Source organism: Maricaulis sp. B-26, from assembly GCF_056857855.1.
Map to the genome: position 1 here is coordinate 1 of NZ_JBSXNX010000027.1, position 53,924 is coordinate 53,924.

Here is a 53,924-nt window from a genome sequence, read left to right on the forward strand (position 1 = left end):
AGGATGCCGGCTGATGCCGGAGTGTTGCTGTAAGTGTGAGTGACATCAGGGACATCCTGCACACGGAGATTTACCGGAGCCCTCACGGGCTCCCTCTCGAAACCGGTCTGGACAGACAGTCAGCGCTTTTGCTGCCTCTCCGAACCGATGGCCTCACCGGATCCGGTCGTGGTCAACCCGACCGGAGCGGGCAAGCTCCGTCCTCCCCACACCCCCGGCGAACCAGGCCGGGCCTCGAGCGGTGCGAGAACGGGGGTGAGTATGCGGGAGAGTTGGAGGGTGGGGATAAGTTGGTGTTTCAGAACACGCAGACTTGTCATCCCGGACGCATGCCCGGCCCCGAGCCGGGCGGAGATCCGGGACCCATACGCCCGGTGCTGGCCGGAAGCAGGCGCGGCGTGGATAGCCAGTCCGCTTTCGTCTAGATCCCGCGTTTATAGGTCCCGGCTCTACAGTCCGCCTGCGCGGGCTATCCGGCCGGGATAACAGCTTGAAATGATCAAACTCAATTCCCCCGGACCTGTTCCGGGGCCTCGGAAGCGTCAGCGAGTTTCACTCGCCCCCGTCACCGAAACCCCGGCACAAGGCCGGGGAAATTGGAGCTCGTTGGCGCTCCGGCGCGCACTTCCCCATTCATCTCTTGCCAAGATGCCGCCGCATGGACCCAGCGGAGACATTCTGAACAGAGAAAGAAACGACGAGGGCGAGTGATATTGGGGTATGTAGTGATCTGCGGCGAAGTCAAATCAATCGTGGAGGGCGTATGGTGCTCAAACACTTTGAAGAAATCGACCTACCTCACGCGATTGAGCATTTAGTCTACGAAATTTCCATGCTCGAAGCGGTAGCCGCGAGACTTAGCAAATTTCAACACGGCGACGTCAAGAACGCCCTCGTCGAAAGCTTGGCGTTGCACACCCGAAATCTCATAGAGTTTTACTTCTATAGTGAGGGTGGAAAAGATGATGATCTCCGCGCGGTACAGTTCTGTAAACCGGAGACAACATGGCCCCATAACAGGTCCACGCTCAATAGCCTCCAAGTGCTCAGCGACGCCGCAGGCAGAGCGAACAAACAAGTTTCGCACTTGACCCTCGACCGCGGCCAGAAAGCTTCTCATGGAAAAGGCTGGCCGACTGATGAATTGCTGACAGCTCTACGGATTGTCCATGAGGAGTTTCGCACATTGGCACGCCCAGAAGTACTGGTAGCGCTGGATGAAAAAATGCCTCCGATTATCCATCAAGTCCGGAATTAGAGACTAACTGGTTGAGCCTCTCCCCCCAAACAAAAAAACCCCGGTCCTGAGGGAACCGGGGCAGTCATGCCGTTGAGTGGCATGTGAGTGGATGAAGTGAGTCTGCGGTCAGCGATAGCCGCCGACGCCGCCGTCGAGCATGAGCGTCATGGAGACGCGTTCGCGGCGTTCGCTGTGGCTCTCGCGGCGGACCTGTTCCATGTAGGTTTCCTCGCGGCGCATGAAGACCATTTTCACGCCCGGGCCGTGACGGCGCAGGAGCGAGCGTTCGTTGCAATTGCGGCGCGGCTCCTGGGTCTCGCAGTAGAGACGGCCGCCCGGCGCGTGGCGCAGGGCCTCGCCCTTGCGGCACATGATGGTGGGCGCTTCGGTCCAGACGGTCTCGCCGTCGCGCTGCCAGCCGATCGTGGTCTGCATCGCCGTGCCGGCCATGCAGCGGAAGATCTCGCCGTCATAGGTCGCACCGACGCGCTCGTCGTCATCGACGCGGGAGGCCGGGTGCGGTGTGCCGTTATCGTCCACGCAGACGGCGCGCACGACGCGCCATTCCTCGACGATGCGGGTGCGCTCTTCCTCGACCAGTTCCCACTCGCTCTCTTCGGTCCCCACGACATTGAGGCCCGTGATGGCGGTGCCGGCCGGCGGTGTGGTGATCGGGGTATAGCTGCCGCCGCCGATAAAGGTCACCGCGCCGGCGCCCGCATTGGCCGACGCCGCCGCATTGGCGCGGGCATTGACCGCCGTGTTGACGTTGACGTTCGTGTTCACATTGACCCGCGTCGAGACGTTCACGCCGACATTGATATTGCCGCCATGAATATTGACGTTCGGGACGTTCACCGTGTGACCGCCGCCATGCGTGCAGCAGCTCGGCGGAGGCGGCGGCGTGCAGCAACCGTCTCCACCGCCGCCGGCAAAGGCTTGCGTCGCGGCGGGCGTGACGAATAGGGCGAGCGCGGTGCTCGCAGTGATCATAAAGGCGTGCCGTGCTGAAACGCGCATGGGCTTGCTCCCTTGAACCTGACCGTCGCTTTGCAAGGGGTGGGCCGCTTTTGCGTTTCGCATCATCAGTGGATGGAATTCCCCCAGCCGGGGAAGCGCGAAAAAGTCTTTTCTCCACAAAAGGGTATGGCCCCGAACTTGAAACCCGTGCCGCGACCGATCCGGGGGCAGCCCGGTATGTATGAGTAATGGAGACTGGAATGCGCCACGCGCAATCACGAGCGCTGCACGCCTACTGGCAGACCCGCCGCAATGGCGGAGCCGCGCCGCACCGTGCCGATATCGAACCGCAGGATATCGCCGAGCTGCTGGGCTATGTCTTCATTCTCTGGCGTGCCGATCCGCAGCACCACACTTTCCGCCTCGCGGGTACGCATCTGTGCGAACTCTACCAGCGCGAGTTCCGGGACCAGAACTTCCTCTCGCTCTGGCGCGGCCATGATCGCACGCATGTCCAGGCCGTACTGGAAGCGTCCATAACCGGGACATCGCCGGCCTCGCTGATCGCGCGCGCCTCGACCATGGACATGCACCAGCTGCCCGTCGAGATCTCCTTCCTGCCCCTGCGCGGTCCGAACGGCACGGTGGACCGGACGCTGGGCCTCTTCCAGCCGCTCGACGATGCTTCCGGTTTCCGGGGACGGCCGGTCGTGCGGACCAGCCTGCGCGAGATCCATCCGCCGGCCGATCCGGGCCACGCCTTTCCCATTGTCCCGGCGCGCCAGCCGCACACCCCGCTAAGGGTGGCAAACGACCAGTAATGGCAAACAAGTCTTAACCGGTCCCGCCTAGGCTTCCAGCGACCAGGAGGCCGATGCAATGCATCAAGAACCGGCAGGTCGGCTGGACCGGCGCAAGATCAAGATCGCGGCACGCGGTTCCCAGGAACGGCGGCGACATGCCCGTCTGCCCCTGCAATTGCATGGGCGGTACTGGTCCGAGGATATGGGCGAGCACGCCTGTCTCGTCGTCGACGTATCGCCGGGCGGCGCCCGCATCCAGTCGCGCAGACTGCCGCCGCGAGACGGCCGCATCGTTTTGATGATTCCCAGCCTGGGACGGATTGAGGGGCGCGTGGTGCGTAGCCGCGACGGCGAGTTCTCCGTCCGCTTCCACGCCCCCCAGCGCAAGCGGGACAAGCTGGCCGACGCCATCACCTGGCGTTTCAACAAGGAACGCCTGGGCCTCGAAGAGGACCGTATCGCGCCGCGCAAGCCCGGCCGGGGCCGCGCCCGAATCATTCTGGAGGACGGCGTGGTCATCCAGGCCAATGTTGTCGACGTTTCCGTCACCGGCGCAGCCTTCGAATGCCTCGAAAGGCCGCGAGTCGGCGAGATGCTCCGTGTCGGAGAAATGTCAGGACGTGTGGCGCGGATTCTGGACAATGGGTTCGCGGTCGTGTTCGATCCGCCGGAACGCAACGCTAACGACCCTGAAGCCGCATAATCGAGTCCCGATCGTAATTCACAGCGACAACCGGCGATTCGCCCGACTGGCCTGATTCTTGCCGTAACCGGTGCCTAGACCAGTCTTGTCAGATTACGAAAGAGACCCGATATGCCTCGCGATGACGGAATCGCAATGTCCTGGTTTGTAAAAGTCGAAGGCCGTGTCTACGGCCCCTATACGCCTCAGCAGATGCGCGCCTTCGTGGGTGAGGGCCGTATCGCCGCGCACTCGCACGTCAGTGCCGAGCGCGACGGGGCGTTCACCCAGGCGTCCGATATCGAGGACTTCAAGTCCTGGTTCGTGGAAAGCGAACCCAAGCCGGCCGCCGAAAAGCGTGTCACTCCGGGAGCCCGCCCGGCCAATTTCGTGGTCGTTGCTGAGATCGAGTCCGAGAATGGCACGGAATTCCGCAGCGCCCTGGACAGCTATGGCGATGTGGAACAGGTCACCGGCGGCGTCTTCCTGCTGCGCGGCCCGACCACCTCGGCCGTGCTGCGCAACGAGCTCAGCCATATTCTCGGCCGCGACGACAAGCTCCTGGTGATCGACGCGTCGCACGATCGCGCCGCCTGGTTCAATCTGGGCCGCGAAGCCGACCAGAATATCCGCGAACTGTGGAGCCGGGCGCACTAACCCGTCCTGCCCCGGATGCGAACACGAAAGCGCCCATCGAGCCGGACGGCCGATGGGCGCTTTTGACTCTGCCGTCGCAAGGTGTGTCTAGTCGATACGCCGGAGCTGCGTGCTGTGCTTTTTCCAGTTGGCGACATAATGATCGGCCGACCAGCGCAGCATTTTCGCGGTGTCCTCGTCGAGCGTGCGGATGACCTTTCCCGGCGAGCCGACGACGAGCGAATTGTCCGGGATCTCCTTGCCCTCGGTGATCAGCGCATGCGCGCCGATGATGCAGTTCTTCCCGATCTTCGCGCCGTTGAGAATCGTCGCGCCGATGCCGACCAGGGAATAATCGCCGATCGTGCAGCCGTGCAGCATGACCTGGTGTCCCACCGTGACACCCTTGCCCAGCGTCAGCGGCACGCCCTCATCGGTGTGGAGCACGGAATTGTCCTGGATGTTCGTGGCTTCGCCGATCGTGATCGGGTCATTGTCCCCGCGCAGCACGGCACCGTACCAGATGCTGGCATCCTTCCCCAGCGTCACGCGGCCGATCACGCTCGCATCGGGTGCGACCCAGAATTCGCCCTCGCCCGGCGTTTGGGGCACCGAATCGCCCAATGCATACAAAGCCATTTCCGTCTCCACTTTTATTTTCGTGAATTATTCGCGACGCGCTCGTTTAGACCTTCTTCATCGCGGTACACTCAGACTGTAACCGCGATTCGAGAGCAATTCCCGTTTCGTTTCGGCAACGCCAAGGGAGGCAAAAGGGTAGACGGCATGACCGCTCTGCGACCCAGCCCGCCAGGATCAGGCGCTTCGCGCCCCCTGCCTTTCGAGTCCGCCTTCCCGGCTTCATTTCAACGCGTTCTTGCCCCTCTGCCCTCGGCCGAGGGGTTTTTCATGTGTGGAGGTCCCTGCCATGGGTAAGCGTAACGTCAAGCGTCGCCAGCGCGCCGGCGAATTCAATGCCAGCCACTATAACGACGAACAGAGCAAGGTCCGGGCGCTCTTCCCGGGCACGAGCTGGAGCCCTGACGAGAAGGAGCCGATGCGCGATCAGCGTTTCACCAAGAATGTGAAACCGCGCTCGGAAGGCCAGTCCAAGCTGATGAAGGCCATCGACGCGTACAATCTCGTCCTGGCACTCGGCCCGGCCGGCACGGGCAAGACCTTTCTCGCCGTCGCCAAGGGTGTCGAGGCGCTCGAATCAGGATCGGTGAGCCGCATCGTCCTCTCGCGCCCCGCCGTCGAGGCCGGCGAATCGATCGGCTTCCTGCCCGGCGCCATGGAGGAGAAGCTCGCCCCCTATCTGCGCCCCCTCTATGACGCCCTCGCCGACCGGCTGAGCCCGAAAAAGCTGAAAGCCCTGATGGCGGAAGGCCTGATCGAGATCGCGCCGATCGGCTATATGCGCGGCCGCACCCTCAACAATGCCTTCGTCGTCGTCGACGAGGCCCAGAATTGCACTTACGGCCAGCTGAAAATGCTGCTCACGCGCCTGGGCTGGAACTCGACCATGGTGGTCACCGGCGACCCGCACCAGTCCGACCTCCTGCCGGAAATGTCGGGCCTGGCCGGGATCGCGGACAAGATGGACGAGCTCGAGGATGTCGGCGTCTGCCGGCTGGAAGCGAAGGACATCGTGCGCCACCCGCTCGTGGCGAGCATGCTGACGGTGCTCTGACCGCCTGACGTCCGCCGGGGAGCGGCAAACAGACAAATACAATCCACACTGCGTTACGACGCGGCGCGGGACCGGCCGGTTCCGCGCCGTTTCTTTTGAGGCGTGCCTATTGCGCCGGCTCTGCGTCCCGCGCGAAGACGCCTTCCTCGCGCAGGGCGAACAGCAGCTGGTGCACGTTCACCTCCGGCGGGCTGACGACCTTGTAGGAACCGGGAATGGTCCTGGCGAGATCGCTCTCGCGGAAGGCCTGCATCGCCTCGGCGCTCTCCCAGATATAGAAGCCGCCATAATGACCGGGCCGATCCAGCTTGAGATAGAATTTCTGGACCAGGCCCGGCAGCGCCCGGAAATCCGCCGCCCTTTCCTCGGCCACCGACATGACCTCGTCTTCGGAGAGCGTGCTCTCGAACTGTACGAACTGGACGATCATGAAACACCTCCTGTCCCTCGGCCCGGCCTGAGCGGCATGGGCGGTGGCAGAAGAATACAAGATTTCGGGATGAGGGGCAGAGCGAAGCCCTAGTGCAGCGTCACGGAGTGCAGGGGCGCGGGCTTGCGGCGGTATCTCACCAGCACGCGCAGCGTCAGCCGGTGACGGTCGTCCGGATTGAGGCCGAGGCGCCGCACCTCAGCCCGCGCCCGCTCCTCGCGCCGGCGTGCGCGCAGATACTGGATCGCAACGAAGCCGGCGATCAGAAGATAGGCGAGATAATGACCCACGCCGTACCAGTCGGGCAGGAAGAGCCAGACGAACAGCGCGGCGATACAGGCGATCAGGATATCGAAGGGCCAGTTCTCCGACGCCGTGAAGAAGGCAAGCGCCGGGAAGATGTCCCGGTCGATATCGCCCTCCGGATCGATCTTCTCGAGCAGGCCTTCGAATTCGGCAACCTGCTGGGCATAGACCCGGTTGAGTTCGGTGTCCTCGGTATAGGGCTCCGCGCCGCGCGGCAGGTCCCGGTTGAGAATCATGCAGGCGCGCATCAGCCATTCGGCGTCCTGCAATCGGCCACGACCGACGAAACCGCTCATGGCTCTGCTCCCGTCTCCGCTCCGTCTCCGCCAAGCGCCGCATCGAGCCAGGTTGCGGCCTGGGCCGACGTCTGGCGTTCCAGGTCCACCCGGCGATTGGCTTCGCGCATCAGCGTGTCGTCGATCGCGCCGATCAGCCCGTCGAGCGCGTCGGCGAGTCCGGGCCGGCGGGCCGCTTCGGGCGAGAGCAGGATAATGGCGTCGTAGGGCGGCAGCGCCGCACGCGGATCATCCAGCACGAGCAGGTCGAAGGCGGCGATCCGGCCGTCGGTCGTATAGGCGCTGATCATGTCGACCTGACCGTTGCGGACGGCGTCGTACATGAAAGCCGGATCCATCGCCCGCGTGGACATGCCGCCGAGCCCGTAGGCCTCCCGCGTCGCGACCCATTCCGCGCGACTGAACAGCTCCGCATCGCCGCCCACGCTCATGCGGTCGGCCAGAGGCGCGAGGTCGGCAAGGCTGGTCACACCGAGTTCCGCGGCCTGTTCCCGGGTCATCGCGAAGCCGTAGGCGTTTTCGAAACCGAGCCGGCCCAGCGTGACGATGCCGTACTGCTCGTAGAGCCAGCCCGTCATCTCGGCGAACATGACATGGCGCTGGATGGGCTCGGGCCGGTCCATGACCGTGGCCCAGATGGTTCCGGTATAGTCGACATAGACGTCGATCTCGCCCGAGCGGACCGCATCGAAAACGATCGTGGAACCGAGATTCTCGCGGCGCTCGACGCGGGCGCCCGCCGCTTCCAGCCGGGCCTGCATCAGCTCGGCCAGGATGTATTGCTCGGTAAAGGCCTTGGAGCCCACCACGACCGTCTCGCCGGCGAGACCGCTGCCGCTCTCGCGGGCCGCCGCCTCGCGCGCCGCCGCGGCCGGATCGGCCGGATGGATGAAGCGCGGCGCAACCGAGGCCGTGATCACGAGCGCGAGGGCCGCCCCCACGCCCATGGCAAGCCCGCGCCGCCGGTCGCGCGCCGCGATCTCGAGCAGGCGGATCATCTGGTCGAGCAGGATGGCGAGGCCGGCCGCGAAGAGGCAGCCGAAGACCACCGACAGCCAGTTGCGGGTCTGCAGGCCCGCGAAAATATAATTGCCCAGACTGGAGGCGCCGACAGGCGTGGCCAGCGTCGCTGCCCCGACCACCCAGACCACCGAGGTGCGAAGCCCGGCCACGATGACCGGCAGGGCGAGCGGCAATTCGACCTGGCGCAGACGTTCCGCGTCGGTCATGCCAATGCCGCGCGCGGCCTCGCGCAGCGCCGGTTCGATCCCCTGCAATCCGACGATGGTGTTACGCAGGATCGGCAGAACCGAGTAGAGCATCAGCGCCGCAAAAGCCGGCACATAGCCGATGGTTCCGCCGAGCAGCGGCACCATCAGGGCCAGCAGAGCCAGGCCGGGGATGGTCTGCACGACGCTGGCGACATTCAGCGCTGCCGCCGCCAGTCGCGGGCGGTAGGCGGCGTGGATACCGAGCGGAACGCTGATCAGGACGCCAACCGCGATCGCGCTCAGCGACAGAAGGACATGCCCCGAAAGGAGATGCGGCAGCTCGGCCCAGCGCTCGGCGAGATTCGCATTCATGCCTCGAGCTCCGCAATGGCGCGGACCTGACGGCGCGGCGTATCGAGCAATTGCGAGACGTAAGGGTCCGCCGGCGATGCGACGAGCTCGGAAGGCGGACCGCACTGGAGCAGTCGCCCGGCCTGCATCACCGCGATCACATCCCCCATGATCAGCGCCTCGGCCATGTCGTGCGTGACCATGACGGCGGCGAAGCCCAGTTCGGCCTGGAGGGATTTGAAATCCTGTTGCAGACCGTCGCGGGTAACCGGGTCGAGCGCGCTGAAAGGCTCGTCCATCAGGACCAGGTCGGGCTCACCGGCAAGGGCCCGTGCGAAACCGACACGCTGACGCTGGCCGCCGGACAGTTCGCCGGGATAGCGCTCGCCGAATTCCGAAGGGTCGAGGCGAACGAGATCGAGCAATTCGCGTACGCGCAGCTCGGTGCGCGCCGCATCCCAGCCGAGCACCCCCGGCAGAACGGCCACGTTCTCGCGCACCGTCATGTGCGGGAAGAGACCGTCGCCCTGCATCACCCAGCCGATACGGCGGCGCAGCTCCACCGGATCGAGCCCGGCAATGTCCTCGCCCTCGTAAAAAATCGAACCGCCCGAAGCATCCTCCAGGCGGTTGATCATTTTCAGGACTGTCGTCTTGCCGCAGCCGGACTCGCCGACCAGGCACAGCAGCGCACCGGCGCCGACCTGGAAAGACACCTCCTGAACGGCCTCGACGCCGCCCGGATAGGTCTTGGCGACCGACCGGACGTCGAGAACGGGAGATGTCTCGAGGCTCAAAGTTCTTCCAGGTCGATGTCCAGGATGGTGATTTCGAAGGAGTAGGACGTTTCGCCCTCATCGATGATTTTCGACACCACGCCGAGGCATTCGTCGCCGATATGGATTTCGGCGCACTCGTCCGGGCGATTGCGCAGCTGCACGACCAGTTCGGGGTTGAGCTTGGTCTGCAGGAACATCTGCAGCTTGGCCGCTTCGAGCGGGGTCATGTTCTTGTTCACGGGCAATTCTCCGGTCGGGGATTCGAAGTCGGCGCTAACTAACCCCATGCACGGGGGTTGCGTCCAGCCTGAGGCCTGCGTTCATGCGCCCGGCAAAGCAGCGGAAAGCGAGGATGCACGCCCTTATCCGGCGTCGCTCGGAAGACTCTGATCCATGGACTTGGCCGGCTCGTCGCAGCAATTTCCGACTACCTTGGCCGGAACGCCGGCGACGGTACAGCCGGCCGGCACGGGCTTGAGCACAACGGAACCGGCAGCGATGCGGGCGCCGTCGCCCACCTCGATATTGCCGAGCACGCGCGCACCCGCTCCGATCAGAACGCCGCGCCCGACCTTCGGGTGACGGTCCTCATGGGCCGCGCCGGTACCACCGAGCGTGACCTCGTGCAGCAGCGAGCAATCATCGCCCACAACGGCCGTCTCGCCGATCACCACCGACGTGGCATGGTCGATCATCACGCCATGGCCGATGCGGGCGGCCGGGTGGATATCCAGACCGAAGCGCTCGGCGACCCGGCTCTGGAGATGAAAGGCCAGCGTCTGGCGGCCCTGGCCCCATAGCCAATGGGCCACGCGATGCGACTGCAGAGCATGGAATCCCTTGAAGTAGAGGAAGGGCTGGAGAAGGCTCAGACAGGCCGGGTCGCGCTCGTCGAAGGCGATCATGTCGGAGGCCGCCATCTCGACAATGCCCGGATCGCCGGCGATCGCCTCTTCGGCTACGTCTCGCGCCAGCATGGCGTCGAGCTGGGCGTCGGCCATCTTGGCCGCGATACGATAGGCGAGCGCATCGCCGAAATTGTCGTGACGCAGGATTGCCGCATTGAGAAAGCTGGCAAGGATCGGTTCTTCCGCCGCGGCCGAGGCCGCTTCGACGCGCAGTCGCGCCCAGACGGATTCGACCCCTGTACGGGCTTCCACGGTTTTCTTGGCACTTCCAACCGACATGGTCATCTCCTCGCCGCTATCGCGTCAGCATGGCGGTAGCGAGCGACTCGTCCAGCATGCCTTCCCGGGCCATGTAGTATGCCCGCAACAGCATCGCCACCGTCAATGCGTCCGTTATTCTGCCAGACATCGCCTCGTCCAGCGCATCACGAAAATGTATGGCGCGTATCGAGAGGACTTCGGTCCCCTCCGGATCGGGCTCGCCCGGTGTCAGGCCGGTCGCCAGAAAGCCGACGGCCTGTTCGTCCGAAATCGAGTTGGACAGGTCCATGCGCAGGATTTCCTGCCAGTGTGCCGCACTCAGCCCGGTCTCTTCCTTCAGCTCGCGCCGTGCGCAATCGAGCGGCGCCCCGTCCTTGCGGCCGCCGCCTTCGGGGATTTCCCAGCTATAGACGTCCAGCGGAAAGCGGTGCTGCCCGACCAGAGTGACATGGCCCTGCGCATCGACGGGGAGGATGGCGAGAGCGAGATTCTTGTAGGACACGACGCCATAGACGCCGGGATCGCCGCCCGGACGGATCACGGCATGATCGACGACTTGCATCCAGTCGTTCTCGTAGACGGTCTTCTGCGCCCGGATATCCCAGGGGCCTCGCTTCGCGGCCATGGCGGCCTCCCTTGGCGGCTTCTGCGATCTAGGCGCGTTCGGCCAGCCCCGGCAAGATATCGCCCTCGCCGGCATGGTGCTTCAGGCGCGCGGCGAGCTTGCGCTTCTTGTGCGAGAGCCGGGTCAGCAGAACGAAAGCGGCGGGCGCGAAGACCAGGGCGAGGATCGCCGAACCAGCCACGCCGCCGACCATGGCCGAGGCGAAGGGCAGCCAGAAACTGTCGCCCGCGACCAGGAGCGGTACGAAACCGCCGATCGTGGTCAGCGTGGTCGAAATGATATGGCGTGTCGCATCTATCACCGTGGCCTGGACCGCGCCAGGTTCGAGCGCGACGGCGGCCGGCGCAGTCCGCAGCGCGGAGAGGACGACGATGGCGCCATTGATCGACAGTCCCATCAGCCCCATCGAGCCGACAATGGCATTGAAGCCCAGCGGCGTCCCGAACAGCCAGACGCCGAACATGGCCAGACCGACCGAGAGAAAGGCCACGACGAAGATCACGCCGGCATAGCGGAAACTGTTGAAGGCCAGCACGACCGAACCGATCATCAGCACCAGCAGCGGAACAGCCGTGCCGAACAGATCGGCCATGGCGCTGCCGCGTTCCTCGGCTTCGCCGCCGACCTGCAGCTCGTAGCCCGGCGGCAATTCAATCCCGGCCGCGTCCAGCTCGGCGAAGAAGTACTCGAGCGCCGGTGCCGGCAGGAGGAAGGGTTCCAGATAACCGTAGATCGTGTTCACCCGGTGACCGTCCTCGTGCGGGATGATCGCCACTTGGGGAGACAGGGCGACATCGCCGAGCGCTGCCAGGGGAGAGGCTAGAATGGCAGAGCCCGGCGATGCCAGGGGAGACCCGGAAATGGAGGAGAGGCTGGCCCGGCGTTCATCGTCGGCGATGATGCGAACAGGCAGTTCCTGCGTGCCTTCCAGCACACTGCCGCCGATCACGCCGTCGAGCTCGCCGCGCAGCCCGTTGGCCAGGTCCGACAGACGCAGGCCGGCCAGCTCGGCGGAGGCCTCATCGGCCATGACGCGCGCCACCGGCTCGCCCATCTCCAGCAGGGCGACGGTCTCGGTGACGCCCGGCGTGCGTGCCAGCACGGAGCGGATTTCATTGCCGAGCCGGTTGAGCTCGCTCAGCTCGGGACCGACCAGGACCAGCTCGATCGGGGCCGGAATGGGCGGCCCCTGTTCGTAGGGCAGCGCCAGGACGCGCGCCTGCGGGAAAGCGGCGGACAGCTCGCGCTGGAGCTCCGGCAGGATGCGGGCCGTGTCCCGCGCCGACGCCGTATGCACGAAGCCGGAGGCATAGCTCGGTACGGCCGAGGTGTTGCCAACGACATTGTAATAGGTCCGCGGCGCGCTCTCGCCGATCACCCAGGAAACGCGTTCCACGCCCTCATAGGCCTCGATGATCTCACGCGCATGCTCGGTCTGGCGCTGCGTTTCCGCGATCGAGGCGGAGGACGGCAGCTGAAGGCTGAGCTGGAACATGTCGCGATCGGTCGGCGGGAAGAACTGCATGGGCAGGGTCGAGGCGGCGACGAAACCCGCGAAAGGAAGGATCAGCCCGGCGAGCAGGCCGGTCCAGGGCCGTGCCGTAATGGCGTCCAGCATGGACCTGTAGAGGCCGGCCATCGGTCCGGCATGCAGACCCTGCCGCCAGAAGCGCTTCGGCCCGTCCGCGGCCTTCGGATCGTCGAACCAGGCCGCAAAGGCGCCGACCACGGTCATGGCGAGAATGAAGGAGGTGGTGACGGCGAAGATCACCGAAATCCCGATCATGGAGATGAACTCGCCCGCCGAGCCCGGCATGAGCGCGATCGGCGCGAAGGCGAACACGGTCGTCAGGGTCGAGGCGAGGAGCGGCGCGAAGAGATGGCGCAGAGCACGGTCCAGGGCGGAGGAAACATCCATCCCTCGCGTGCGCATCAGCCGGTATTCGTCGACCACGACGATGGCATTGTCGATCAGGAGGCCCAGTGCGACGACGAGGCCGGTCACCGACATCTGGTGCAGCGGCTCGCCGAGTATCCGGGTGAGCAAGAGCACGGCCAGCACCGTCAGGGGCAGCGCCGTGCCGACGATCAGCGCGGAGCGCCAGCCCATCATCAGGAAAAGCACGGCGAAGACGATCAGGGCCGAATAGCCCAGATTGCGGGCCAGCCCGTTAAGCCGGCTCTCCACATAATCGCCCTGCCGGAAAATCGTCTCGACCCGAACGCCGGGTACGGAGGCAGCGAAATCCGCGACCAGTTCGTCCGCAGCCTCGGACCAGAGGTCGGCCCGCAATTCCGGCTGGAGATAGGCGGCCACGAAAACCGAGCGGCGTCCTTCGGTCATCGCCATGGAGGCGGCGGGCGTGCGCACGCCCTTCTCGACGTCGGCGACGTCGCCGACGCGGATGAAGGCACCGTTCGCCCCCTCCCCGATCGAGATGGCGCGGATACGGTCGAGACTGTCCAGTTCGCCGGCGATCTCCACGCCCAGATCGACCGCACCGGAACGCAGTTCGCCGGCCGGCGACTTGGCGTCGGCGCTCGCGGTCAGGCGGGCGAGATCGGCGACGGAGAGGCCCAGGGCGGCCAGTGTGTCCGGATCGGCGAGAACGCGGATTTCCTCCTCGGCGCCACCGAAAATCTGCGTTTCCTCGGTGCCGGAGAGATTACGGAAGCGGGCCTCCAGGTCTTCGGCAAGGCGCGACTGGATCGCCAGGTTCTCAGGGCCGCCGGACTCCCAGCTCAGGGCCACGATCATGGTCGCGGCGCCGAGATAGTGTCGCTGCACGTCCGGGCTGATCACGCCGTCGGGAAAGCCGGCCTCCACGGAGGCGGCCTGGTCGCGGATCAGGGTCCAGGCACGGTCGACCTCGGCCGCACTCAGATCCTCGCGGATTTCCAGCGTGATGGTCGAGACGCCAGAGCGCGAGACGGAACTGGTGGAACCGAGTTCGGCGAGTTCCTGGATCGCGTCTTCCAGCGGTTCGGTGACCAGCGCCTCGACGCGCTCGGCGGAGGCCCCCGGAAAGGCCGTCACGATTATGCCGTAGCGCTCGACCAGGGACGGATCTTCCTGGCGGCCGAGCGAGAAAAGCGCACCGAAACCGGCCGCTGCGAGCAGCAAGATGGCGAGCGCGGTCAGACGCGGAAAGCGATAGAAAAGCGTGGTCATTGCAGGCGTGCCTCGATCGGGGCCGGCACCACCGGCTGGCCGGGCGTGACGCGCGAGAGACCACCCGCCAGCACCATGTCGCCGTCGCTCACTGCGCCGCGCACGAAAACGCGCTCGGCCTCGACGCGGACGGCCTCCACGATGCGCGGCTCGAGCCACCAGGTCCCGGCCTCGTCAGAGGCCAGGACATAGACCGACCAGAGACCGCGACGGCCTTCGGCCAGGGCGGCGGTGGGCACCCAGAATCCGTCCGCACCGATCTCGGTGGCGAGGGCAAGGCGGACGACCGCGCCCGGCAACACGCCCTGCTCGCCGTCCAGATCGAAAACGGCCGTCACCGACCGGGTCTGACGGTCGACGATGCCGGTCGCGGCCCGGAAGTACGCCACGACTTCGCCGGCATCCGAGGTGAAGCGATAGGGTTGGCCGGAATGAAGCGCCGATGCGGCCTCCGCCGGCAGTCCGACACGAACCTCGAGCGCCCCGGTCTCGACCAGTTCGAGCACGGGCTGGCCCGGCGTCGCGATCGCGCCCTCATCGACGAGACGCTCGGTGACGACGCCGTCATAGGGCGCGGTGATCACGGACAGGTCCGACTGCACGCGCAGCGCATCGGCCGCTGCCGCCGCTGCGGCCTGGCGGGCCTCGGCCGCGCGGGTGGAGGTGCGGACCTCGTCGAAACGCTGCTGGGAGATATGACCGCGCGCCAGAAGTTGCGCCTGCCGGTCCTCGGTCTCTCGGGCCAGCGCGGTCTGCGCCGCCGTTTCAGCGGTCTGGGCATCGGCTGCCGCGATCTGGGCGGCGAGCGCGCGAATATCGAGGCGGGCCAGGATGTCGCCGGCCGCGACGCGGTCGCCGACATCGACATTCACCGACTCGATCCGGCCGCCCCGTTCGAAGCCGAGCGCGCTTTCGCGCCGCGCGGTAACGATGCCCGGAAAGCGCTCTTCCGTGCGAGCATCGGTCGAGTAGTGCACCTCAAGGGCGGACACCGGTAACGGCGGTGGCGTCGATGCGACCCCGTTCGCCTCGGCGCGGAGCGACGAGACGCCGAATACGAGTGCGGAGACCATGACCATGGCCATGACCACCATGCTGCCTGCGCCCAATGGCCGTTTGTAGAGAGACATGTCGACACTACCCTCGCTGCATCTTGCAACGGGATGTAGTGCATCTAACGCCGTTTGAAAAGTGAACGGTGTTTATTTATTTTCGTATCCAACCCATGCGCTATTTCATGAGCCCGCGGAGCACACTGTCGACATGCTGCTCTATGACGGCATCGCGCGTGACATGTTCCGAGCCCGGCATGCCCCCCGGGAAATCGTCGATGGACACCATCAGCATGGTCAACCCGTGCAGGCTCGCCCAGACGCTTTTCGATGCGACGTGCGGATCGAAATCACGGAACTGCCCTTCCTCCTGGCCTTTCACGATCATCTGCACCAGCGCCTGTTCGGCCTGATAGGCCGTCTCGGTCTCCTCGTGCAGGTGAGGCTTCTTCGTCGTGGTGGGCGAGAAGGCCATCATATAGTGATTGGGTTCTTCCATGCCGGTCTCGATATAGGCCCGCATGCAGCGGGCGCACAGCGCTCCGGTCTCGCCGCCTTCCGCCATGGATTGGTTGATCCGTGCCAGCAGGCGTTCGAAGAACATGTCGCGTATGGCCGTAAAGAGATCGTCCTTGGAAGCGAAGTACTTGTAGATCGCCGCAGGACTGTAATCGATGGCCTCCGCCAGGCGGCGCATGGAGATGCCCTCCTCGCCTTCCGCCGTGAAGATATCCTCTGCGGCATCGATAATGGCCTCGCGGACCTTGCGCCGGCGGCGATCGGCCGGCGTATCATCCCCGATGGCGAAATCTGCTGTCATACCTGTTACGACTCCCACCCCCAGCAACGCATTCCAATGCGCCAGTCCGGAAGGTATACCGAGCACGGACCATTTCGGTCAAAAAACACTTCCACCGTCAGCATGCAGGCATCCGACATGAATGAACAGGTTTCACCCGCATTTCCCGGTCCCGGCGAGCGCCTTGCCCCGAGCCACCCGAACGCGGAAACCCTGACCCTGCTGACGCGCCGGCGCTCGACGACCGCGATCGCGCTGAGCGAGCCCGGCCCCTCGCCCGAGCAGGTCGAACAGCTGATCGGCATCGCCAGCCGCGTGCCGGATCACGGCAAGCTGGCGCCCTGGCGATTCGTCGTCTTCGAGGGCGATGCTCGCGCAAGCTTCGGCAATATTCTCGGCAAGGTGTTCGCCGCCAAGACGGCGGACGCGACCGAAGAGCAGATCCGCTTCGAGGCCGCCCGCTTCGAACGGGCCCCGCTCGTCATTGCCGTGATCTCGACCGTGCTGGAAAAGCACAAGATTCCCGAATGGGAGCAGATCCTGTCCGCCGGTGCTGCCTGCCAGAACATGCTGATTGCCGCGTCCGCCATGGGATATGGCGCGCAGTGGCTGACCGAATGGTATGCCTATGATCCCGACGTAAAGGACGCGCTTGGACTGCGCTCGGGCGAACGCATCGCCGGCTTCGTCTATGTCGGCTCGGCCAGCGACGAACCCGTCGAGCGGGTCCGCCCCCGCGCACATGTCGGTCGCTGGAAGGCCTAGCGAGACACGACGCGCGTGATTACCGTCACGACTTCGCAGCGTATTATATATTAAAATCAGCTGCTTCTATCACTGTCGCGTCAAGCGGCCTCGCGCGCAGCGGCGTACCTCGCATTCGAAATCTGCATAAACACGCAAGCAATCGGCGCGTCCGCGGCGAAATAGCGCGCGCATTCCACTATGTTCACACTCATGCAACATACCGAAATCGCATAATTTTTCGATCGCCGCACCGACAGCGGGCGATCAGGCCCCAGTTAACAAAACCCCAATGCCCACTCATTTCAAACAACTATCGATCCGAGCAGCTTATCCCCATTCCGACCGCGATTATTAAGGCCTGGAGGTATTCGACGTGCACTTCCAGCGTTAGAAAAAACGAGGGACGACGCATGCAAGGGATCAAAGCTCTTTCTGTTTATGCACGAATTGGCCTCCTGGGTGGCCTGATCGCTTTTACGCTCATCTCGCTCGCTGCCACGCTCTGGTACAGCGACAACAGCACCAGTCGGGCACTCGACTCTCAGCAGCGCTTCGCCGAGATCGAACGACTGGCGATGGAAACGGAGATCGGCGCCCTGCAGATGCGGCGGCGCGAAAAGGACTTCCTGCTCCGCAGCGATGCAAGCTATCTGGATCGTTACGAAGCCGATGCGGATGTCGTTGCCGCCAACCTCGAGGCAATTCGCTCGCTCGGGGCTCCCGCCGAAATCACCACGGCTGTCGAGCGCCTTCAGGGCAACCTGCCCCGTCACAGGGAAGCCTTTCGCCGCGTCGTAGCAGAGCAGATTGAACTTGGCCTGACGCATGAAGACGGTCTGCAGGGAGAGCTCCGCAGTGCCGTGCGCGATGTCGAGGACCGCCTCGCCGTGTTCGGCGATGACGGCCTGACCGTCCTGATGCTGATGATGCGCCGGCACGAGAAGGATTTCATGCTTCGCATCGAGCCCCGCTATATCGAACGCCACGATATGCGTATCGCGGAATTCGACGCTATGCTTGACACGCGCGACTATCCGGCTGCGGACATCGCCGAAATACGCGCGCTCATGCAGGCCTATTCGCGCGGATTTCACGCCTGGGCGGAAAACCGGCTTCAACTGAACGAGACAATTGGCGCGATGAGCGAAATCTTCGCCGAGATGGAGCCGGACTTCGACGTTATGCTCGAAAGAGCACACTCTGAGGGCAATGCGGCCATGGCGGCGCTTGAAGCAGAGCGTCAGCGCATCCGCATGATTACCCTGACCATGGTTGTCGCTATCGCTCTTGTCGCCGGCGCCCTTTGCTGGTGGGTCGGACGTTCCATCGCCAACCCGGTTACCCGCCTGACCGATGCCATGGGCGAGCTGGCCGGTGGCCGCACCGACCTCGATGTTCCCGCACAGGACGAAGGCGGCGAGATCGGTCGCATGGCCGCCGCGGTCCTTGTCTTCAAGCGCAACAAGGAGGAGATGGACCGTCTCACCGCCGAGCAGGCCGAGACGGAGGCCCGCAACGCGGAAGAAAAGCGCCGCCTGATGCACCAGATGGCCGACGAGTTCGACGCCCAGGTCGGCACGATCGCGAAGGACGTCGCCACGGCCGCCGAGAATATGAGCGCGGTCGCCGCCCAGCTGCGCAGCACTGCGGAACAGTCCGGCGAACGCTCGGCGATCGTCGCCAGCGCGGCGGAGGAAACCTCGGCAAACACCCAGGCCGTGGCCTCGGCCGCCGAGGAACTCACCTCCTCCATTCGCGAAATCAACCGTCAGGTGACCGATTCACAGGAACTGACCCGCAATGCCGTCCAGGAAGCGGAAGTCACGCGCGTGACCGTGACCGGGCTCGGCGATGCGGTGGTCAAGATCGGCGATGTAGTCACCCTGATCCAGTCGATCGCGGAACAGACCAATCTGCTCGCGCTCAACGCGACTATCGAAGCCTCGCGCGCGGGCGATGCCGGCAAGGGCTTCGCCGTCGTCGCCTCGGAAGTGAAGGCGCTCGCCGACCAGACAGCGAAAGCCACGCTGGATATCGCCGACCAGATCGATGCCATCCAGAAGAGCGGCGACCAGGCCGTTACGGCGATCACCACGATGACAGGCATGATCGACCGCGTGTCCGAGGGCGCGACGGCGATCGCCTCGGCGGTCGAGCAGCAGGATGCCGCGGCGAGCGAGATCGCCAACAGCGTATCGCAGGCTGCGGACGGCACCGCGCAGGTCACGGAAAGCATTTCCGCCCTGACGGACAATGTCCGCGAGACCGATACCGGCGCCAGCCAGGTGCTCGACGCAGCGCGCAGCGTAACCAGCGATGCCGAACGCCTGAAATCGACTCTCACCGGGTTCCTCGACAAGATCCGGGCCGCATAGCCCGCCCCGATGCAAGGAAACAGAACCATGCGCAACTTCCTCAGCACGGCCACAGCTGCCGCCCTGCTTCCCCTCGCCTTCACCCTGCCGGTTCAGGCCGAAGACTGGGATTTTTCCATGGCGCCGGGTCCGGTCGTCACCCATGAAGCCTCGGATACGGAAATCCGCCTGCGCGGCCGCGTCTATTACGACGTCGCCGATATCGACTGGTCCAGCCCGCTGACCGGCGCGCCGACCGATGACGACGAGTTTCGCACCGCACGCCTCGGCGTGCAGGCCGAGCGCGGCCCGCTCAAATTCGTGGCCGAGTTCGATTTCGCCAGCGACGACGTGAAAACGAACGACCTGCTCGTCCGCTACGCCACCGAGTTCGGCAGCTTCCAGTTCGGCTACTTCAAGACCATGAACTCGCTCGAGGAGCAGACCTCCTCGCGCTACGGCTCCTTCATGGAACGCTCCATGGGTACCGATCTGTTCGGTCTGGGCCGCCGCATCGGCGCCGCCTGGTTCTGGTCGGGCAGCGATTTCACCGTCGCCGCAGGCCTGTTCGGCGCACCGATGGACAATAATTTCGCCTTCCGCGAGACCGACGATTCCAGTGCTGCAGCGCTGCGCGTGACCTGGTCGCGCGAGATCGACGGCAACCGCATCCATCTGGGCGGTTCCTGGCGGGGAACGGAATATGACGGCGGCACGCGAGTCCGCGTCTATCCGCAGGCGCACCTGTCCAACCGCTTCGCCGCCGCCGACTATCGCACCGGCGCCGCGCTCGGCGAAGCCGACAGCTCCGACTATCTCGGTCTGGAAGCCGCCTGGATTCGCGGTCCCTTCCACGTCCACAGCGAAATCTCCCGCCTCGAACTGGACGGCCCTGCCGGCAATCCGGCCTTCGACACGGCCTTCATCGAGGGTGGCTGGTTCCTGACCGGCGAGTCCCGCGGTTACAAGACATCGTCTGGCTCGTTCAACCGCATCACGCCGGCCGCGGCCATCTCCGACGGCGGCCCCGGCGCCTGGCAGATCGTCGCACGACTCGACCACGCCGATCTCGGCGATGCCGGCCTTGGCGACATCGACTCCTTCAGCGCCGGCGTGAACTGGCACCTGGAACGTCATGCCCGCCTGATGCTGAACTATGTCACCTCCGAGCACAGCGCGCCGGCCTATACCGAGACCAGCGACACCGTGCAGATGCGTCTCCAGCTGGATTTCTGATCGAATTTTTCCGGTCGGCAGGGGGCTGTCGGACCAGAGAAGAAAGGCGTGACAGACTGTCTGCCGCGCCTTTCTTGTTGTCCGGGATGCCCGCCTGGACGCGCGGGATCAGCCGCGCCCGCGATAGGGCGGTACGTCCTGGTCGGGGATCCAGACGCCGGCCGGCGGTTCGCCGGTCGCGAAAAAGACGTCGATCGGAATGCCGCCGCGCGGATACCAGTAGCCGCCGATGCGCAGCCAGACCGGGTCGAGTTCCTTGACCAGGCGCTGGCCGATACCGGTCGTGCAGGCTTCGTGAAAGGCACCGTGATTGCGGAAGCTGCCGAGATAGAGCTTGAGCGACTTCGACTCCACGATCCAGTCGCGCGGCACATAGTCGATCACGAGATGGGCAAAGTCCGGCGCACCGGTCACCGGGCAGAGCGAGGTGAATTCCGGGCAGACGAAGCGCGCCATATAGGGCGCGTCGCACGGATTCGCCACGCGCTCGAGTTCGGCGGTCTCGGGATTGTCGGGCAGCGGCGTTGTCGCGCCGAGCTGGCCGAGATTGTCGTAGCGGTTATCGGTCATGACGCGCACTTAGCGGTGAAGCCCCGGCCCGGCAAGTCCGGAGTTGCTGCAGGCGCTGCCTCAGACCGCGGCGAGTTTGGCCTCGGCGGCGAAGGGCGAGCGGCCCAGCCAGTCTGACATGCAGCCGTCGATCGCCGGGTCTCCGTCCGTCCGGAGCCGGCCGCTCGCACGCTCGGCCTCGATTTCGGACAGCCCCATCCAGATCGCGGTCATCTCTCGCAGCGGGACGCGAACCAGAAGGTCCACCGGAAAGCCCGGATCGATCGAGCATAGATCCACCTCGCCGTCGGCATCGACGATCAGCCACCAGTCCGCGTCGCCCGTGGGGCTGCCGTCGAAATGGAACTGGATGACGCTACGCCGCTTGGGCAAGGGATCGGGAACGAGATTGCGCCGCATGTCCCACATCAACAAGGACGCATCGAGCTTTTCCAGCGACAGATCCGCATCCACCCATCTTTGCCCCCAGAAGCCGACCGCCTCGACGACCGATTTCAGGTCCTCGCCCGCAGCGGTAAGCCGGTATTCGTGAACCCCGCCGGCGCCGCAGCGCGACCGCGTGACGATGCCTGCCGCCTCGAGCTCCCGAAGCCGCCGCGAGAGCACGGCTGTCGACATGCGCGGCACACCGCGTCGCAGGTCGTTGAAGCGGGTGGAGCCCGCGATCAGTTCCCGTAGAAGTATTAATGTCCAACGCCTGCACAACACCTCGGCGGCCATGGCCACCGGGCAGAATTGTCTGTAATCCGGCATGGTGTCTTCTCCCCAATGCCTGCAGCTTTATTCTAGCTGAACAATTCCTCAAGTTCACTTTTAGAACTATGCAGCCCGGAATCGGCACCTTAGCCTCTCTCCCTGTTACGAAACCGGACAGAGAGGTTTTCATGGGACAGAGCCTGTACGATCGCCTTGGCGGCACTGAGGGGATCACGCGTATCGCCGATGATCTCGTCGAACTTCACGCGAAAAACCCGCTCATCGCGGCGCGCTTCGAAAACTCCGACAAAGCCGCTCTCAAACGGACCGTTGCGGAGTTCTTCATCACCGGCTCGGGCGGCCCCGAAATCTACAAGGGCAAGGACATGGTGTCCGTCCACAAGGGCATGAACATCAATGGCGAGGAATTCGTCGCCGCCCTCGACGACGCCATGGCCGCGCTGGACAAGAACGGCATCGGCGAGGCGGAAAAGCAGGAAACGCTCGCCATCCTGTTCTCGATGCGCGGCGAGGTCATGCACGTCTAGCCCCGCAGACGCGAGGGCGGATGCCCTGAGTCAGACGCTGACGATTTCCGGCACCGGCATCGCCGTGCGGGAGAAGACGCGGCGAATGGTGAAGCTGGAGACCAGGCGTGCCACGCCGGGAAGGCCCGAGAGGACTTCCCGGTGGACGCGCTCGTAATCATTGGCGTCGCGCACCAGGACGCGGACGAGATAGTCCGCATCGCCGCTCATCAGATAGCATTCCATGACTTCCGGCACATGCTCGACCGCTTCCTCGAAGCCGACGAGCGTTTCGCGCTTCTGATTGTCGAGCGTGACCTGGACATAAACCGTGATTCCGCGGCCCAGAGCCTTTTCGGATAGAATGGCCACATAGCGGTCGATGACACCCGCACTCTCCAGCGCCTTCACGCGCCGGTGGCAGGCCGAGGCCGATAGCCCGACACGTTCCGCCAGTTCCGCATTGGTCAGACGGCCATGTTCCTGAAGCTCCGTGAGAATGGAGATGTCGACACTGTCCAGACGCATGAAACACCCTTCCCCGGATTAATCGCATCGCCGCAGATCATTGTGGATTTCCGCGCGCACGACGTATATACATCGCCGCCGAAACCGTTTGGCGCACGATAATTCACACAGCCCGACGGGATTGTCAAATTCATTCGCGCAAACGTGGCGGCGTCGAAGATTCTCCGCAGCGTCTTGCGCAATAGCGAGCAGACAGGAAACAAACATGCGCATCGGTGTCCCCAAGGAGATCAAGGTCCGCGAGTATCGCGTCGGTCTGACCCCCAATAGTGTGGCCGAATTCGTGCGCCACGGGCACGAGGTCTATGTCGAGACAACGGCCGGGGACGGGATCGGATTCAGCGACGAGGCCTATATCGCCGCCGGCGCCACCGTGCTGCCCGACGCGGCATCCGTGTTCGAGAAAGGCGAGCTGATCGTCAAGGTGAAGGAGCCGCAACCGTCCGAGACGGCGATGCTGCGTCCTCACCACACGCTCTACACCTATCTCCACCTCGCCGCCGACCGCGTCCAGGCCGAAGGCCTGCGCAAGGCCGGCTGCCTGTCCATCGCCTACGAGACCGTCACCGACAATGACGGCCGCCTGCCCCTGCTCACCCCGATGAGCCAGGTCGCCGGCCGCATGTCCGTCTCGGTCGCCGCCCACTGCCTGATGAAGGCCCAGGGCGGCCGCGGCCTGATGCTGGGCGGTGTGCCGGGCGTGCTGCCGGCCCGCGTCGTCATCATCGGCGGCGGTGTTGCCGGTACCCATGCGGCGGAAATGGCCATCGGCGCCCGCGCCGACGTGACCGTCTTCGACCGGTCCAACAAGCGCCTCGCCGAGATCGACGAACAGTTCGCCGGCGCGGTAAAGACCGCCTACTCCACCCAGGCGGCGCTCGAGCAGGCCGTCAAGGATGCGGACGTCGTTATCGGTGCCGTGCTGATCCCGGGCGCTGCAGCACCGAAACTGGTCACCCGTGAAATGCTCAAGGAGATGAAGGACGGCGCCGTGCTCGTCGACATCGCCATCGACCAGGGCGGCTGTTTCGAGACGTCCAAGGCGACCACGCACGACGACCCGACCTACATCATCGACGGCGTGGTCCACTACTGCGTGGCCAACATGCCGGGCGCCTATGCCCGCACCTCGGCCGTGGCGCTCAACAATGCGACCCTGCCCTTCGGCCTGGCCATCGCCAACAAGGGCCCCAGGCAGGCGCTCAACGACGACCCGCACCTCGCGCGCGGCCTCAACACCGCCGAAGGCGAGATCTGCTACAAGCCGGTCGCCGACGATCTGGACATGCCTTTCGTGAAGCCGGACTGGCTCACCAGCATCTGATCGCGACACAGTTCGAAAGAAGGCCCCGTTCCGCCGGAACGGGGCCTTTTCGTTTCAGCGCTGCCGCAAGCGTCGTATCCAGCCTGCTGCAAGTCCGAGGATGACGATCCCGATCGCCGCCAGGGCAAGTCCGGCAATCAGTTCGTTCGCGGGCGACGGCGAACCGGACAGATTGGCGGCCCGGATCGCGACCAGCCCCCAGCCGAAAGCCGCCGCATAGAGCAGCGAGCCGGTCCGCCAGCTCAACCAGCCGGCCGTGAGCGTGGCGAGTGCGAGAATGGCAACTGCCGGCCCGGTGGCGCCCGATCCCAGCCAGGGCAGACCCATCGATGTCGCCGCCACGAGAATGTTTACATACAGGGCTGCCGTAACCCAGCCCGCTAGGGCGAAGAGCGGCGCGCGGGCGATCCTGTCGGCGAGCGACGCGCCGGTAACGGCCTGCGCCTGGAAGAGCAGCATCGCGAGCGAAATCCAGATCGCGCCGATAATCGCCACGCTGGCCAGCCCGAACCCGTCGAGCGGGACCACGACCTCCCACAGCGCATTGCCCCAGAAGGCTGCGGCTGCCGGCCAGCCGATCCGCGCCAGCGACGCCCGCCCCTGCCGGAAAAGGTGATAGAGGGCGAACAGCACGCACCCCAGAAAGAGTATATTCCAGATGGCAAAGGCATAGCCGGCCGGCGTGATCAAAGTCGGGATAGCGTTGGAGCGGCTCGCTACGGTCTCGCTCCATTCCTGGACGAAGGGCAGCGCCCCGAAGACGATCTGGGCGAAGGCTCCCGTCAGGAGCGCCAGACTGCGCAAACCATTTCCACTTGCCATAGGTGGACTCCCTGCTGTCACATGCGAATGGTACGCCTCGCGCACCACGACAGATCAAGCCCTCGCAAAATTGCGGGTGCTCCCGCGGGAGAATCGCTGAAAGCATCGGACAGGGTGCGTAAACCAGTGGGGACAGATTGGCACGCTACGACCTGATCATCTTCGATTTCGACGGCACCCTTGCCGACAGCCTGACCTGGTTCCGTTCGGCGCTGGGAGAGGTTGTCGACAAGCACAACCTGCCGCCGATCTGCGAGGACAAGGCGGAGGCGCTGCGCGGCCTGACGCCGAAGGCGATCATGGACGAGCTTTCCATCCCCACATGGAAGATCCCGTTCATCGCCGCCGATGTGCGGGCACGGGCCGCCGAGAATGTCGACAAGATTCATCTCTTCGAGGGAATCGCGCCGCTGATCCACGAACTGGCCGAGCGCGGGACCGAGCTTGCCCTGGTGAGTTCGAACGGCGAAGTCGCCGTGCGCGAAGTGCTGGGACAGGATCTGGCCGGCCGCTTCGGACAGTTCGCCTGCGGCGCGGCCCTGTTCGGCAAGGCCTCGGTCTTCCGCAAGGTCATCCGCAAGGCCGGCGCGTCGCCGGAAACCACGCTGTGCATCGGCGACGAGGTCCGCGATCTCGAAGCCGCCCGCGAAGCCGGCTGCGCCTGCGGCGCTGTGAGCTGGGGTTTTGCGACGCGCGACATCCTCGCTGATCATGCGCCGGATCATCTGTTCGACCAGCCTGAAGCGATCGCGTCGGCCATTCCGCTCAACGGACAGGCGACGCGACGCGCCTGACGGCTAGCATCACCCGCAGACGCGTGCCTTGGCCGCCTCGTATTCAGCGGCAAGCTCGGCGATATAGTCGGCGGCGGGACGGACGCCCTTGACCGAACCGATCCCCTGCCCCGAACCCCAGATATCGCGCCAGGCCTTCGCCTTGGAACCGCCGCCCGAACCGAAATTCATGGCCGACGGGTCGCTCTCCGGCAGATTGTCCGGGTCGAGACCGGCGGCCTCGATGGAGCCGCGCAGGTAATTGCCGTGAACCCCGGTGAAGAGGTTGGTGTAAACGATATCCTCGGCGCCGCCTTCGGCGATGGCCCGCTTGTAGCTCTCCTCGGCACGCGCCTCTTCGGTCGCGATGAAGGCCGAGCCGATATAGGCGTAGTCCGCACCCATGGCCTGCGCGGCAAGGACGCCGCCACCTGTCGAGATGGCGCCGGAGCACAGGATCGGACCGTCGAACCAGGCGCGGGTCTCGGCGATGAAGGCGAAGGGCGACAGCGCACCGGCATGGCCGCCGGCCCCCGCCGCCACGCAGATCAGGCCGGTTGCGCCCTTCTCGATCGCCTTGTGGGCGAATTTCTGGTTGATCACATCGTGCAGCGTGATGCCGCCCCAGCCCTGAACCGCCTGATTCAATTCCTCGCGCGCGCCCAGCGAAGTGATAACGACCGGCACCTTGTATTTTTCGCAGAGGGCGAGGTCTTCCTCGAGCCGGTCGTTCGAGCGGTGAACGATCTGGTTCACAGCGAAAGGCGCGGCCGGGTTGTCCGGATTGGCGCGGTTGTAACTCTCCAGTTCGGAGGTGATCTGGTCGAGCCATTCATCGAGCTGGCTCACCGGCCGCGCATTGAGCGAGGGGAAGGACCCGACAATGCCTGCCTTGCACTGGGCGAGCACGAGGTCCGGATTGGAAATGATGAAAAGCGGCGAGCCGAAAACGGGCAGGCGCAAACGGCCTTTCAGAACTTCAGGTTCGGACATGGGAACTCCCCTCTGGATCGACCTTGCCCCGCATGGCTTCTTGCGGCCACGGGGGTAAACAGCGTTCAGGAAAATTAGAGAGCCCGGTATGCGATGTCGAGGCCGGAGTGGAGTGACGTATGCGTCAATTTGCGGCGATACGACCGGGCCTGTTTTCAGACCGCCGCCTTGCCATCCGGCGGCGCATCGACATGGGCCCACATATAGAGCGCCAGCCAGGAACGATAGGGCTTGAAACGCTCGGCAGTGCGCACCGTCTTGCGCCGCTTCGAGGTCAGCCGCTCCAGCGTCTTGCGCGCTGCGACGTCCCCGTCCGGCCAGATGTCCGGCTCGCCGAAATAGAACATGTTCATCATGTCCGCCGTCCATTGCCCGACGCCCCAGATCTCGGTCAGGCGCGTGGCCCGTTCTTCCGGTGAAAGCGCCCGCAGCGCCTCGGCATCCAGCCCCTGATCGCGGTGCGTCTCGGCGATGGTAATGATGGTACGTGTCTTGGAACCCGACAGCCCGCACGCCCGCAGACTGTCCGTATTCTCCGGCCTGAAATGCTCGAGCAGTGAGCGCTCGCCGGCGCTCGCTTCGACGCGGCTCCAGATACTGCTCGCGGCCTTCACCGATATCTGCTGGCCGGCAATGGCCCGGCAGAGATACTGGGGAAAGGGCACTGTATCGCGCCGGGGAAAGGACAAGGGGCCGAGGCGAAGCAGGGCGGCGTGCAACTCGGGAAAGAGCGGTTCGGCTTCCGCGAGCAGATGGGCATGAACGGCGTGCTGGGACATGCGGACACGCTAGAACCGCACGCTGCGCCGGAAAAGCCGTTTCTTGCGCCCCGTGCCCCGAACTGCTGCGATTGTCGCATGGCGCAAACGGGCCGCCGCTGATACTTGCACGATCATGATGATGATCCTGCGACATGGCCGGACTGCCTTCGCGCAGCTTGTGATGGCGCTCGCCCTTCTGGCCGCCGGGACCCAGGCCTGCCTGCCGCACGGCTATATGCTGGGCCGGGACGGCGTCACGGGCAGCTTCTCGGTCGTCTTCTGTACCGGACGGGGCGCGACCGAGCGCTGGCTCGATCTGGACACGGGCGAGATTCGCGACGCGCCAGCCGCGCCGGACGCAGACATGTCCGGACCGGATCGCAGCTGTGCTTTCGCCGCGACCTCCGCCGCTCTGGGCATTCTGCCCGTACCGCCAGTTCTCCTGCGTCCGCAGATCGAGACCGGCCCCGGTCTGCCGCCGTACGGGTCGCATCACGCAATCCGCGCCTTCGCCGCAAGGCCGCCCGCCCGCGCTCCGCCGCACACAGCCTGACATCCCGAAACCCGAATTGTGTCAGTCAGCCGCCCTGCCGGGCGGCCAAGGAGTGTGCGTCATGAAACGCGTCCATCTTGCTTCGGCGAGCTCGCTCGCCCTCGCCCTGCTTTCCACGACGATCGTCGTCAGCCCTGCCTCCTTCGCCCAGGCGGCGGCCGATCCCCTGCTCGACGTGATCACCGTGCGCGGCCCCAGGACGGATACCATCGGCACGGACCGGATCGATCCGGCCGGTGCGGCCCCGTCAGGCCCCGATACGGCCGGCATTCTCGCCCGCCTTCCCGGCACCGCAGCCATCGGCAATGGCGCCCTGTCCGGCCAGGTCCAGTATCGCGGCCTGTTCGGCCCGCGCGTGAATGTCCGGATCGACGGGATGAACTTCGCATCCGGCGGTCCCAATCTCATGGACCCGCCCCTGCACTATGCGCCCCCCGTCCTGATAGAGCGGGTGGAAGTCGCCCGCGGCGTCAGCCCGGTCCGGCATGGGCCGGGGCTCGCCGGCGGTGTGGATGCCGTCTTCAAACGGGTGGCTTTCACCGACTCCTCCGACCTCTCCCTACGCTACGACCTCTCCGCAGGCTGGCGCTCGACCGATGAAAGCCTGGCCGTCGGCGGCATTGCCGGCATCGCCAACCGTGCGATGCGCCTGCACGTTCTGGCTTCGCACGAGGATGGGGGCGATATCGATTTCCCCGGCGGCACGATCGGCGGTTCGCGTCATGAACGCGATGTCGTCGGTCTCGGCTTCGGCGCGCGCTCGGGCGATCACGAATTCGGGCTCGACCTGCGACGACAGAAAACCGGCCCCACGGGCAATCCGCCTTTTGCCATGGATATCCGCTATTTCGATACGGACGTGGCGCGCGGGACCTGGCGCAGTGCGTTCGGCGAGACCGTAGTCAACGCCTTCGCCGCCTGGAGCGATGTCGATCATGCGATGAATAATTTCGACCTGCGCCCGGCCCCGGCCTCGATGAGGATGTATCGCGAGACCTATGCCCATGCGACGACGCGATCGGCCGGTGTGGACGTGACGCATCCCCTGCTGGGCGGCGATATCCGCCTGGGTATGGACGGCAAGCAGGCCGATCACGACGTGACCATCACCAACCCGGCCAATGCGGATTTCTTCCTGACCAGTTTCCCGGATATCGGCATCTCGCGCTTCGGGGTCTTCGCCGAATGGACAGGCAATACGGGCATCTGGCAGGGCGAGCTGGGCCTCAGGATCGATCGGCACAACGCTACGGCCGGCACGGCCTCGACCGGCAGCGCCGTCCCGCCGATGCCGGGGATGCTGGCCATGGGCTTCAACATGTCCGGGCGAGAGACCGAGGACATGACAGTCGATGCCGTCGCCCGTCTCTGGCGCCCGGTGAGCGAGCGCACCACGCTGCGCGTCACTCTCGCCCGCAAGACCCGCGTGCCGACCCATGTCGAGCGCTTCGCCTGGCTGCCCACACCGGCAAGCGGCGGGCTCGCAGACGGCAATACCTATGTCGGCGAGGCAGGGCTGGCCCCGGAGACGGCCTGGATCGCGGAAGCCGGCCTCGACTGGTCCGGCGCGCGCGCCTACGCGCGCCCGACCGTCTTCTATCGGCGTATCGACGACTACATCCAGGGCGTTCTATTCGATGCGACGCCGGGCGTGACCGACAGCCCGGTCGAGATGGTCTCCGCCATGAATGGCGATCCGACGCCCCTGCGTTTCGGCAATACCGATGCAGACCTGTGGGGCCTGGATGTCGATTTCGGCCTGCGCATGTCGGCGCGCTGGCGACTGGACGGCGTGGCCTCCTGGGTCGAGGGCGAGCGCCGCGATATCGACGACGCGCTCTACCGGATCACCCCGCCCAACCTGCGTCTGGCCGCGACCTATGAGACCGGATCATGGTCCGCGACCCTGGAAACGCTGGCCGTCGCGGAGCAGGACCGGGTCGCGGCGTCAAATTCGGAAGCGTCGACGCCGGGCCATGTCCTGATCAATCTGAGCGGCCAGTGGCAGGTCACGGAGCAGGTCCATCTGTCGGCGGGTCTCGAAAACCTGCTCGATCATGCCTATCGTCGCCACCTCGCGGGCTATAACCGCAATACAGGATCCGATGTCGGCGTAGGGGAACGCCTGCCGGGTCCCGGCCGCAGTTTCGGCATCAGGCTGACTATTCGCGGCTGACCGGATATTGCCGGGCGGCGGCGCAACGCCGCCCGGACGCCTTGGAGGGACGCAATGAAGCTGTTTCGGATGATGAGCAAGATTCATCTCTGGCTGGGTATCTTTGTCGGGGGTCAGGTCATGCTGTGGCTGCTCTCCGGCCTGGTCATGGTCATCGTTCCGATCGAGGAGGTTCGCGGCGAACACCTGCGGACGCCTGAACCGCGCGAGAGCATTGCCTGGGTCGGGGAAACCCTCCCGCTTCCGGAAATCCTGTCGAGTGCCGGAACCGAAGTCCTTTCGGCCCGCACAGGCACGCTTGCCGGCGAACCGGTCTGGCGCCTGGAGACGGCCGACGGGCCGCTCATGATGGATGCCCGCACCGGCGAGAGCCTGTCTCCGGTTCCCGAAGCCCTCGCCCTGTCGATCGCACAGGCACGCCAGTCCGGTCTCGGCGAGGTCATTTCCCAGGAATGGCTCGACACCCCGCCGCGCGAAGCGGGCCTCGGCGTCCCCGCCTGGCGGATCGATTTCGAGGCGGGCGAGGATACCCCTCCGACCACGTTTTACATAAACAGCCAGACCGGCGAGCTTCGCGCCGTACGCACCACGATGTGGCGGGTCTTCGATTTCTTCTGGGGCCTGCACATCATGGACTGGTCCACTCGCGAGAACTTCAATTCCTGGTGGATCAAGGTGACCAGCATCATCGCGCTGATCTTCGGCATCACGGGCGTGGTCCTCGCGGTGCAGCGCATGCAGTGGAAATTCTGGCCCTCCACCCGCCGCTAAGGCTCAGCTGCCGCTTTCGTGAAAGCGGGCGTCGGAAAACAGGGTGTGCATGCGCGCATAGGCCGTCAGGTCGGAAAGCGCGAGCACGCCCATGAGACGCCCGCGATCCACCACATAGACGCGGTCGAGATGCTGCCTCTGCAGGCGCAGAAAAGCCGCATCGGCCCCGTCCGTCGGCGCGACGACCTCGACCTCGCGCGGGGAGACTGCGATCTCGCCGAGCGGCGTCGAAGCACGCGCGTCTGAGGCCACCGCCCGCGCATCCTCCACGCCCGCACCGCCGACCAGTTCGCCATTGCTGCGCACCACGGGCAGCCAGTCGCGATGATGCATGACGAGTTTTGAGCGGATGAAATCCGCAACGCTGAGACCGGCATCGGCGGTCTCGAAGGCGGGTGACACCAGATCGCCGACCTGGACACCGGCAAGAGCCCTCCGGGTTTCCATCTGCACGCGCGAGGCGATGGCCGCATTGCGCAGGAAGAAACCGATCAGCACCCACCACGCCCCCGCGATCGAACCGGCGGCAAGCAGGACGAAAGCCCCCATCACCATGAAGACGATGCCGAAGGCTTCGCCGGCCCGGCTGGCCATCCGCGTCGCGGCGAACTGGTCCTTGATGAACATCCAGATCATCGCCCGCAGGACGCGGCCACCATCAAGCGGGAAGGCCGGAAGCATGTTGAATATGGCGAGGATGAGATTGATCAGGCTGAGATAGGACAGCACCAGCGCGACCGGCGTGATCTGCGTACCCGTCGTCACCAGCCCGGACGCCAGCCCGAAAACCACCGACAGGAAGACACTCATCGCTGGACCGGCCAGCGCCATCAGGAGTTCCTGATAGGCATCGGTCGGCTCGGCCTCGAGCTCTGCCGCCCCGCCGAACAGGAAGAGCGTGACGTGATTGATCGGCATGCCGAAAGCGCGGCCGACGAAGGTGTGCGAGAGCTCGTGCGCGATAATGGAGAAGGTCAGCCCCAGAACGCCGGCGACCGCCATGACGATATAGGTCGTGCCCGTAAAGCTTTGCTCCAGTCCGGGGAAGAAGCCGGACGCCAGCGACCAGCCGACCAGCAGCGCCAGGAAAAGCCAGGACGGTTCCGCCCGCACGACGACGCCTCGGATCCGGAAGGAGAAGATGTAGGGCCGCATGCCGCGACTTTAGGCGAGAGCGCTCCGATAGGCGAGAGCACCCTGATCGCACCCGTGCGTTTTGCCCCTCTGAATGGCCGGACAAAGGCCCGCTTGCGGACAGGTCCGGGTCACAATGATGCCCTGCTTGCCCCGCAAAACGCCCTCGTCTACACCACCGCAGCAAGACCGGCCGCGACCGAACCCGATACGACCGTCATTCCCGTGTCCTGGAAATCGCGTGCGACCGTCCTCTGTGACCGTACCCAGCAGACCTGCCGGCCAGGCCTGCGAGCGCTTAGAACCGGAGCCGAATACATGGCAGACCTGTTGATCCACGGCGGACATCCGCTTTCCGGAACCATCCACCCGTCGGGCAACAAGAATTCCGTCCTGCCACTGCTCTGCGCCTCGCTGCTCGCCGACGAGCCGGTCACGCTGACCAATGTTCCCGACATTACCGACGTCGCCAAGATCACCGACTTCCTGCGCTCGATCGGCGTGAAGATCGACTGGGACAAGGAAAAGGGCGAGATCCACATGTCCGGCCAGGCGGTCACCGCCGAAACCGCCGGCGACTGGGCCCTGCCCTCGGGCATCCGCTCCGCCGTCCTGCTGATCGCGCCCCTGCTCTACCGTCTCGGCGAGGTTCGCCTCGAGACCGATTCCAAGGGCTGTTCGCTCGGCATGCGCGAGATCGACCCGCACGTGCACGTCTTCCGCAAGTTCGGCGTCGAGGTTTCCGGCTTCTCGCCGACCACCTTCTCGCTCGGCCACAAGCCGGACGCCTGCGATATCTGGCTGGAATATTCCTCGGTCACCACGACCGAGAACTTCCTCATGCTGGCAGCCGTCACCGAAGGCGTCTGCACGATCAACAATGCCGCCGCCGAGCCGCATGTGCAGGATCTCTGCGTTGCGCTGCAGGGCATGGGCGTGGAGATCGAGGGCGTCGGCACGTCGAAGCTGACGGTGAAGGGATCGCGCACGCTCAAGGGCGGCACCTATGCGGTCGGCGACGATCACCACGAGATCATGACCTTCCTCGCCATCGGCGCCGCCACAGGCGGCGAAGTGCGCGTGCTCAACCGCGTGAAACAGCACTTCCCGCTGATCAACGACACCTTCCGCAAGCTCGGCGTGATCGTCGAGGACGACGGCGAATATTCACTGGTCCGGGCGGGTCAGACGCTCAATATCGCCGAGCCGCACACGCCCCAGCTCCTGCCGAAGATCGAGGCTGCGCCCTGGCCCTATATCCCGGCCGACCTGCTGCCGCCCTTCACCGCGCTGGCAGCGTGCTGCCACGGCGAGGTGCTGATCTGGAACAAGGTCTATGAAGGCGCCCTCGCCTGGCTGCCGGAACTGGCCAAGTTCGGCGTGCGCATCACCCAGTGCGATCCGCACCGCGCCATCATCCACGGCAACACCACGCTGCATGCGGCGAGCGTCGATGCGCCCTACATCATCCGCGTCATCATCGCCCTCTTCATGGTCGCCGCCCGCTGCCCGGGCGAAAGCCTGATCCGCCACGCCGACCCGATCCGCCGCGCGCACCCGAACTTCGTGGAAAACCTCCGAAGCCTCGGCGCGCAGGTTGAGTGGGTCGAGGGCGAGTAACGCCTCCCGACTCACGAATTTCTCAGACCAGGCCGCGAGACCGCAATTCGCGCAGACGCGAGCGGCCGACCGGAATGCGCTGGCCGTCCTGAAGCAGGGCAACATGGTCCCGGCCGTCGCGCTCGATCCGCGCGATCTGATCCTGCGCCACCCACCAGGAGCGGTGAATCTGCAGCCCGCCCTCGCCGCGCAAGCGCGCCACGGCATCGCGCATGCGACCGCGGACGAAGGCCCGGCCCGTCTCGGCCTGCACATCGAGATAATGGTCATTGGCATGGACAAAGAGGACGCGGCCTGCGGGCCAGCGTTCGAATTCGTCCGTCCCGCCTTTCGGCGCCGGTAACAGCCCTGCAATGACCGGCCGCGTCGCGATCAGCTCGATCGCCGCCTCGGCCTTGTCGGCCAGCGTCTCCGGTCCGATGCCTGCGAGCGCGCGCAGGAACAGCACGAAGCCGCCGAGCGCGCCAACGAGCGGGGCGAGGAAGATGAGGAATTCCCAGAACGGATCGCGCGCCTTGGGCAGGAGCGGCGTGGTCTTGAGCCAGTCCATCTCGAACGTGATCAGCACCAGCGTCGCCGCCAGCGACAGGACACCCGAGACGAGCCGGAACGCCGCGCGGCGCGGCAATAGCTGCGTCAGGGCCCGTTCGATCAGAACGACCTGCCCCACCAGCAATCCGCCGACCACCAGCCACAGGGCCAGCCGGTGCGCCACCCCCAGACCGTCCGTGTCGTAAGCACCGCTCAAGGTCAGGACCACTGCAAGCGCGGCCACGCCGGCCAGATAGGCGGCAAGCCCCGTCCAGCGGCGCTCCGGACCGTTTGCGACAGGCTGCGACATTTCACGATCTCTCATTGGCCATGGCGGTCCGCGCCGGCGCAAACAGCGTCTGCCACGCCCCGGCGGGCAATCCTAGTCAATCGAAACCAGAGGCATCAATCATGCGTACCATTACCGCCCTTCTTCTCCTCCCCCTCATCCTGACCGGCACCGCCGCGACCGGCACGGCCCTGGCCCAGGAACGGCGCGAAATCCCTGAATTCGCCGCGCTCGGCGATACCACGCCGGACCGCCTCGCGGAGATGGAAGCGTTCATGGAGGAATACCGCTCCGCCTGGTCGGAACAGGATACCACCCGCGTTGCAGCCCTTCACACCGCGGATACGGAATGGATCAACGCCTATGCCCGCATGTTTCGTGGCCGCGACGCGCTGGAAACCTTCGTCGGCGAGCGTCTCTTCCCCGGATTCTCGCCGGAAGTCTCGCGCGAGGAAGCCGAGCTCATGCGCATGATCTCGGTCCGCTTCATCGGCCCCGATGCCGCCGTCATCCACATGTATACGGACAGCCATCGCGGCGTTTCCCGCAATGAAGGCGAAGCGGCGCGACGCACGCACTTCCATCTCGTTCTCGGCCGCACGGAAGACGGCTGGAAGATCGGTCACACTGCCATCATGGACGCGCGATAGAGCGGTCTTACGGGCGCGGCGGACAAGCTCTGACCAGTCCGCCGTCGCTCGTTAGCTGGGGGTGGCGAATGCATCACTCGCCTGAACTTGCGTACAAGCCCCGACGCCAAGACTGCGGGCGGAGGGAAGTACCGGCGGTCGGGGCGCGATCGCGGGAGGCGTCACACATCTGCGGTCGCTACCGCCCAACAACTGATCGCTGGTTACTCGCTTAAAGCTGCGAAGCTTTCCGCAGGCCACAAAACAATCCCCACAGTTATGAGCAGGCCTGCCGCTCCAATTACAACTGCCCAGTCTCTCCAATCTTGAGCGGCTTTGAACAACTTATCTGGGAGGTCGATGGGTTCGGGGGGTCTCTTACCTCGAATATTGCTTTTGGATCGTCTTTGCGAAGGGCCCCCGCCACATCCATCATCCAGTTCTGATATTCGCGATGGCTGGTGGTGAACACATCACGGGCACCTGCGTGATACATTGCCAACAAATGATAGCTCGCCCAGAAGCCGGTCCCTGCTACTGCTGCGAACAACAAGGCCGGCAACGCCAAGAGAATTCGGCACTCTATGAGGTCCGCTTGAAAGATCGCCGACACGCCCAATAGACCGCCAACACCAAACAGCATTACCACCCGGCAGCTTTCCTTCACCGACATCAACGCCTGCTCATGGTGAAATGCAGCACTCGTGAACGCGAACGATTTCTGAGCCTCTATGAGATCGAGGATGGTGGGTGACGTTCCCCACTTCCCTTCTTTGTGTTCTGACATTACTGCTGTCGAACCTCCGGCCCCTTGATGGAATTGGTAGACATAACTGACTTAAAATCAGTGGCTTTCGGGCGTCCCGGTTCGAGTCCGGGAGGGGCCACCAATTCGCCCAGATCCCTATGACAGTTTGACTGCACGGGCCCAGGTGACGGGCGGTGACCAGCAGGGTTTTCACCCGCCGGCCACCTCTGATGCATCAGGGTTTCGGCGAGCCCTGCTCGACCTGGGCGGCCCGCTCGACGATGTCGAGGAATTCAGCGCGGTAGCCGAATTCGTCCGGCCCCAGCGCAGCGCGGGCATCCTCTGAGATCGCATCCCAGCCGTAATCGTCGGACAGGTAGGGATCGCCGCGAAGCGCCTGTGCGAAACCGGCGACGGAGACCGAGAAGCGGACCTCCTGCGGGGCTGCGTCGAAGGCGGAGACCGCGTCCAGATCGGTGATCGGGCGCTCCATCAGCAGGCTTTCGTCTTCGCCGGGCGGCTTGTAGCGCAGGCGCAGGAAGGCGTATTCGCCATCCGTTTCCGGCCCGGCCTGCGGCCCGCTTCCATAGCGCAGCGGATCGGTCAGAACGCCTTCCGAGCCCGGCGCCGCGATCTCGTAGATAGCGGTGACCGAATGGCCCGACCCGATTTCGCCGGCATCGACTTCGTCATTGTTGAAATCGGCCCGCTCCAGCATGCGCGTCTCGTATCCGATCAGACGGTATTCGGCGACGCGGGCCGGATTGAACTCGACCTGGATCTTCACGTCGTTCGCGATCGGGAAGAGCGAGGAAAAGCTCTCCTCGACCAGCATGCGGCGCGCCTCGCGGCGGCTGTCGATATAGGCCGCCGTGCCGTTACCGGCCTGGGCGATGGTCTGCATCATGCGGTCGTTGTAATTGCCGCGACCGAAGCCCATGACGGAAAGATAGATACCGCTCTCGCGCTTGCGGGCGACGAAATCCTCCAGCCGCTCGTCCTGTGTGACGCCGACATTGAAATCGCCGTCGGTGAGCAGCATGACCCGATTGACGGCGTCCTCGTCGAAATTGCGCTCGGCGAGATCATAGGCCAGCGCCAGACCGGCCCCGCCGGCGGTCGAACCGCCCGCGCTGAGACGGTCGAGCGCGCGGTGGATCTCGCGAGCATCGCGCGCCTCGGTCGGCTCCAGCACGGCACCGGCTGCGCCCGCATAGACGACGATGGCGACCGTGTCGTCCGGCTCCAGCTCGTCGACCAGCATGTGCATGGCCTGTACGGCCAGCGGCAGCTTGTCCGGCGCATTCATCGACCCGGACACGTCGATCAGGAAGACGAGATTGGCCCGCGGCCGCTCGTCCGGAATGATGTCATAGCCCTGGATGCCGACATGCATCAGCTGCGTCGCCTCGTTCCAGGGATTGGGCGTGACCGTGACATGCATGGCGAACGGGTTTTCCGGCCCCTCCGGCAGCGCATAGTCATAGTCGAAATAATTGATCATCTCCTCGATCCGCACGGCATCGGTCGGCGGCATCTGGTTGCGGTCGATCAGGCTGTTGCGCACCAGCGCATAGCTCGCCGTATCGACATCGATGGAGAAGGTGGAGACCGGGTCCTCGGCGGTGACCATGACCGGGTTCGGGTCTTCATCGGAATAGCGTTCCCTGTCGACGACCGGCTCGGCCTCCGGCCGGATCATCGGGCTGATCCGGCTGCCCGTCACCGTGACCATATCGGCCATCGCATACTCCGCGGCCGGCGGCGGAGGTGCAGGCGGGGGCGGCGAAGACGGTATCGGCATCACCTCCTCGTCCGTCGAGGTGGCCATGCAGGCGGCCATGGTCAGGCACGCACACCCGGTGAGCAAAACATGTCTCATGAGATCCCCTTCCCGTCTCTCATCCCCCGTCCCGCACACCTTATGCGCGCAAAAGGGCACGGCGAAAGGACGAAATCGGGGCGATTAGGAGGCAGAGGGTTTTTGCCGACTAGCTTTCCGGATCGATCCGCGGCGTGTAGCCGAGTTCTTCGACCATCCCGGCGATGGCCTCGATCACCGCGTCCAGCGCTTCGGTATCTGTGGAGCGGGCGACAAGATGGGTGCCCCGCTTGATCTCGCCCGCCTTCACTTCGAGGAAATAGGGATAGGAGCCGATCGCGACCTGGTCATACTTGTCCTGCAGCTCGCCCAGCGCCTCCGCGATCTCGCCCTCGCGCAGATTGTCGCCCTTCACAGAGCGCGAGACGGTGACGGCGCCGTGCTCGAGCCGGTGGTCGATATCATTGAGCATGCCGGCGACGATGGACGGCACGCCGGCCATGGTGAAGACGTTTTCCATCTGGAAGCCCGGAGCACCCGTGACCGGATTGTCGATCAGTTTCGCGCCGTCCGGAATGCGCGCCATGCGCTTGCGGCTCTCGGTCACCGGAGTCTCGGTCTTGGCGTACCATTCCTCGATGATCTCCAGCGCATCCTCGCGGACATCGATACCGACGCCGAAGGCCCTGGCGATGCTGTCGGCGGTAATGTCGTCATGGGTCGGGCCGATACCGCCCGTGGTGAAGAGATAGTCGACCTTGGCGCGCAGGGCATTCACGGCCTCGACGATCTCGTCCTCGATGTCCGGAATAGTGCGGCTCTCGACGATGTTGATGCCGAGCGGCGCGAGGAAGCGGGCGATCTGCTGGAGGTTCTTGTCCTGCGTCCGTCCGGAGAGGACTTCATCGCCGATCAGGAGGACGGCAGCGGTCACGCGCCTAGTTTCACCCATGAGATTCTTCCTTAAATCATGCCTGCGACCGGGTATATGAGGCGAAAGCCCCGAAGTCCAAGCCCTCAACGCAAAGCCGAGCGTCACGCCATGAAATTCCCGACCGAGCTCATCCCCGGCCGCCTGGTCAAGCGCTACAAGCGCTTCTTCGCCGATGTCGAACTCGAGACCGGTGAGGTCGTGACCGCCCATTGCGCGAATACCGGCGCCATGACCGGAATCAAGGAACCCGGCCTGCCGGTCTGGCTCTCGCCCTCGGACAACCCCAAGCGCAAGCTGAAATACACCTGGGAGATCGTCGAGGCGGAAGGCACGCTGATCGGCGCCCTGCCCAACCTCGCCAATGCGCTCGCCGAGGAAGCCGTGAATGCCGGTCGCATCGCCGAGCTGACCGGCTATGACAGTCTGCGCCGCGAAGTGAAGTATGGCGAGAATTCCCGCATCGACCTTCTGCTCGAACACGCCGGCAAGGCGCCGTGCTGGGTGGAGGTGAAAAATGTGCACTGGCAGCGCGGTCCCGGCATCGCGGAGTTCCCCGACGGCGTGACCTCGCGCGGCGCCAAGCATCTTGGCGAGCTCACAGCCCGGGTCGAGGCCAGCGACCGGGCGGTCCAGCTCTTCGTGGTCCAGCGCTGCGATTGTCACACGCTCCGGCCCGCAGAGGATATCGACCCGGTCTATGCACAGGCGCTGCGCGACGCGGCGGCCGCTGGTGTGGAGGTCCTCGCCTATGCCTGCGAGGTCCGCACCGACGCCATCGAGATCACGCAGCCCATGAAGGTGGACCTGTCATGACGCAGTATGACGGCTGGGACCTGCCCGAGCCCTATGTCCACCGCATCACGGTCGGCGAAGACGCGATCGACGCCTTCGGCCACGCCAACAATGCCCGCTATCTGGAATGGGCCGACCAAGCCGCCTGGACGCACTGGGTGGATGCCGGTTACCGGATGGAGGATTGCGCCGAGGACGATCGCGGCATCGCCATCATGCGGACCGAGGCGGACTATCTCGGTCACGTCCGGCTTTGCGACGAACTGGACTGCGCCGTCTGGATCACCAAATCCGACGGACGCCTGCGCGCGGAACGCCGCTACCAGTTCCGCAAGGCCTCCGACGGCAGCACGGTCTTCAGGGCCGTCACCACGCTGGTCTGTTTCCAGCTCTCGACCGGCCGTCCGGCGCGGATGTCGCAGGCGCTCAAATCCCACTACCAGGTCAAACCCTGCGTGGCCGAAGCGCTCCTGACTGAAAATTAACGTGGCGCTTCATTGTCCGGACCGGCCATCCCCCTATAGTTCGCGTTTACTGCAAAGACTGTCTCATCTGGGGGAGGCCCAACATGAAGTATCTCGTCCCGGCTCTTGCGGGCCTGGCCCTCGTCGCTTGTGATTACGTCCCGACCGGCACCGGCGATGCCGAAACCGCCGCTTTCACGCCGAATGTGAGCGCGGAGAATATCGAGGCGCACATCCGTTTCCTGTCCACCGACTACATGGCCGGCCGCGATGCCGGTTCGGACGGATACGAGATCGCTGCCAATTACGTCGCCTCCCAGATGCGCCTGCTCGGCCTCGAGCCGGCCGGCGATAACGGCTCCTATTTCGCCGACGTCCCGATGCAGGACATCCGGCCCGATGCCGAGTACGGCCGCTTCATCTTCGACGGCGAGGAGATGGCCCAGGGCGAAGGCGTGATCATCGGGACCAACCCGATCCAGCTGGAATCCCGGGCCACGGGCGAGCTGGTCTTCGTCGGTTACGGCGTCTCCGCCGACGACCAGGACTATGACGACTACGCCGATGTCGATGTCGACGGAAAAATCGTCGTCATGATGGGCGGCGTGCCGGAGCACGTCTTCGAAGGGCTCAGCGAGGAACGCGCCCACCACGGCTCCACCGCGACCAAGCGCGCCGTCGCCGCAGCGCACGGCGCTGTCGGCATGATCAGCGTGAACAGCTGGCCGCAGGAGCGCCTCGCCGCGATCGCGGAAAACTTCATGAGCCTGCCCGCCACCCAGCTGACGGCCGCGACCGGCCCGTCCGCCTACGAACAGATTGCCGTAAGTGCCACGGTCGGCGCGGACCTCGGCGCGCGCCTCTTCGAGGGCGCGGAAATGAGCCTGGAAGATGTCCGGGCCGCGATGTCTGACGAAGAAAACCCTGTCGTCCCGACCTTCGACCTGCCGCACACCGTGACCATGCGCCAGCGCACCCTCTCGGAGCCCTTCACCGACCCCAACGTGGTCGGCATGATCCGCGGCAGCGATCCGGAACTGGCCGACGAAATCGTCGTCCTGACGGCGCACCTCGACCATATCGGCGAGATCACCGAAGACATGCGCGGCCGCGGCTCCTGCCGCTCCTCGGACGAGGAAGACCAGATCTGCAACGGCGCCGTCGACAATGCGTCCGGCGTCTCGATCATGCTGGAGACGGCCCGCACCTTCCTCGAAGAGGGTACGCCGCGCCGCTCCATCCTCTTCGTGGCGCTCGCCGCCGAGGAGAAGGGCCTGCTGGGCTCCGAGCACTTCGCGCGCAATCCGACGGTTCCGGCCGAGCAGATGGTGGCGAACGTCAATCTGGACATGCCCGTCATCGTCTATGATTTCGCCGACGTGGTGGCCTTCGGGTCCGACCACTCCAATCTCGGCCCGATCGCGACGCGTGCAGCTGCGCAGCTGGACATCGAGGTCAGCGAAGACCCGATCCCGGAACAATCCCTCTTCGTGCGCTCGGACCACTACAACTTCGTGCGCGAAGGCGTGCCATCGCTCTTCCTGATGACGGGCTTTTCCTCGCCGGATCCGCGCTGGGACGAGGGCGAAGGCTTCATGGGCTTCCTGACGACACACTATCACCGCCAGACGGACCAGCTGGACGGCGAACTGGAAGTGCTGTTCGAGCAGGGCGCCAAATTCGCCAACATCAACTACATGATCGCCCGCGAGATCGCCGATAGCGACGAACGGCCGGCATGGAATGAAGACAGCTTCTTCGGCAATCTCTTCGCCGGCGACAGCGAATAATCCCTCCCCTCCGAGGACAAAATGCAGGCGCGCGCCGTTCCATAACGGCGCGCGCTCTGTATATAAGGGCTACTGGAGGACTGCCGAATTGACGAATGCGTACGAGATTGTTGACGACAGCGACCCGACCCAGGCTCGCGACGGACGGATCAAGCTGCATGGGGCCGAAGGTTTCGCGGGCATGCGCAAGGCTGGCCGGCTGGCCGCCCAGGCGCTCGACATGCTCGCCGAGCACGTCCAGCCGGGCGTGACCACGGAATATCTCGACCGCCTCGCGCGCGAATTCGCCTTCGATCATGGCGCCGTGCCGGCCACGCTTTACTATCGCGGCTATCGGCACTCGCTGTGCACCTCGCTCAATCATGTCGTCTGTCACGGCATTCCCGGCCCCAAGCCGCTGCGCGAGGGCGATATCCTCAATATGGACATCACGCTGGTCGTCGACGGCTGGCACGGCGATACCAGCCGCATGTTCACCGCCGGCAAGCCCAAGCGGAAGGCCGAGCTCCTCATCGACACGACCTATGAGGCGATGATGGCCGGTATCAACGCCATCAAGCCGGGCGTCACCCTGGGCACGATCGGCGCGATCATCCAGGAATACGCCGAAGCCCGCCGCTGCTCCATCGTCCGCGATTTCTGCGGCCATGGTCTCGGCCAGCTCTTCCACGACAGCCCGAACGTGCTGCATTTCGGCACGCATGGCGATGGTCCCGAGCTCAAGCCGGGGATGTTCTTCACCGTCGAACCCATGCTCAATATCGGCCGCCCGGACGTGAAAGTCCTCTCCGACGGCTGGACCGCCGTAACGCGCGACAAGGCGCTCTCGGCCCAGTTCGAGCATTCGGTCGGCGTGACCGAGGACGGGGTGGAGATATTCACCCGATCGCCCAAGGGCCTCGACAAGCCGCCCTACGATATCTGATCCGACCCCATGCCCGAGATCGCGCATCATTCCGGACATCGCCAGCGCCTGCGCGAAAAACTAACCCAGGCGGGTGGAGCGGCTCTTCACGACTATGAGCTGCTGGAACTTTATCTCTTCCGCTCCATCCCGCGCCGCGATGTGAAGCCGATCGCCAAGGATCTCATCGCCCGCTTCGGGGATCTGGGCGGGGTCGCGACGGCGCCGCTGGAGAGCCTGACCGAGATCAAGGGCGTCAGCGAGAAGACCGCCGCCGAGCTCAAACTGATCCACGCCCTATCCGAGCGCATGGCCCGCGAGCAGGCGATCGGGCGACCGGTCATCGCCTCCTGGTCGGCCCTGGTGAGCTATTGCCGCACCGCCATGCAGCACGCCACGACAGAACAGTTCCGCGTCCTCTTCCTCGACCGCAAGAACAAGCTGATCGCCGACGAGGTTCTGGGCCAGGGCACGATCGATCATGCGCCGGTCTATCCGCGCGAAGTCGTCAAGCGCGCCCTCGCCCACGAGGCCACCGCCCTCATCCTGGTGCACAACCACCCCTCCGGCGACGCCACGCCCAGCCAGGCCGATATCGACATGACCCGCACCCTCGCGGACATCTGCAAACCCTTCGACATCATCCTCCACGACCATCTCGTCATCGGCCGCGAGAACACGGCGAGCTTCAAGACGCTGGGATTGATGTAGGGGCGGTCGGCCCTAGTCCTTCGGCTCGATGGGCTGCCAGAGTTCGATCTTGGTCCCGTTGGGGTCCATGACCCAGGCGAAGCGGCCGTAATTATAGTCCTGGGGATCGCCGACGAGCGGGATGCCCTTCTCTTTCAGGCGCTCGAGCATCGCATCCATATCGTCGATGATCAGATTGATCATGAAAGGCTTTTCGGACGGGCCGAAATACTCGGTATCCGGCTTGAAAGGCGCGAAGATGGTGCGGGCGCCCTGCGGGAAGGCTTGCGCGGAACCGGCATGGAGGAAATCCGCGCCGCCGTAATCATTGAGCTCCATCCCCAGCGCGTCGCGATACCAGGCCATCAGGCCTTCCGGATCGCTGCTGTGAAAGAAGATGCCGCCGACACCGATAACGCTCGCCATGATCGCCTCCCCCTGACCGGCAGACCCGGCCCTGAACGTCTTGCCTGCCATGGGGCCTCAGGGTCTCTGTCAGGTCAAGGGCGCCCAAGGCGCCGCGAAGCGGTATTCACCCTTGACCTGACAGAGACCCTGAGGCGGACTCCGACAAGACAATAAGCGCCTGAAAAGAGAGCATCATGCTCTCCTTTCATCGCGCCCCTCATGCAAGGACGTTTCATGCCAGCCAATTATTTCACCCATCTGGAATGCTCCGAAACCGGAAAGACCTATTCCAAGGACCAGCCGAACAATCTCTCCGAAGCCGGCAAGCCGCTGCTGGCGCGCTACGGCCTGGCGCGGATGAAGGCGGAGGCGGACCGGGATGAGATCTGGGCGCGCGAGGGCGGTTTCTGGAAATGGCGCGAACTCCTCCCGGTGGCGAACGACGCGGATGTCTGCGCGCTCGGCGAAATCGACACGCCGCTGATCGACGTGCCGGCGACGGCGAAGGCTTCGGGCGCGACGGGTAAGGTCTGGGTCAAGGATGAGGGGCGCCTGCCCACGGGCAGTTTCAAGGCGCGCGGCCTCGCCCTCGCCGTGGCGATGGCGCACAGCTACGGCATCGACAAGCTGGCCATGCCGACCAACGGCAATGCGGGCGCGGCCATGTCGGCCTATGCCAGCCGCATGGGCATGAAGTCCTGGTGTTTCGCGCCGGAGGACACGCCGGAAGCCAATCTGCGCGAGATGGCGCTGCAGGGCGCCAAGGTCTTCAAGGTGAACGGCTATATCCATCATTGCGGCGCCATCGTCGGGGCCGGCAAGGAAAAGATGGGCTGGTTCGACGTCTCCACCCTGAAAGAGCCCTACCGGATCGAGGGCAAGAAGACGATGGGCCTCGAGCTTGCCGCCCAGATGGGCTGGAAACTGCCCGATGCCATCTTCTACCCGACCGGCGGCGGCACCGGCCTGATCGGCATGTGGAAGGCTTTCGACGAGCTGGAACGCCTCGGCTGGATCGGGTCCGAGCGCCCGAAGATGATCGCCGTCCAGGCCGAGGGCTGCGCCCCCATCGTGCGCGCCTGGGAGAAGGGCGAGCACCATGCGGACGAGTGGATGGACGCACAGACCGCCGCCATGGGCATCCGCGTCCCCAAGGCCATCGGCGACTTCCTCATCCTCGATGCCTGCAAGGAAAGCGGCGGCTTCGCCATCACCGTCTCCGAAGACCAGATCGAATCCGCCCGCACCCGCTGTGCCCGCGAAGACGGCCTCCTCCTCTGCCCCGAAGGCGCCGCGACCCTCGCCGCAATGGAAAAGTCCATGGCCGAAGGCCGGATCGAACGCGACGCGGAATGCGTGCTGTTCAATTGCGGATCAGGGCTGAAATACGCGATGCCGGATGGAGCGCTGGCGCTGGACCGGCATGCGGAGATTGATTGGGGGGTGATGTGAGCGAAGAGGCCGCTTTGGCGCGTGAGCCGCAGGTTCGAATCAAGGCTTTCTACCTTGTCCTTCAGAACTTTCACCTCGCACACCGCTATTGGACTTTTGCCGACGACGAGCGAATGGATTTCGCCTTCGAAGATGACGTGATTATCGAAAGCAGACGCGGAGGTAAGCGGATGCTAGCCTCTGAATTTAACGAGCGCACTCTTCGAAAAGAGACTGCGGAGCAAATCGCATCAACCCAGTTTGGTCTCTGTTTCGTAGCGATGTTCGACTTTCTCGAATCTCTAAGAATCAAGCCGAGACAAGCCCCAAAGGAAATCGCAGATGTAGCGCTTTTAATTTGGGCAGTGCGTAACGCCTTCTCTCATCAGGTTGGCTCTCCAGTTTGGGCCATCAATGATGATAAATTCCGACGGACTGTTCGTATTGGTTCACTCGAAATACCTTTGGGAGAGCTTCACGGCGAGCACCTGCATCCGGAACATATAGGCGGCGCATTATGCGTTGAACGAGTTTGGAACGAATTGAACGAGGGACTTAATCGAATGTGGGCTTCGGAAACCAAGTAAACCATTTACGCCGCATACCTCCCTTGAACGCCCCTCCCCTTGACCTTTCGCGCCCCTTGGCGCATCCCCCGCGCTCAAGGCGACCATGTCGAAACCTCGCCTGAGGTGGGTCTTTCAGTGGTCGCGTTTTCGAACCGCAAAACCGGTTCCCACTTTTGCTGAAAACGCTCCGGAGCGCGCGCATGATTCCCCGCTATACCCGTCCTGAAATGGCTGCCATCTGGTCCGACCAGAACAAGTACCGGATCTGGTACCTGATCGAGGCTTATGCGACGGAGCAGCTGGCGGAGCTGGGCGTGGTGCCGAAGGAGGCGGTGGCCTCGGTCTGGAAAGCGAAGGATGTCGAGTTCGACGTCGACCGGATCAACGAGATCGAGGCCGAGGTGAAGCATGACGTCATCGCCTTCCTCACCCATCTGGGCGAGCATATCGGCGAGGACAGCCGCTTCGTCCACCAGGGCCTGACCTCCTCGGACGTGCTGGACACCTGCCTGGCCGTGCAGATGCGCGACAGCGCCGACCTCCTGCTGAAGGCCATGGACCGCGTGCTGGCCGCGCTGAAAAAGCGCGCCGAAGAGCACAAATACACGGCCTGTATCGGCCGCTCGCACGGTATCCATGCCGAGCCGACCACGATGGGCCTCAAATTCGCGCGCTTTTACGCCGAGTTCGCCCGTAATCGCGAACGTCTCGTGCGGGCCCGCGCCGAGATCGCCACCTGCGCCATTTCCGGTGCCATCGGCACCTATGCCAATGTCGATCCCAGCGTGGAGGCCCATGTCGCCGAGAAGCTGGGCCTCACCGTGGAGCCGGTCTCCACCCAGGTCATTCCGCGCGACCGCCACGCCAATTATTTCGCCGTTCTGGGCCTGATCGCCTCGGCCATCGAGAACATCGCCATCGAGGTGCGTCACCTGCAGCGCTCGGAAGTCCGCGAGGCACAGGAATACTTCTCCAAGGGCCAGAAGGGCTCTTCGGCGATGCCGCACAAGCGCAATCCGATCCTCACCGAAAACCTTACCGGCCAGGCGCGTCTCGTGCGTTCGGCCGTGGTGCCGGCGATGGAGAATGTCGCCCTCTGGCACGAGCGGGACATCTCCCACTCCTCCGTCGAGCGCGGCATCGGCCCGGACGCCAATGTCCATCTCGACTTCGCCCTGCACCGCACGGCGAGCATGATCGAGGGGCTGATCGTCCACGAGGACCGTTGCAAGGAGAACCTGGAGGCCTATGGCGGCATCCACAATTCCCAGCGCGTCCTGCTCGCCCTGACCCAGGCCGGTGCCTCTCGCGAGGACTCGTACCGCCTCGTGCAGCGCAACGGCATGAAGACGTGGGATGAAGGCGGCATGCTGGTCGATCACCTCAAGGCGGATGAGGGCGTCACCGCGCTCCTCACCGACGCGCAGATCGAGGCCTGCTTCGACGAGGCCTACCACATGAAGCATGTGGACACGATCTTTGATCGGGTATTCGCAGACTGAGGAGTGCCAACCGGCGGGGCGGGTGTTTAAGCTCGCCTCATGGGAAAGCTCTACGACTCGATCACCGATCCTCTGGCGGACTTCATCGGCCGCCAGAAGATGTTTTTCGTCGCCACGGCGCCTTCGGGCGATGCGGGGCATGTGAACGTCTCGCCGAAAGGCTATGACAGCTTCCGCATCCTCGGACCGAACCGGGTCGCCTTTCTCGATCTCGGCGGGTCCGGGATCGAGACCGTGGCGCATGTGCGCGAGAACGGGCGGATCACCTTCATGTTCTGCGCCTACGAGGGGAAGGCGAATATCCTGCGCCTCTACGGTGAGGCCAAGGCCGTCTGTTTCGACGAGCCGGGCTTCGACGAGAAGCGCGCCCTCTTCCCCGACTTCCCCAAAGCGCGCGCCGTGATCACCGCCGACATCACCCGCATCGCCGACAGCTGCGGCTGGGGCGTGCCCTTCTACGAATTCCGGGGCGAGCGCGACCAGCTGGTCCGCGTCAACGCCCACCGCACGGACGAGGACTGGCGCGAGCGGCGCTATGCCTCGAACGCGCACTCCATCGATGGCCTGCCCGGACTGGTCAAGCCGGAGGAGAGCGCGTGACCCGCGACGAAGCCGAAATCCGCTCGCTGATCCGGGTCTGCTACGAGATGGTGTCCGGACCGGCCGGCCCGCGCGACTGGTCGCGCCAGGACGAAATCTTTCACCCGGACTGCCGGCAGATACGCACCGGTCAGCATGCGGACGGGACACCCTGGATGGAGATGTTCGATCTCGATCAGTATCGCACCAATGCCGACGAGACGCTGGCCGGGATGGATTTCCACGAGATCGAGCTGGTCAATCGCATCGATATTTTCGGGAACATGGCCCAGGCCTGGGGCAGCTACGAAGCGAAGCATCATCCCGACGACGCGAAGCCGGAACGCCGCGGCATCAATTCCTTCCAGTTCTACAAGGGTCCCGATGGGCGCTGGCAGATCATCTCCATGATCTGGGACAATGAGCGCGACGGCCTCTCACTGCCGGACGACATGACGGGCACCTCCTGACGCGGGTGTGATCGGGCGCCTCTGGTTTTCCGCGACCGATCGGGTATTCAGGACAAAACGTTCCCGGAGTTTCATTCATGCGCTACACGCTCGTCTTTCTTGCCGCCCTCGCCGTCTTCCTCGGTCCGAATTTCCTGCGCGCCGACTGGGACAGCGCGGAAGCGGAAACGGCGGTCGAGACCGCGTCGGAAACCGGCGTGGACGTGACCGAGCGGCCGCGCCTGGTCGCCGCCATGTTCCGCTCCTCCTGGTGCGGCGCCTGCCGTGTGCTGGAGCCGCGGGTGGACGATGTGCGCGAGGACTATGCCGGCCAGCCCGTCGACTGGGTGCGCTTCGACTTCACCTTCGGGCGCCGCGGCGGTCTGCGCGAGACGGCGGAAGACGCAGGCATCGTCGATATCTACGACCAGCTTGCGGGCGGTACCGGCTTCATGCTGCTGATCGATCGCGAGACCGGCGATGTCTACGAGCAGATCACCATGCGCTATGACCGCGAGCAGATCGCCGCCGCGCTCGATCGCTGGCTGGCGGTCACCGAGCGGCTCGAGGCCGGCACGCCCGTCGAAAGTTGAGCCCGCCAACAGGCGAAGACTGGCGACGAAACGAAAACACCCCCGGCAATGCCGGGGGTGTTTGTCTGTCTGACGCTGTCAGCGAGCGAGGCTGCGCCGCAATCAGTCTTCGGAGACGATCTGCTTGCGGGCCGCTTCCATCAGCTCGTCCATCTGCTTGCGCAGGAGGTGATCGGACAGTTCGACCTGCTTGGCATCGAGGTCGGCGCGCACCTTGCGGAAGACGTCTTCGTCGCCGACTTCCTCGAAATCGGCCATGATCACGGACTTGGCGTATTCCTCCGCCGCCGCGCCCTCAAGGCCCATCAGTTCCGCCGCCCAGAGGCCGAGCAGCTTGTTGCGCCGCGCCGCCGCCTTGAACTCGATCTCCTGATCGTGGGCGAACTTGTTCTCAAAGCCTTTTTCGCGATCGTCGATGCCCGACATGGGTCTCTCCTTGAGGATGGTCTGTTTGTCTGAGTGACTAGCTCGCACGCGGGGGTAAATCAATCTCTCCGCCTCACCCCGGACGCTTACCGCCCCGGAGCATTGCAGAGCGGACGCGGTGGGGATATTTTCCCGGCTCGAAACGCGGTCCGGTCTTCGATTCGGGCCGCGTCGCGCTTTTTTCGGCCCGGACGCATCACAGGGACAGGTCCCGGCCCCGCTCGGAGCGTTGTCATGTCACGCCGCAAGAAACTCTACGAAGGCAAGGCCAAGATTCTCTATGAAGGCCCGGAGCCTGGAACGCTCGTCCAGTATTTCAAGGACGACGCCACTGCCTTCAACAACCAGAAGCACGCCACGCTCGAGGGCAAGGGTGTGCTTAACAACCGGATTTCCGAGTATATCATGCTCGGCCTCGGCCGGATCGGCATCCCGACGCACTTCATCAAGCGCCTCAACATGCGCGAACAACTCGTGCGCCAGGTCGAGATCATTCCGCTGGAAGTGGTCTGCCGCAATGTCGCCGCCGGCTCGATCAGCACGCGTCTGGGTGTGCCGGAAGGCGAGCAGCTGCCGCGCTCCATCGTCGAATTCTACTACAAGAAGGACGAGCTGGGCGATCCGATGGTCGCCGAGGAGCACATCACCGCGTTCAACTGGGCCAGCCCCCAGGAGATCGACGACATGATGGCCATGACGCTGCGGGTGAACGACTTCCTGTGCGGCGTCTTCTCAGCCGCCGGCATCCGCCTGGTCGACTTCAAGCTGGAATTCGGCCGCCTCTATGACGGCGACATGGTGCGCACCGTGCTGGCCGACGAGATCAGCCCGGACAGCTGCCGCCTCTGGGACATGGAGAGCAATGAGAAGCTCGACAAGGACCGCTTCCGCCGCGATCTGGGCAATGTGACCGAGGCCTATGCCGACGTCGCCCGCCGCCTCGGCATCATGCGCGAGAACAGCCCCGCGCCGGCCAACGACGACGCCGGACAGTAACCGGTGCAAATCAGCCCTGCGATAACGACCGCCCCGGCGAATTGCCACGGGCGGTCGTCCGCTTTATGCAGGGGCCAAATTTCGTGACCAGCACAAGCGAGTCGATCCCGTGAAAGCCAAGATCCACGTCTACCTGAAACCCGGCGTTCTCGATCCCCAGGGCGCTGCCGTTGCCGGCGCGCTCCACAATATGGGCTATGACGAGGTCACCGATGCCCGCCAGGGCAAGCTGATCGAGCTGGACCTGACCGGCGACGACGCCGAGGCCGCCCGCGCCCGCGTCGACGAGATGTGCCAGAAACTCCTCTCCAATCCGGTGATCGAGAGCTACTCGATCGAGATGGTCTAGGAGCGGGCGCGACATGAAATCCGCCGTCATCGTCTTCCCCGGCTCGAACTGCGACCGCGACGCGCACGACGCGATCGCGAAAGTCACGGGCCAGGCACCCGCCATGGTCTGGCACCAGGAAAGCGAACTGCCCGAGGGCACCGAGTTCGTCATGGTTCCGGGCGGTTTCTCCTATGGCGACTATCTGCGCTGCGGCGCCATGGCCTCGCGCTCGGCGATCATGCCGGCCATCGTGGCCCATGCCGCGACCGGCGCGCCGCTCCTGGGCGTTTGCAACGGCTTCCAGATCCTCACCGAGAGCGGTCTCCTGCCGGGGGCGCTGATGCGCAATGCGGGTCTCAAATTCGTGTGCGAGAAGGCGCCGCTCACCGTCGCCAACGGCAATACGCGCTTCACCTCGCGCTATGAGGCCGGCGCCGAGCTGATCGTCCCGATCGCGCACCATGACGGCAATTACTTTGCCGACGACGCGACGCTCGACCGGATCGAGGGCGAAGGCCAGGTGGTCTTCCGCTATGCCCGCAATCCGAACGGCTCCGCCCGCAACATCGCCGGCGTCACCAACGAGCAGGGCAATGTCATGGGCATGATGCCCCACCCGGAACGCGCCGTGGACGCCGATCACGGCGGCACGGACGGACTGGCGCTTTTTGAATCGCTCCTGGGGAGTGCCTGAACATGACCCAATACGCTGAAGGCATCACTGCCGAGATCGTCAAGGAACACGGCCTGAACGACGAGGAATACGCCATCATCCTCGACCGTCTGGGACGCGCGCCCAATCATGTCGAGCTGGGTATTTTCTCGGTCATGTGGTCCGAGCACTGCTCCTACAAGTCCTCGCGCGCGCATCTGGGCAAATTCCCGACTTCGGGCGAGAAGGTCATCCAGGGGCCGGGCGAGAATGCCGGCGTCATCGATATCGGCGACGGCCAGGCCGCCATCTTCAAGATGGAGAGCCACAACCACCCGTCCTACATCGAGCCCTATCAGGGTGCGGCGACGGGTGTGGGCGGCATCCTGCGCGACGTCTTCACCATGGGCGCGCGCCCGGTGGCGCTGATGAATGCGCTGCGCTTCGGCGCGCCGGACCACGAGAAGACGACCCATCTCGTCTCCGGCGTGGTCGCGGGTATCGGCGGCTACGGCAATTGCGTCGGCGTGCCCACCGTGGGCGGCGAGACCAATTTCCACGAGGGCTATAACGGCAATATCCTCGTCAATGCGATGGCTGTGGGCCTCGCCGATGCGGACAAGATCTTCTACGCCCGCGGCGCAGAGCCGGGTCAGCCCATCGTCTATGTCGGCTCCAAGACCGGCCGCGACGGCATTCACGGCGCCACCATGGCGTCGGCCGAATTCGACGACGAGAGCGAAGAGAAGCGTCCCACCGTCCAGGTCGGCGACCCCTTCACCGAGAAGAAGCTGATCGAGGCCTGCCTCGAGCTGATGGCGACCGACGCGATCGCCGCCATCCAGGACATGGGCGCTGCCGGCCTCACCTCCTCCTCGGTCGAGATGGCCGACAAGGGCGGTATCGGCATTCACCTGAATATGGACGCCGTGCCCCAGCGCGAAGAGGACATGACGGCCTACGAGATGATGCTCTCGGAAAGCCAGGAGCGCATGCTCGTCATCATGAAGCCGGGCCGCGAGGACGTGGCCAAGGCGATCTTCGAGAAGTGGGAACTCGACGTCGCCGTGATCGGCGAGACCACGGATACCGGCCGCATGGTGCTTACCCACAAGGGCGAGACCGTCTGCGACATCCCGGTCGCACCGCTGGCCGACGATGCGCCGAAATACGAGCGTCCCTACTTTGCGCCGGAAGTCCGCGCCCAGATCGACGCGAAGGACGTCGCCAAGCCGGGTCATATGGGCGACATCCTGCTGAAGCTGATGACCAGCCCGAACATGGCGTCGAAGGCCTGGATCTGGTCGCAGTACGACCGCCACGTCATGGCCGACACGACCGCCTCTTCCGAGGACCCGTCCGACGCCGCCATCGTGCGCGTGCACGGCACCAACAAGGCGCTCGCCATCACCACCGACTGTACGCCGCGCTATTGCTTCGCCGACCCTTATGAAGGCGGCAAGCAGGCCGTGGCCGAAGCCTGGCGCAACCTGACCGCCACCGGCGCCGATCCGATCGCCATCACGGACTGCCTGAACTTCGGCAATCCCGAGCGCGAGGAGATCATGGGTCAGTTCGTCGGCTGCGTTGAAGGCATGGCGGAAGCCTGCGAGAAGCTCTCCTTTCCGGTCGTGTCCGGCAATGTCAGCCTCTACAACGAGACGAACGGCGTCGCGATCCCGCCGACCCCGGCCGTGGGCGGCGTCGGCCTGATCCCCGACATGGCGCAGCGCTGCGGTTTCGGCGGCCTCAAGGAAGGCCAGATCCTGCTCGTCGTCGGCGAGAGCGAAGGCACGATGGGCGCTTCGCTCTATCTGCGCGAGATCGAGGGCCGCGAAGACGGCGGTGCGCCGCTGGTCGATCTGGCCGTCGAGAAGGCAAACGGCGATTTCGTCCGTGGCCAGATCCGCTCCGGCCGCGTGACTGCCTGTCACGACATCTCGGACGGCGGTCTGGCCTGTGCGGCGGCCGATATGGCTCTGGCCTCGAATATGGGCATCAAGCTCGCCCATGAGGGCAAGGTGCCGATGCACGGCTTCCTCTTTGGCGAGGATCAGGCGCGCTATCTCGTCGCCGCGGACAAGGAAGACGCGATCGCCATCCTGCAGGACGCGAAGGCGGACGAGATTCCCGTCCATGTCGTCGGCCTGGCCGGCGGCAATGCGATCACCGTCAATGGCGCCCACCCGCTAGACCTCGACCGCCTGCGTGCGGCCTGGGCCGGCTGGCTGCCCGAACTGATGGGTCATCTCGCCGAGGCCGCGGAGTAGTCGCCGACCGCGACCACTCCGCACTCGGCTCTATCGTCGCATCACCGCGTGACCGCGCGCCCTTAGATCACGGACAAGGCTGTCCGCGCCGACGAGATGTCCTGCGCCCACGGCCACGAATACCGTGCCCGTATGTGTCGACATCATCCCGTCGATGGCCTCCGACCACGCGGCGTTGCGGTCAATCAGCATCGCCTGACGCAGCCGCTCATCGGCCCAGGCACCTGGGCCATGATAGATTTGCGCCAGTTGGCGCGTGTCGCCCCGTAACCATGCATCGAGGATTTCAGCCGGCTCCTCCGGCCGGATTTCGAGGGTTTCGACAGACTGCTCAAG

At 64.7% G+C, this 53,924-nt stretch carries 57 protein-coding genes and 1 tRNA gene (1 of these 58 running past the window's edge); 32 read left to right on the forward strand and 26 right to left on the reverse strand.

The window, feature by feature from the left end:
* The first annotated feature begins 763 nt into the window (after positions 1–763).
* Complete coding sequence (locus tag AC13HB_RS13595; RefSeq protein WP_482950316.1) at positions 764–1,258, forward strand: hypothetical protein; 495 nt, start codon at positions 764–766, stop codon at positions 1,256–1,258.
* Positions 1,259–1,366: 108 nt separating this feature from the next.
* Here the strand turns inward: AC13HB_RS13595 and AC13HB_RS13600 are convergent, their stop codons facing one another.
* Complete coding sequence (locus AC13HB_RS13600; protein WP_482950317.1) at positions 1,367–2,260, reverse strand: hypothetical protein; 894 nt, start codon at positions 2,258–2,260, stop codon at positions 1,367–1,369.
* Between the two features lie 200 nt (positions 2,261–2,460).
* On the opposite strand from AC13HB_RS13600, the gene AC13HB_RS13605 reads away from it, so the two are divergent.
* The 3 genes from AC13HB_RS13605 (at position 2,461) to AC13HB_RS13615 (ending at position 4,342) form a co-directional block, all read left to right on the forward strand.
* Positions 2,461–3,021: a PAS domain-containing protein gene (locus tag AC13HB_RS13605; protein WP_482950318.1), complete on the forward strand. Its 561-nt coding sequence runs from the start codon at positions 2,461–2,463 to the stop codon at positions 3,019–3,021.
* 58 nt (positions 3,022–3,079) lie between these two features.
* Positions 3,080–3,706: a PilZ domain-containing protein gene (locus AC13HB_RS13610; RefSeq protein WP_482950319.1), complete on the forward strand. Its 627-nt coding sequence runs from the start codon at positions 3,080–3,082 to the stop codon at positions 3,704–3,706.
* A 135-nt stretch (positions 3,707–3,841) separates the two neighbouring features.
* Positions 3,842–4,342, forward strand: coding sequence for a DUF4339 domain-containing protein (locus AC13HB_RS13615; RefSeq protein ID WP_482950320.1), 501 nt, complete (start codon positions 3,842–3,844; stop codon positions 4,340–4,342).
* A gap of 87 nt (positions 4,343–4,429) precedes the next feature.
* On the opposite strand, the gene AC13HB_RS13620 is transcribed toward AC13HB_RS13615, so the two are convergent.
* Entirely contained in the window at positions 4,430–4,960 is a 531-nt protein-coding gene (locus AC13HB_RS13620; protein ID WP_482950321.1) for a gamma carbonic anhydrase family protein, read from the reverse strand.
* A gap of 289 nt (positions 4,961–5,249) precedes the next feature.
* Here AC13HB_RS13620 and AC13HB_RS13625 point away from each other — a divergent pair, with 289 nt between their 5' ends.
* The gene (locus AC13HB_RS13625; protein ID WP_482950322.1) at positions 5,250–6,014 is read left to right on the forward strand and encodes a PhoH family protein; all 765 of its coding nucleotides are present in this window, start codon (positions 5,250–5,252) and stop codon (positions 6,012–6,014) included.
* 106 nt (positions 6,015–6,120) lie between these two features.
* On the opposite strand, the gene AC13HB_RS13630 is transcribed toward AC13HB_RS13625, so the two are convergent.
* The 10 genes from AC13HB_RS13630 to AC13HB_RS13675 all read right to left on the reverse strand — a co-directional run bounded on the left by AC13HB_RS13630 (position 6,121) and on the right by AC13HB_RS13675 (position 16,225).
* The gene (locus AC13HB_RS13630; RefSeq protein WP_482950323.1) at positions 6,121–6,444 is read right to left on the reverse strand and encodes a YdhR family protein; all 324 of its coding nucleotides are present in this window, start codon (positions 6,442–6,444) and stop codon (positions 6,121–6,123) included.
* 89 nt (positions 6,445–6,533) lie between these two features.
* The gene (locus tag AC13HB_RS13635; RefSeq protein WP_482950324.1) at positions 6,534–7,046 is read right to left on the reverse strand and encodes a hypothetical protein; all 513 of its coding nucleotides are present in this window, start codon (positions 7,044–7,046) and stop codon (positions 6,534–6,536) included.
* Positions 7,043–8,629: a glycine betaine ABC transporter substrate-binding protein gene (locus AC13HB_RS13640; RefSeq protein ID WP_482950325.1), complete on the reverse strand. Its 1,587-nt coding sequence runs from the start codon at positions 8,627–8,629 to the stop codon at positions 7,043–7,045. The genes AC13HB_RS13635 and AC13HB_RS13640 overlap by 4 nt, the downstream gene beginning before the upstream one ends.
* Positions 8,626–9,405, reverse strand: coding sequence for an ATP-binding cassette domain-containing protein (locus tag AC13HB_RS13645; protein ID WP_482950326.1), 780 nt, complete (start codon positions 9,403–9,405; stop codon positions 8,626–8,628). The genes AC13HB_RS13640 and AC13HB_RS13645 overlap by 4 nt, the downstream gene beginning before the upstream one ends.
* On the reverse strand, positions 9,402–9,626 hold the full coding sequence (locus AC13HB_RS13650; protein WP_482950327.1) for a DUF3126 family protein: 225 nt from the start codon (positions 9,624–9,626) through the stop codon (positions 9,402–9,404). Before AC13HB_RS13650 ends, AC13HB_RS13645 begins: the two co-directional genes overlap by 4 nt.
* Positions 9,627–9,749: 123 nt before the next feature.
* Positions 9,750–10,574 (reverse strand): serine O-acetyltransferase, encoded by an 825-nt coding sequence (gene cysE / locus AC13HB_RS13655; protein ID WP_482950328.1) that lies wholly within the window; start codon positions 10,572–10,574, stop codon positions 9,750–9,752.
* Between the two features lie 16 nt (positions 10,575–10,590).
* On the reverse strand, positions 10,591–11,181 hold the full coding sequence (locus tag AC13HB_RS13660) for an NUDIX domain-containing protein (protein ID WP_482950329.1): 591 nt from the start codon (positions 11,179–11,181) through the stop codon (positions 10,591–10,593).
* A gap of 28 nt (positions 11,182–11,209) precedes the next feature.
* Positions 11,210–14,353, reverse strand: coding sequence for an efflux RND transporter permease subunit (locus AC13HB_RS13665; RefSeq protein WP_482950330.1), 3,144 nt, complete (start codon positions 14,351–14,353; stop codon positions 11,210–11,212).
* Positions 14,350–15,483, reverse strand: a complete 1,134-nt coding sequence (locus tag AC13HB_RS13670) for an efflux RND transporter periplasmic adaptor subunit (RefSeq protein ID WP_482950331.1) — start codon at positions 15,481–15,483, stop codon at positions 14,350–14,352. Before AC13HB_RS13670 ends, AC13HB_RS13665 begins: the two co-directional genes overlap by 4 nt.
* Positions 15,484–15,583: 100 nt before the next feature.
* Positions 15,584–16,225, reverse strand: a complete 642-nt coding sequence (locus tag AC13HB_RS13675; RefSeq protein WP_482950332.1) for a TetR/AcrR family transcriptional regulator — start codon at positions 16,223–16,225, stop codon at positions 15,584–15,586.
* Positions 16,226–16,342: 117 nt separating this feature from the next.
* On the opposite strand from AC13HB_RS13675, the gene AC13HB_RS13680 reads away from it, so the two are divergent.
* The 3 genes from AC13HB_RS13680 (at position 16,343) to AC13HB_RS13690 (ending at position 20,541) form a co-directional block, all read left to right on the forward strand.
* Complete coding sequence (locus AC13HB_RS13680) at positions 16,343–16,969, forward strand: nitroreductase family protein (protein WP_482950333.1); 627 nt, start codon at positions 16,343–16,345, stop codon at positions 16,967–16,969.
* A 392-nt stretch (positions 16,970–17,361) separates the two neighbouring features.
* A complete protein-coding gene (locus AC13HB_RS13685; RefSeq protein ID WP_482950334.1) occupies positions 17,362–19,326 on the forward strand; it encodes a methyl-accepting chemotaxis protein in 1,965 nt (654 codons plus the stop codon).
* A 27-nt stretch (positions 19,327–19,353) separates the two neighbouring features.
* A complete protein-coding gene (locus AC13HB_RS13690) occupies positions 19,354–20,541 on the forward strand; it encodes an OprO/OprP family phosphate-selective porin (RefSeq protein WP_482950335.1) in 1,188 nt (395 codons plus the stop codon).
* Positions 20,542–20,649: 108 nt separating this feature from the next.
* Here AC13HB_RS13690 and queF read toward each other — a convergent pair whose 3' ends face one another.
* Both queF and AC13HB_RS13700 read right to left on the reverse strand, forming a co-directional pair.
* The gene (queF, locus tag AC13HB_RS13695) at positions 20,650–21,111 is read right to left on the reverse strand and encodes a preQ(1) synthase (protein ID WP_482950336.1); all 462 of its coding nucleotides are present in this window, start codon (positions 21,109–21,111) and stop codon (positions 20,650–20,652) included.
* 60 nt (positions 21,112–21,171) lie between these two features.
* A complete protein-coding gene (locus AC13HB_RS13700) occupies positions 21,172–21,864 on the reverse strand; it encodes a winged helix-turn-helix transcriptional regulator (protein ID WP_482950337.1) in 693 nt (230 codons plus the stop codon).
* A gap of 131 nt (positions 21,865–21,995) precedes the next feature.
* On the opposite strand from AC13HB_RS13700, the gene AC13HB_RS13705 reads away from it, so the two are divergent.
* Positions 21,996–22,355, forward strand: a complete 360-nt coding sequence (locus tag AC13HB_RS13705) for a group I truncated hemoglobin (protein WP_482950338.1) — start codon at positions 21,996–21,998, stop codon at positions 22,353–22,355.
* A gap of 30 nt (positions 22,356–22,385) precedes the next feature.
* Here AC13HB_RS13705 and AC13HB_RS13710 read toward each other — a convergent pair whose 3' ends face one another.
* Complete coding sequence (locus tag AC13HB_RS13710) at positions 22,386–22,862, reverse strand: Lrp/AsnC family transcriptional regulator (protein WP_482950339.1); 477 nt, start codon at positions 22,860–22,862, stop codon at positions 22,386–22,388.
* Positions 22,863–23,067: 205 nt separating this feature from the next.
* On the opposite strand from AC13HB_RS13710, the gene ald reads away from it, so the two are divergent.
* Positions 23,068–24,186: an alanine dehydrogenase gene (gene ald / locus AC13HB_RS13715; protein ID WP_482950340.1), complete on the forward strand. Its 1,119-nt coding sequence runs from the start codon at positions 23,068–23,070 to the stop codon at positions 24,184–24,186.
* A 54-nt stretch (positions 24,187–24,240) separates the two neighbouring features.
* Here ald and AC13HB_RS13720 read toward each other — a convergent pair whose 3' ends face one another.
* Positions 24,241–25,008: a hypothetical protein gene (locus tag AC13HB_RS13720; protein ID WP_482950341.1), complete on the reverse strand. Its 768-nt coding sequence runs from the start codon at positions 25,006–25,008 to the stop codon at positions 24,241–24,243.
* 137 nt (positions 25,009–25,145) lie between these two features.
* On the opposite strand from AC13HB_RS13720, the gene AC13HB_RS13725 reads away from it, so the two are divergent.
* Positions 25,146–25,802 carry an HAD hydrolase-like protein gene (locus AC13HB_RS13725; RefSeq protein WP_482950342.1) on the forward strand — a complete coding sequence of 219 codons (657 nt, stop codon included), beginning with the start codon at positions 25,146–25,148 and terminating at the stop codon, positions 25,800–25,802.
* Between the two features lie 9 nt (positions 25,803–25,811).
* On the opposite strand, the gene AC13HB_RS13730 is transcribed toward AC13HB_RS13725, so the two are convergent.
* Both AC13HB_RS13730 and AC13HB_RS13735 read right to left on the reverse strand, forming a co-directional pair.
* Positions 25,812–26,774, reverse strand: a complete 963-nt coding sequence (locus AC13HB_RS13730) for an NAD(P)H-dependent flavin oxidoreductase (RefSeq protein ID WP_482950343.1) — start codon at positions 26,772–26,774, stop codon at positions 25,812–25,814.
* Between the two features lie 155 nt (positions 26,775–26,929).
* Positions 26,930–27,553, reverse strand: a complete 624-nt coding sequence (locus tag AC13HB_RS13735) for a DNA-3-methyladenine glycosylase family protein (protein ID WP_482950344.1) — start codon at positions 27,551–27,553, stop codon at positions 26,930–26,932.
* A 115-nt stretch (positions 27,554–27,668) separates the two neighbouring features.
* On the opposite strand from AC13HB_RS13735, the gene AC13HB_RS13740 reads away from it, so the two are divergent.
* The 3 genes from AC13HB_RS13740 to AC13HB_RS13750 all read left to right on the forward strand — a co-directional run bounded on the left by AC13HB_RS13740 (position 27,669) and on the right by AC13HB_RS13750 (position 31,035).
* The gene (locus tag AC13HB_RS13740; RefSeq protein WP_482950345.1) at positions 27,669–28,088 is read left to right on the forward strand and encodes a hypothetical protein; all 420 of its coding nucleotides are present in this window, start codon (positions 27,669–27,671) and stop codon (positions 28,086–28,088) included.
* 61 nt (positions 28,089–28,149) lie between these two features.
* Positions 28,150–30,264, forward strand: coding sequence for a TonB-dependent receptor (locus tag AC13HB_RS13745; protein ID WP_482950346.1), 2,115 nt, complete (start codon positions 28,150–28,152; stop codon positions 30,262–30,264).
* Positions 30,265–30,318: 54 nt separating this feature from the next.
* Complete coding sequence (locus tag AC13HB_RS13750) at positions 30,319–31,035, forward strand: PepSY domain-containing protein (protein WP_482950347.1); 717 nt, start codon at positions 30,319–30,321, stop codon at positions 31,033–31,035.
* Positions 31,036–31,038: 3 nt separating this feature from the next.
* Here AC13HB_RS13750 and AC13HB_RS13755 read toward each other — a convergent pair whose 3' ends face one another.
* Positions 31,039–32,190 carry a site-2 protease family protein gene (locus tag AC13HB_RS13755; RefSeq protein ID WP_482950348.1) on the reverse strand — a complete coding sequence of 384 codons (1,152 nt, stop codon included), beginning with the start codon at positions 32,188–32,190 and terminating at the stop codon, positions 31,039–31,041.
* A gap of 297 nt (positions 32,191–32,487) precedes the next feature.
* Between AC13HB_RS13755 and AC13HB_RS13760 the strand changes: the two genes are divergently transcribed.
* Positions 32,488–33,789: a UDP-N-acetylglucosamine 1-carboxyvinyltransferase gene (locus tag AC13HB_RS13760; protein ID WP_482950349.1), complete on the forward strand. Its 1,302-nt coding sequence runs from the start codon at positions 32,488–32,490 to the stop codon at positions 33,787–33,789.
* A 22-nt stretch (positions 33,790–33,811) separates the two neighbouring features.
* Here the strand turns inward: AC13HB_RS13760 and AC13HB_RS13765 are convergent, their stop codons facing one another.
* Positions 33,812–34,630, reverse strand: a complete 819-nt coding sequence (locus AC13HB_RS13765) for a LytTR family DNA-binding domain-containing protein (protein ID WP_482950350.1) — start codon at positions 34,628–34,630, stop codon at positions 33,812–33,814.
* Positions 34,631–34,731: 101 nt separating this feature from the next.
* On the opposite strand from AC13HB_RS13765, the gene AC13HB_RS13770 reads away from it, so the two are divergent.
* Positions 34,732–35,259, forward strand: a complete 528-nt coding sequence (locus tag AC13HB_RS13770; RefSeq protein ID WP_482950351.1) for an SgcJ/EcaC family oxidoreductase — start codon at positions 34,732–34,734, stop codon at positions 35,257–35,259.
* Between the two features lie 280 nt (positions 35,260–35,539).
* Here AC13HB_RS13770 and AC13HB_RS13775 read toward each other — a convergent pair whose 3' ends face one another.
* On the reverse strand, positions 35,540–36,025 hold the full coding sequence (locus AC13HB_RS13775) for a hypothetical protein (RefSeq protein ID WP_482950352.1): 486 nt from the start codon (positions 36,023–36,025) through the stop codon (positions 35,540–35,542).
* Between the two features lie 18 nt (positions 36,026–36,043).
* Here AC13HB_RS13775 and AC13HB_RS13780 point away from each other — a divergent pair.
* A tRNA-Leu gene (locus tag AC13HB_RS13780) sits at positions 36,044–36,128 on the forward strand.
* A 93-nt stretch (positions 36,129–36,221) separates the two neighbouring features.
* On the opposite strand, the gene AC13HB_RS13785 is transcribed toward AC13HB_RS13780, so the two are convergent.
* Positions 36,222–37,730, reverse strand: coding sequence for a vWA domain-containing protein (locus AC13HB_RS13785; RefSeq protein WP_482950353.1), 1,509 nt, complete (start codon positions 37,728–37,730; stop codon positions 36,222–36,224).
* A 247-nt stretch (positions 37,731–37,977) separates the two neighbouring features.
* Positions 37,978–38,760: a competence/damage-inducible protein A gene (locus AC13HB_RS13790; protein ID WP_482950354.1), complete on the reverse strand. Its 783-nt coding sequence runs from the start codon at positions 38,758–38,760 to the stop codon at positions 37,978–37,980.
* Positions 38,761–38,850: 90 nt separating this feature from the next.
* Between AC13HB_RS13790 and sfsA the strand changes: the two genes are divergently transcribed.
* The 5 genes from sfsA to radC all read left to right on the forward strand — a co-directional run bounded on the left by sfsA (position 38,851) and on the right by radC (position 43,403).
* On the forward strand, positions 38,851–39,555 hold the full coding sequence (sfsA, locus tag AC13HB_RS13795; protein ID WP_482950355.1) for a DNA/RNA nuclease SfsA: 705 nt from the start codon (positions 38,851–38,853) through the stop codon (positions 39,553–39,555).
* Positions 39,552–40,019 (forward strand): acyl-CoA thioesterase, encoded by a 468-nt coding sequence (locus tag AC13HB_RS13800; RefSeq protein WP_482950356.1) that lies wholly within the window; start codon positions 39,552–39,554, stop codon positions 40,017–40,019. Before sfsA ends, AC13HB_RS13800 begins: the two co-directional genes overlap by 4 nt.
* Before the next feature lie 83 nt (positions 40,020–40,102).
* The gene (locus tag AC13HB_RS13805) at positions 40,103–41,788 is read left to right on the forward strand and encodes a M28 family peptidase (RefSeq protein ID WP_482950357.1); all 1,686 of its coding nucleotides are present in this window, start codon (positions 40,103–40,105) and stop codon (positions 41,786–41,788) included.
* A gap of 88 nt (positions 41,789–41,876) precedes the next feature.
* A complete protein-coding gene (map, locus tag AC13HB_RS13810) occupies positions 41,877–42,713 on the forward strand; it encodes a type I methionyl aminopeptidase (RefSeq protein WP_482950358.1) in 837 nt (278 codons plus the stop codon).
* 9 nt (positions 42,714–42,722) lie between these two features.
* Positions 42,723–43,403, forward strand: a complete 681-nt coding sequence (gene radC / locus AC13HB_RS13815; RefSeq protein ID WP_482950359.1) for a RadC family protein — start codon at positions 42,723–42,725, stop codon at positions 43,401–43,403.
* Positions 43,404–43,415: 12 nt separating this feature from the next.
* Here the strand turns inward: radC and AC13HB_RS13820 are convergent, their stop codons facing one another.
* A complete protein-coding gene (locus AC13HB_RS13820; RefSeq protein ID WP_482950360.1) occupies positions 43,416–43,859 on the reverse strand; it encodes a VOC family protein in 444 nt (147 codons plus the stop codon).
* Positions 43,860–44,024: 165 nt separating this feature from the next.
* On the opposite strand from AC13HB_RS13820, the gene AC13HB_RS13825 reads away from it, so the two are divergent.
* The 6 genes from AC13HB_RS13825 (at position 44,025) to AC13HB_RS13850 (ending at position 48,913) form a co-directional block, all read left to right on the forward strand.
* Positions 44,025–45,242 carry a threonine synthase gene (locus tag AC13HB_RS13825; RefSeq protein WP_482950361.1) on the forward strand — a complete coding sequence of 406 codons (1,218 nt, stop codon included), beginning with the start codon at positions 44,025–44,027 and terminating at the stop codon, positions 45,240–45,242.
* On the forward strand, positions 45,239–45,808 hold the full coding sequence (locus tag AC13HB_RS13830; RefSeq protein ID WP_482950362.1) for a hypothetical protein: 570 nt from the start codon (positions 45,239–45,241) through the stop codon (positions 45,806–45,808). Before AC13HB_RS13825 ends, AC13HB_RS13830 begins: the two co-directional genes overlap by 4 nt.
* 182 nt (positions 45,809–45,990) lie before the next feature.
* On the forward strand, positions 45,991–47,292 hold the full coding sequence (purB, locus tag AC13HB_RS13835) for an adenylosuccinate lyase (protein ID WP_482950363.1): 1,302 nt from the start codon (positions 45,991–45,993) through the stop codon (positions 47,290–47,292).
* A 39-nt stretch (positions 47,293–47,331) separates the two neighbouring features.
* Positions 47,332–47,892 carry a pyridoxamine 5'-phosphate oxidase family protein gene (locus AC13HB_RS13840; protein WP_482950364.1) on the forward strand — a complete coding sequence of 187 codons (561 nt, stop codon included), beginning with the start codon at positions 47,332–47,334 and terminating at the stop codon, positions 47,890–47,892.
* Positions 47,889–48,341 carry a nuclear transport factor 2 family protein gene (locus tag AC13HB_RS13845; protein ID WP_482950365.1) on the forward strand — a complete coding sequence of 151 codons (453 nt, stop codon included), beginning with the start codon at positions 47,889–47,891 and terminating at the stop codon, positions 48,339–48,341. Before AC13HB_RS13840 ends, AC13HB_RS13845 begins: the two co-directional genes overlap by 4 nt.
* A 77-nt stretch (positions 48,342–48,418) precedes the next feature.
* Entirely contained in the window at positions 48,419–48,913 is a 495-nt protein-coding gene (locus AC13HB_RS13850) for a thioredoxin domain-containing protein (RefSeq protein WP_482950366.1), read from the forward strand.
* 102 nt (positions 48,914–49,015) lie between these two features.
* Here the strand turns inward: AC13HB_RS13850 and AC13HB_RS13855 are convergent, their stop codons facing one another.
* A complete protein-coding gene (locus AC13HB_RS13855) occupies positions 49,016–49,339 on the reverse strand; it encodes a DUF1476 domain-containing protein (RefSeq protein WP_482950367.1) in 324 nt (107 codons plus the stop codon).
* A gap of 234 nt (positions 49,340–49,573) precedes the next feature.
* Between AC13HB_RS13855 and purC the strand changes: the two genes are divergently transcribed.
* The 4 genes from purC to purL all read left to right on the forward strand — a co-directional run bounded on the left by purC (position 49,574) and on the right by purL (position 53,588).
* Positions 49,574–50,335, forward strand: coding sequence for a phosphoribosylaminoimidazolesuccinocarboxamide synthase (gene purC, locus AC13HB_RS13860; protein ID WP_482950368.1), 762 nt, complete (start codon positions 49,574–49,576; stop codon positions 50,333–50,335).
* Between the two features lie 109 nt (positions 50,336–50,444).
* Positions 50,445–50,684, forward strand: a complete 240-nt coding sequence (gene purS, locus AC13HB_RS13865) for a phosphoribosylformylglycinamidine synthase subunit PurS (RefSeq protein ID WP_482950369.1) — start codon at positions 50,445–50,447, stop codon at positions 50,682–50,684.
* Between the two features lie 13 nt (positions 50,685–50,697).
* Entirely contained in the window at positions 50,698–51,360 is a 663-nt protein-coding gene (purQ, locus tag AC13HB_RS13870; RefSeq protein WP_482950370.1) for a phosphoribosylformylglycinamidine synthase subunit PurQ, read from the forward strand.
* A gap of 2 nt (positions 51,361–51,362) precedes the next feature.
* On the forward strand, positions 51,363–53,588 hold the full coding sequence (purL, locus tag AC13HB_RS13875) for a phosphoribosylformylglycinamidine synthase subunit PurL (RefSeq protein ID WP_482950371.1): 2,226 nt from the start codon (positions 51,363–51,365) through the stop codon (positions 53,586–53,588).
* 30 nt (positions 53,589–53,618) lie between these two features.
* Here purL and AC13HB_RS13880 read toward each other — a convergent pair whose 3' ends face one another.
* Positions 53,619–53,924 carry the end of a TraB/GumN family protein gene (locus AC13HB_RS13880; protein WP_482950372.1) on the reverse strand. 627 nt of this gene lie beyond the right edge of the window, so 306 of the gene's 933 nt are visible here — the last part of the coding sequence; its start codon lies off the right edge, out of view — the gene reads right to left on this strand; the stop codon is at positions 53,619–53,621.

What these genes read in the sequence shown, in the direction of transcription:
- AC13HB_RS13595 (WP_482950316.1), top strand. Translation starts at nt 764, where the DNA reads ATGGTGCTCAAACACTTTGAAGAAATCGACCTACCTCACGCGATTGAG.
- AC13HB_RS13600 (WP_482950317.1), bottom strand. Translation starts at nt 2,260, where the DNA reads ATGCGCGTTTCAGCACGGCACGCCTTTATGATCACTGCGAGCACCGCG.
- AC13HB_RS13605 (WP_482950318.1), top strand. Translation starts at nt 2,461, where the DNA reads ATGCGCCACGCGCAATCACGAGCGCTGCACGCCTACTGGCAGACCCGC.
- AC13HB_RS13610 (WP_482950319.1), top strand. Translation starts at nt 3,080, where the DNA reads ATGCATCAAGAACCGGCAGGTCGGCTGGACCGGCGCAAGATCAAGATC.
- AC13HB_RS13615 (WP_482950320.1), top strand. Translation starts at nt 3,842, where the DNA reads ATGTCCTGGTTTGTAAAAGTCGAAGGCCGTGTCTACGGCCCCTATACG.
- AC13HB_RS13620 (WP_482950321.1), bottom strand. Translation starts at nt 4,960, where the DNA reads ATGGCTTTGTATGCATTGGGCGATTCGGTGCCCCAAACGCCGGGCGAG.
- AC13HB_RS13625 (WP_482950322.1), top strand. Translation starts at nt 5,250, where the DNA reads ATGGGTAAGCGTAACGTCAAGCGTCGCCAGCGCGCCGGCGAATTCAAT.
- AC13HB_RS13630 (WP_482950323.1), bottom strand. Translation starts at nt 6,444, where the DNA reads ATGATCGTCCAGTTCGTACAGTTCGAGAGCACGCTCTCCGAAGACGAG.
- AC13HB_RS13635 (WP_482950324.1), bottom strand. Translation starts at nt 7,046, where the DNA reads ATGAGCGGTTTCGTCGGTCGTGGCCGATTGCAGGACGCCGAATGGCTG.
- AC13HB_RS13640 (WP_482950325.1), bottom strand. Translation starts at nt 8,629, where the DNA reads ATGAATGCGAATCTCGCCGAGCGCTGGGCCGAGCTGCCGCATCTCCTT.
- cysE (WP_482950328.1), bottom strand. Translation starts at nt 10,574, where the DNA reads ATGTCGGTTGGAAGTGCCAAGAAAACCGTGGAAGCCCGTACAGGGGTC.
- AC13HB_RS13660 (WP_482950329.1), bottom strand. Translation starts at nt 11,181, where the DNA reads ATGGCCGCGAAGCGAGGCCCCTGGGATATCCGGGCGCAGAAGACCGTC.
- AC13HB_RS13665 (WP_482950330.1), bottom strand. Translation starts at nt 14,353, where the DNA reads ATGACCACGCTTTTCTATCGCTTTCCGCGTCTGACCGCGCTCGCCATC.
- AC13HB_RS13670 (WP_482950331.1), bottom strand. Translation starts at nt 15,483, where the DNA reads ATGTCTCTCTACAAACGGCCATTGGGCGCAGGCAGCATGGTGGTCATG.
- AC13HB_RS13675 (WP_482950332.1), bottom strand. Translation starts at nt 16,225, where the DNA reads ATGACAGCAGATTTCGCCATCGGGGATGATACGCCGGCCGATCGCCGC.
- AC13HB_RS13680 (WP_482950333.1), top strand. Translation starts at nt 16,343, where the DNA reads ATGAATGAACAGGTTTCACCCGCATTTCCCGGTCCCGGCGAGCGCCTT.
- AC13HB_RS13685 (WP_482950334.1), top strand. Translation starts at nt 17,362, where the DNA reads ATGCAAGGGATCAAAGCTCTTTCTGTTTATGCACGAATTGGCCTCCTG.
- AC13HB_RS13690 (WP_482950335.1), top strand. Translation starts at nt 19,354, where the DNA reads ATGCGCAACTTCCTCAGCACGGCCACAGCTGCCGCCCTGCTTCCCCTC.
- queF (WP_482950336.1), bottom strand. Translation starts at nt 21,111, where the DNA reads ATGACCGATAACCGCTACGACAATCTCGGCCAGCTCGGCGCGACAACG.
- AC13HB_RS13700 (WP_482950337.1), bottom strand. Translation starts at nt 21,864, where the DNA reads ATGCCGGATTACAGACAATTCTGCCCGGTGGCCATGGCCGCCGAGGTG.
- AC13HB_RS13705 (WP_482950338.1), top strand. Translation starts at nt 21,996, where the DNA reads ATGGGACAGAGCCTGTACGATCGCCTTGGCGGCACTGAGGGGATCACG.
- AC13HB_RS13710 (WP_482950339.1), bottom strand. Translation starts at nt 22,862, where the DNA reads ATGCGTCTGGACAGTGTCGACATCTCCATTCTCACGGAGCTTCAGGAA.
- ald (WP_482950340.1), top strand. Translation starts at nt 23,068, where the DNA reads ATGCGCATCGGTGTCCCCAAGGAGATCAAGGTCCGCGAGTATCGCGTC.
- AC13HB_RS13720 (WP_482950341.1), bottom strand. Translation starts at nt 25,008, where the DNA reads ATGGCAAGTGGAAATGGTTTGCGCAGTCTGGCGCTCCTGACGGGAGCC.
- AC13HB_RS13730 (WP_482950343.1), bottom strand. Translation starts at nt 26,774, where the DNA reads ATGTCCGAACCTGAAGTTCTGAAAGGCCGTTTGCGCCTGCCCGTTTTC.
- AC13HB_RS13735 (WP_482950344.1), bottom strand. Translation starts at nt 27,553, where the DNA reads ATGTCCCAGCACGCCGTTCATGCCCATCTGCTCGCGGAAGCCGAACCG.
- AC13HB_RS13740 (WP_482950345.1), top strand. Translation starts at nt 27,669, where the DNA reads ATGATGATGATCCTGCGACATGGCCGGACTGCCTTCGCGCAGCTTGTG.
- AC13HB_RS13745 (WP_482950346.1), top strand. Translation starts at nt 28,150, where the DNA reads ATGAAACGCGTCCATCTTGCTTCGGCGAGCTCGCTCGCCCTCGCCCTG.
- AC13HB_RS13750 (WP_482950347.1), top strand. Translation starts at nt 30,319, where the DNA reads ATGAAGCTGTTTCGGATGATGAGCAAGATTCATCTCTGGCTGGGTATC.
- AC13HB_RS13755 (WP_482950348.1), bottom strand. Translation starts at nt 32,190, where the DNA reads ATGCGGCCCTACATCTTCTCCTTCCGGATCCGAGGCGTCGTCGTGCGG.
- AC13HB_RS13760 (WP_482950349.1), top strand. Translation starts at nt 32,488, where the DNA reads ATGGCAGACCTGTTGATCCACGGCGGACATCCGCTTTCCGGAACCATC.
- AC13HB_RS13765 (WP_482950350.1), bottom strand. Translation starts at nt 34,630, where the DNA reads ATGTCGCAGCCTGTCGCAAACGGTCCGGAGCGCCGCTGGACGGGGCTT.
- AC13HB_RS13770 (WP_482950351.1), top strand. Translation starts at nt 34,732, where the DNA reads ATGCGTACCATTACCGCCCTTCTTCTCCTCCCCCTCATCCTGACCGGC.
- AC13HB_RS13775 (WP_482950352.1), bottom strand. Translation starts at nt 36,025, where the DNA reads ATGTCAGAACACAAAGAAGGGAAGTGGGGAACGTCACCCACCATCCTC.
- AC13HB_RS13785 (WP_482950353.1), bottom strand. Translation starts at nt 37,730, where the DNA reads ATGGCCGATATGGTCACGGTGACGGGCAGCCGGATCAGCCCGATGATC.
- AC13HB_RS13790 (WP_482950354.1), bottom strand. Translation starts at nt 38,760, where the DNA reads ATGGGTGAAACTAGGCGCGTGACCGCTGCCGTCCTCCTGATCGGCGAT.
- sfsA (WP_482950355.1), top strand. Translation starts at nt 38,851, where the DNA reads ATGAAATTCCCGACCGAGCTCATCCCCGGCCGCCTGGTCAAGCGCTAC.
- AC13HB_RS13800 (WP_482950356.1), top strand. Translation starts at nt 39,552, where the DNA reads ATGACGCAGTATGACGGCTGGGACCTGCCCGAGCCCTATGTCCACCGC.
- AC13HB_RS13805 (WP_482950357.1), top strand. Translation starts at nt 40,103, where the DNA reads ATGAAGTATCTCGTCCCGGCTCTTGCGGGCCTGGCCCTCGTCGCTTGT.
- radC (WP_482950359.1), top strand. Translation starts at nt 42,723, where the DNA reads ATGCCCGAGATCGCGCATCATTCCGGACATCGCCAGCGCCTGCGCGAA.
- AC13HB_RS13820 (WP_482950360.1), bottom strand. Translation starts at nt 43,859, where the DNA reads ATGGCAGGCAAGACGTTCAGGGCCGGGTCTGCCGGTCAGGGGGAGGCG.
- AC13HB_RS13825 (WP_482950361.1), top strand. Translation starts at nt 44,025, where the DNA reads ATGCCAGCCAATTATTTCACCCATCTGGAATGCTCCGAAACCGGAAAG.
- purB (WP_482950363.1), top strand. Translation starts at nt 45,991, where the DNA reads ATGATTCCCCGCTATACCCGTCCTGAAATGGCTGCCATCTGGTCCGAC.
- AC13HB_RS13840 (WP_482950364.1), top strand. Translation starts at nt 47,332, where the DNA reads ATGGGAAAGCTCTACGACTCGATCACCGATCCTCTGGCGGACTTCATC.
- AC13HB_RS13850 (WP_482950366.1), top strand. Translation starts at nt 48,419, where the DNA reads ATGCGCTACACGCTCGTCTTTCTTGCCGCCCTCGCCGTCTTCCTCGGT.
- AC13HB_RS13855 (WP_482950367.1), bottom strand. Translation starts at nt 49,339, where the DNA reads ATGTCGGGCATCGACGATCGCGAAAAAGGCTTTGAGAACAAGTTCGCC.
- purC (WP_482950368.1), top strand. Translation starts at nt 49,574, where the DNA reads ATGTCACGCCGCAAGAAACTCTACGAAGGCAAGGCCAAGATTCTCTAT.
- purQ (WP_482950370.1), top strand. Translation starts at nt 50,698, where the DNA reads ATGAAATCCGCCGTCATCGTCTTCCCCGGCTCGAACTGCGACCGCGAC.
- purL (WP_482950371.1), top strand. Translation starts at nt 51,363, where the DNA reads ATGACCCAATACGCTGAAGGCATCACTGCCGAGATCGTCAAGGAACAC.